The 55952-nt window shown below is 65.4% G+C and carries 58 protein-coding genes (1 of these 58 running past the window's edge); 16 read left to right on the top strand and 42 right to left on the bottom strand.

The genetic code is table 11. The features are described 5' to 3' along the window. Positions 1-9 precede the first annotated feature (9 nt). Positions 10-537 carry a cupin domain-containing protein gene (locus QMF22_RS01425; RefSeq protein ID WP_283449620.1) on the top strand — a complete coding sequence of 176 codons (528 nt, stop codon included), beginning with the start codon at positions 10-12 and terminating at the stop codon, positions 535-537. 89 nt (positions 538-626) lie between these two features. On the opposite strand, the gene QMF22_RS01420 is transcribed toward QMF22_RS01425, so the two are convergent. Next, positions 627-2450, bottom strand: coding sequence for an ABC transporter ATP-binding protein (locus QMF22_RS01420; RefSeq protein ID WP_283449618.1), 1824 nt, complete (start codon positions 2448-2450; stop codon positions 627-629). Continuing rightward, positions 2447-4309 carry an ABC transporter ATP-binding protein gene (locus tag QMF22_RS01415; protein ID WP_283449616.1) on the bottom strand — a complete coding sequence of 621 codons (1863 nt, stop codon included), beginning with the start codon at positions 4307-4309 and terminating at the stop codon, positions 2447-2449. The genes QMF22_RS01420 and QMF22_RS01415 overlap by 4 nt, the downstream gene beginning before the upstream one ends. Before the next feature lie 534 nt (positions 4310-4843). Here QMF22_RS01415 and QMF22_RS01410 point away from each other — a divergent pair. Continuing rightward, the gene (locus tag QMF22_RS01410) at positions 4844-5533 is read left to right on the top strand and encodes a DedA family protein (RefSeq protein WP_283449614.1); all 690 of its coding nucleotides are present in this window, start codon (positions 4844-4846) and stop codon (positions 5531-5533) included. 128 nt (positions 5534-5661) lie between these two features. On the opposite strand, the gene QMF22_RS01405 is transcribed toward QMF22_RS01410, so the two are convergent. The 6 genes from QMF22_RS01405 to sucC form a co-directional block, all read right to left on the bottom strand. Then, on the bottom strand, positions 5662-6738 hold the full coding sequence (locus QMF22_RS01405) for a Glu/Leu/Phe/Val dehydrogenase dimerization domain-containing protein (protein WP_283449612.1): 1077 nt from the start codon (positions 6736-6738) through the stop codon (positions 5662-5664). 137 nt (positions 6739-6875) lie between these two features. Further along, complete coding sequence (purH, locus tag QMF22_RS01400; RefSeq protein WP_283449609.1) at positions 6876-8543, bottom strand: bifunctional phosphoribosylaminoimidazolecarboxamide formyltransferase/IMP cyclohydrolase; 1668 nt, start codon at positions 8541-8543, stop codon at positions 6876-6878. After that, positions 8540-9133, bottom strand: a complete 594-nt coding sequence (purN, locus tag QMF22_RS01395; RefSeq protein WP_283450722.1) for a phosphoribosylglycinamide formyltransferase — start codon at positions 9131-9133, stop codon at positions 8540-8542. The genes purH and purN overlap by 4 nt, the downstream gene beginning before the upstream one ends. A gap of 10 nt (positions 9134-9143) precedes the next feature. Beyond that, positions 9144-10391, bottom strand: a complete 1248-nt coding sequence (locus QMF22_RS01390; protein WP_283449607.1) for a cell division protein PerM — start codon at positions 10389-10391, stop codon at positions 9144-9146. Between the two features lie 240 nt (positions 10392-10631). Further along, complete coding sequence (sucD, locus tag QMF22_RS01385) at positions 10632-11519, bottom strand: succinate--CoA ligase subunit alpha (protein WP_283449605.1); 888 nt, start codon at positions 11517-11519, stop codon at positions 10632-10634. Between the two features lie 13 nt (positions 11520-11532). After that, positions 11533-12702 carry an ADP-forming succinate--CoA ligase subunit beta gene (sucC, locus tag QMF22_RS01380; RefSeq protein WP_283449603.1) on the bottom strand — a complete coding sequence of 390 codons (1170 nt, stop codon included), beginning with the start codon at positions 12700-12702 and terminating at the stop codon, positions 11533-11535. 252 nt (positions 12703-12954) lie between these two features. Here sucC and QMF22_RS01375 point away from each other — a divergent pair, with 252 nt between their 5' ends. After that, positions 12955-13665 carry a VIT1/CCC1 transporter family protein gene (locus tag QMF22_RS01375; protein WP_283449601.1) on the top strand — a complete coding sequence of 237 codons (711 nt, stop codon included), beginning with the start codon at positions 12955-12957 and terminating at the stop codon, positions 13663-13665. Positions 13666-13753: 88 nt separating this feature from the next. Further along, on the top strand, positions 13754-14164 hold the full coding sequence (locus tag QMF22_RS01370) for a DUF3054 domain-containing protein (RefSeq protein WP_283449599.1): 411 nt from the start codon (positions 13754-13756) through the stop codon (positions 14162-14164). 164 nt (positions 14165-14328) lie between these two features. On the opposite strand, the gene QMF22_RS01365 is transcribed toward QMF22_RS01370, so the two are convergent. The 6 genes from QMF22_RS01365 to QMF22_RS01340 form a co-directional block, all read right to left on the bottom strand. Beyond that, a complete protein-coding gene (locus QMF22_RS01365) occupies positions 14329-14973 on the bottom strand; it encodes an NADPH-dependent F420 reductase (RefSeq protein ID WP_283449597.1) in 645 nt (214 codons plus the stop codon). A gap of 13 nt (positions 14974-14986) precedes the next feature. Beyond that, on the bottom strand, positions 14987-15829 hold the full coding sequence (locus tag QMF22_RS01360; protein WP_349357062.1) for an FAD:protein FMN transferase: 843 nt from the start codon (positions 15827-15829) through the stop codon (positions 14987-14989). Positions 15830-15839: 10 nt separating this feature from the next. Beyond that, complete coding sequence (locus QMF22_RS01355; protein ID WP_283449595.1) at positions 15840-16475, bottom strand: FMN-binding protein; 636 nt, start codon at positions 16473-16475, stop codon at positions 15840-15842. After that, the gene (locus QMF22_RS01350) at positions 16472-17896 is read right to left on the bottom strand and encodes a ferredoxin reductase family protein (RefSeq protein WP_283449593.1); all 1425 of its coding nucleotides are present in this window, start codon (positions 17894-17896) and stop codon (positions 16472-16474) included. The genes QMF22_RS01355 and QMF22_RS01350 overlap by 4 nt, the downstream gene beginning before the upstream one ends. A 65-nt stretch (positions 17897-17961) precedes the next feature. Further along, a complete protein-coding gene (locus QMF22_RS01345) occupies positions 17962-19047 on the bottom strand; it encodes an FUSC family protein (protein WP_283449591.1) in 1086 nt (361 codons plus the stop codon). 1 nt (position 19048) lies between these two features. Next, entirely contained in the window at positions 19049-21580 is a 2532-nt protein-coding gene (locus QMF22_RS01340; RefSeq protein WP_283449589.1) for an ATP-dependent helicase, read from the bottom strand. Between the two features lie 110 nt (positions 21581-21690). On the opposite strand from QMF22_RS01340, the gene QMF22_RS01335 reads away from it, so the two are divergent. Further along, complete coding sequence (locus QMF22_RS01335; protein ID WP_283449587.1) at positions 21691-22242, top strand: GrpB family protein; 552 nt, start codon at positions 21691-21693, stop codon at positions 22240-22242. Positions 22243-22294: 52 nt separating this feature from the next. On the opposite strand, the gene QMF22_RS01330 is transcribed toward QMF22_RS01335, so the two are convergent. After that, entirely contained in the window at positions 22295-22438 is a 144-nt protein-coding gene (locus tag QMF22_RS01330) for a hypothetical protein (RefSeq protein ID WP_283449585.1), read from the bottom strand. A 54-nt stretch (positions 22439-22492) separates the two neighbouring features. Further along, complete coding sequence (locus QMF22_RS01325) at positions 22493-23086, bottom strand: TetR/AcrR family transcriptional regulator (RefSeq protein WP_283449582.1); 594 nt, start codon at positions 23084-23086, stop codon at positions 22493-22495. Between the two features lie 47 nt (positions 23087-23133). Here QMF22_RS01325 and QMF22_RS01320 point away from each other — a divergent pair, with 47 nt between their 5' ends. After that, complete coding sequence (locus QMF22_RS01320; RefSeq protein ID WP_283449580.1) at positions 23134-24219, top strand: YhgE/Pip domain-containing protein; 1086 nt, start codon at positions 23134-23136, stop codon at positions 24217-24219. 116 nt (positions 24220-24335) lie between these two features. Here the strand turns inward: QMF22_RS01320 and QMF22_RS01315 are convergent, their stop codons facing one another. Further along, positions 24336-25394 (bottom strand): glycerophosphodiester phosphodiesterase family protein, encoded by a 1059-nt coding sequence (locus QMF22_RS01315; protein WP_283449578.1) that lies wholly within the window; start codon positions 25392-25394, stop codon positions 24336-24338. Between the two features lie 196 nt (positions 25395-25590). Here QMF22_RS01315 and QMF22_RS01310 point away from each other — a divergent pair, with 196 nt between their 5' ends. Together QMF22_RS01310 and QMF22_RS01305 are read left to right on the top strand one after the other, a co-directional pair. Next, positions 25591-26409, top strand: coding sequence for a Bax inhibitor-1/YccA family protein (locus tag QMF22_RS01310; RefSeq protein WP_283449576.1), 819 nt, complete (start codon positions 25591-25593; stop codon positions 26407-26409). A 90-nt stretch (positions 26410-26499) separates the two neighbouring features. After that, entirely contained in the window at positions 26500-26652 is a 153-nt protein-coding gene (locus QMF22_RS01305) for a hypothetical protein (protein ID WP_283449575.1), read from the top strand. Positions 26653-26705: 53 nt separating this feature from the next. On the opposite strand, the gene QMF22_RS01300 is transcribed toward QMF22_RS01305, so the two are convergent. Further along, positions 26706-27632: an EamA family transporter gene (locus tag QMF22_RS01300; RefSeq protein WP_283449573.1), complete on the bottom strand. Its 927-nt coding sequence runs from the start codon at positions 27630-27632 to the stop codon at positions 26706-26708. 44 nt (positions 27633-27676) lie between these two features. Here QMF22_RS01300 and QMF22_RS01295 point away from each other — a divergent pair, with 44 nt between their 5' ends. Then, entirely contained in the window at positions 27677-28168 is a 492-nt protein-coding gene (locus QMF22_RS01295) for a MarR family winged helix-turn-helix transcriptional regulator (protein ID WP_283449569.1), read from the top strand. Here QMF22_RS01295 and QMF22_RS01290 read toward each other — a convergent pair. From QMF22_RS01290 to QMF22_RS01275, 4 genes are all read right to left on the bottom strand, one after another. Then, positions 28165-28608 (bottom strand): SRPBCC family protein, encoded by a 444-nt coding sequence (locus QMF22_RS01290; protein WP_283449568.1) that lies wholly within the window; start codon positions 28606-28608, stop codon positions 28165-28167. The two genes, QMF22_RS01295 and QMF22_RS01290, sit on opposite strands and share 4 nt — an antisense overlap. Before the next feature lie 61 nt (positions 28609-28669). Next, entirely contained in the window at positions 28670-29059 is a 390-nt protein-coding gene (locus QMF22_RS01285) for a type II toxin-antitoxin system VapC family toxin (RefSeq protein ID WP_283449566.1), read from the bottom strand. Continuing rightward, positions 29056-29313: a FitA-like ribbon-helix-helix domain-containing protein gene (locus tag QMF22_RS01280; protein WP_283449565.1), complete on the bottom strand. Its 258-nt coding sequence runs from the start codon at positions 29311-29313 to the stop codon at positions 29056-29058. The genes QMF22_RS01285 and QMF22_RS01280 overlap by 4 nt, the downstream gene beginning before the upstream one ends. A 44-nt stretch (positions 29314-29357) precedes the next feature. Beyond that, positions 29358-30269 carry a DMT family transporter gene (locus QMF22_RS01275; protein ID WP_283449563.1) on the bottom strand — a complete coding sequence of 304 codons (912 nt, stop codon included), beginning with the start codon at positions 30267-30269 and terminating at the stop codon, positions 29358-29360. A gap of 72 nt (positions 30270-30341) precedes the next feature. On the opposite strand from QMF22_RS01275, the gene QMF22_RS01270 reads away from it, so the two are divergent. Continuing rightward, a complete protein-coding gene (locus QMF22_RS01270; protein ID WP_283449561.1) occupies positions 30342-30932 on the top strand; it encodes a TetR/AcrR family transcriptional regulator in 591 nt (196 codons plus the stop codon). Between the two features lie 145 nt (positions 30933-31077). Here the strand turns inward: QMF22_RS01270 and guaA are convergent, their stop codons facing one another. Genes guaA through QMF22_RS01245 form a run of 5 tightly spaced genes read right to left on the bottom strand, consistent with a single transcriptional unit; the run spans position 31078 to position 35923 of the window. Further along, on the bottom strand, positions 31078-32694 hold the full coding sequence (guaA, locus tag QMF22_RS01265; RefSeq protein ID WP_502846890.1) for a glutamine-hydrolyzing GMP synthase: 1617 nt from the start codon (positions 32692-32694) through the stop codon (positions 31078-31080). Next, positions 32691-33125 (bottom strand): DUF3817 domain-containing protein, encoded by a 435-nt coding sequence (locus tag QMF22_RS01260; protein WP_283449558.1) that lies wholly within the window; start codon positions 33123-33125, stop codon positions 32691-32693. The genes guaA and QMF22_RS01260 overlap by 4 nt, the downstream gene beginning before the upstream one ends. A gap of 9 nt (positions 33126-33134) precedes the next feature. Beyond that, on the bottom strand, positions 33135-33914 hold the full coding sequence (locus QMF22_RS01255) for an SURF1 family protein (protein WP_283450719.1): 780 nt from the start codon (positions 33912-33914) through the stop codon (positions 33135-33137). 5 nt (positions 33915-33919) lie between these two features. Then, complete coding sequence (locus QMF22_RS01250) at positions 33920-35386, bottom strand: cation:proton antiporter (protein WP_283449556.1); 1467 nt, start codon at positions 35384-35386, stop codon at positions 33920-33922. A gap of 3 nt (positions 35387-35389) precedes the next feature. Beyond that, the gene (locus QMF22_RS01245; RefSeq protein WP_233193339.1) at positions 35390-35923 is read right to left on the bottom strand and encodes a cation:proton antiporter regulatory subunit; all 534 of its coding nucleotides are present in this window, start codon (positions 35921-35923) and stop codon (positions 35390-35392) included. Positions 35924-36141: 218 nt separating this feature from the next. Here QMF22_RS01245 and QMF22_RS01240 point away from each other — a divergent pair, with 218 nt between their 5' ends. Beyond that, entirely contained in the window at positions 36142-37167 is a 1026-nt protein-coding gene (locus QMF22_RS01240; protein WP_283449552.1) for a hypothetical protein, read from the top strand. A 104-nt stretch (positions 37168-37271) separates the two neighbouring features. On the opposite strand, the gene QMF22_RS01235 is transcribed toward QMF22_RS01240, so the two are convergent. The 3 genes from QMF22_RS01235 to guaB all read right to left on the bottom strand — a co-directional run bounded on the left by QMF22_RS01235 (position 37272) and on the right by guaB (position 41763). Beyond that, positions 37272-39002, bottom strand: coding sequence for a glycerol-3-phosphate dehydrogenase/oxidase (locus tag QMF22_RS01235; protein ID WP_283449550.1), 1731 nt, complete (start codon positions 39000-39002; stop codon positions 37272-37274). A gap of 76 nt (positions 39003-39078) precedes the next feature. Next, complete coding sequence (locus tag QMF22_RS01230) at positions 39079-40197, bottom strand: GuaB3 family IMP dehydrogenase-related protein (RefSeq protein ID WP_283449548.1); 1119 nt, start codon at positions 40195-40197, stop codon at positions 39079-39081. 63 nt (positions 40198-40260) lie between these two features. Further along, complete coding sequence (gene guaB / locus QMF22_RS01225) at positions 40261-41763, bottom strand: IMP dehydrogenase (RefSeq protein ID WP_283449519.1); 1503 nt, start codon at positions 41761-41763, stop codon at positions 40261-40263. Positions 41764-42059: 296 nt separating this feature from the next. Between guaB and QMF22_RS01220 the strand changes: the two genes are divergently transcribed. The 4 genes from QMF22_RS01220 to QMF22_RS01205 all read left to right on the top strand — a co-directional run bounded on the left by QMF22_RS01220 (position 42060) and on the right by QMF22_RS01205 (position 46017). Next, a complete protein-coding gene (locus tag QMF22_RS01220; RefSeq protein WP_283450718.1) occupies positions 42060-43325 on the top strand; it encodes a branched-chain amino acid ABC transporter permease in 1266 nt (421 codons plus the stop codon). Positions 43326-43333: 8 nt separating this feature from the next. Further along, positions 43334-44314: a branched-chain amino acid ABC transporter permease gene (locus tag QMF22_RS01215; RefSeq protein WP_283449517.1), complete on the top strand. Its 981-nt coding sequence runs from the start codon at positions 43334-43336 to the stop codon at positions 44312-44314. Between the two features lie 73 nt (positions 44315-44387). Next, positions 44388-45263 carry an ABC transporter ATP-binding protein gene (locus QMF22_RS01210; protein ID WP_283450717.1) on the top strand — a complete coding sequence of 292 codons (876 nt, stop codon included), beginning with the start codon at positions 44388-44390 and terminating at the stop codon, positions 45261-45263. After that, entirely contained in the window at positions 45250-46017 is a 768-nt protein-coding gene (locus QMF22_RS01205) for an ABC transporter ATP-binding protein (protein ID WP_283449515.1), read from the top strand. Before QMF22_RS01210 ends, QMF22_RS01205 begins: the two co-directional genes overlap by 14 nt. A gap of 173 nt (positions 46018-46190) precedes the next feature. Here the strand turns inward: QMF22_RS01205 and QMF22_RS01200 are convergent, their stop codons facing one another. From QMF22_RS01200 to groES, 4 genes are all read right to left on the bottom strand, one after another. Next, complete coding sequence (locus tag QMF22_RS01200) at positions 46191-47507, bottom strand: ABC transporter substrate-binding protein (protein ID WP_283449513.1); 1317 nt, start codon at positions 47505-47507, stop codon at positions 46191-46193. A gap of 127 nt (positions 47508-47634) precedes the next feature. Then, positions 47635-48342 carry a hypothetical protein gene (locus QMF22_RS01195; protein ID WP_283449510.1) on the bottom strand — a complete coding sequence of 236 codons (708 nt, stop codon included), beginning with the start codon at positions 48340-48342 and terminating at the stop codon, positions 47635-47637. 93 nt (positions 48343-48435) lie between these two features. Next, positions 48436-49386 carry an EamA family transporter RarD gene (rarD, locus tag QMF22_RS01190; RefSeq protein WP_283449508.1) on the bottom strand — a complete coding sequence of 317 codons (951 nt, stop codon included), beginning with the start codon at positions 49384-49386 and terminating at the stop codon, positions 48436-48438. 104 nt (positions 49387-49490) lie between these two features. Continuing rightward, positions 49491-49787, bottom strand: a complete 297-nt coding sequence (gene groES / locus QMF22_RS01185) for a co-chaperone GroES (RefSeq protein WP_092339382.1) — start codon at positions 49785-49787, stop codon at positions 49491-49493. 125 nt (positions 49788-49912) lie between these two features. Here groES and QMF22_RS01180 point away from each other — a divergent pair, with 125 nt between their 5' ends. Continuing rightward, positions 49913-51118 carry a class I SAM-dependent methyltransferase gene (locus QMF22_RS01180; protein WP_283449502.1) on the top strand — a complete coding sequence of 402 codons (1206 nt, stop codon included), beginning with the start codon at positions 49913-49915 and terminating at the stop codon, positions 51116-51118. Between the two features lie 4 nt (positions 51119-51122). Here the strand turns inward: QMF22_RS01180 and QMF22_RS01175 are convergent, their stop codons facing one another. The 8 genes from QMF22_RS01175 to QMF22_RS01140 all read right to left on the bottom strand — a co-directional run. Then, entirely contained in the window at positions 51123-51524 is a 402-nt protein-coding gene (locus tag QMF22_RS01175) for a hypothetical protein (protein ID WP_283449500.1), read from the bottom strand. Positions 51525-51624: 100 nt separating this feature from the next. After that, the gene (locus QMF22_RS01170) at positions 51625-52125 is read right to left on the bottom strand and encodes a DUF4190 domain-containing protein (protein WP_283449498.1); all 501 of its coding nucleotides are present in this window, start codon (positions 52123-52125) and stop codon (positions 51625-51627) included. A gap of 84 nt (positions 52126-52209) precedes the next feature. Continuing rightward, positions 52210-53304, bottom strand: coding sequence for a tRNA (adenosine(37)-N6)-threonylcarbamoyltransferase complex transferase subunit TsaD (gene tsaD, locus QMF22_RS01165; protein WP_283449496.1), 1095 nt, complete (start codon positions 53302-53304; stop codon positions 52210-52212). Further along, positions 53301-53792 carry a ribosomal protein S18-alanine N-acetyltransferase gene (rimI, locus tag QMF22_RS01160; protein ID WP_283449494.1) on the bottom strand — a complete coding sequence of 164 codons (492 nt, stop codon included), beginning with the start codon at positions 53790-53792 and terminating at the stop codon, positions 53301-53303. Before rimI ends, tsaD begins: the two co-directional genes overlap by 4 nt. Continuing rightward, the gene (gene tsaB, locus QMF22_RS01155) at positions 53789-54424 is read right to left on the bottom strand and encodes a tRNA (adenosine(37)-N6)-threonylcarbamoyltransferase complex dimerization subunit type 1 TsaB (protein ID WP_283449492.1); all 636 of its coding nucleotides are present in this window, start codon (positions 54422-54424) and stop codon (positions 53789-53791) included. The genes rimI and tsaB overlap by 4 nt, the downstream gene beginning before the upstream one ends. A 60-nt stretch (positions 54425-54484) precedes the next feature. Then, positions 54485-55252 carry a sulfite exporter TauE/SafE family protein gene (locus tag QMF22_RS01150; RefSeq protein ID WP_283449490.1) on the bottom strand — a complete coding sequence of 256 codons (768 nt, stop codon included), beginning with the start codon at positions 55250-55252 and terminating at the stop codon, positions 54485-54487. Next, the gene (locus QMF22_RS01145) at positions 55252-55575 is read right to left on the bottom strand and encodes an MDR/zinc-dependent alcohol dehydrogenase-like family protein (protein ID WP_283449488.1); all 324 of its coding nucleotides are present in this window, start codon (positions 55573-55575) and stop codon (positions 55252-55254) included. Before QMF22_RS01145 ends, QMF22_RS01150 begins: the two co-directional genes overlap by 1 nt. 218 nt (positions 55576-55793) lie before the next feature. Beyond that, a protein-coding gene (locus QMF22_RS01140) for a carboxyl transferase domain-containing protein (RefSeq protein ID WP_283449485.1) crosses the window boundary here: on the bottom strand, positions 55794-55952 show its 3' portion. The gene runs 1353 nt beyond the window's last position; 159 of the gene's 1512 nt are visible here — the last part of the coding sequence; its start codon lies off the right edge, out of view; it ends in the stop codon at positions 55794-55796.

The following is a 55952-nucleotide window of genomic DNA, read 5'->3' as shown; positions in this document are numbered from 1 at the left end:
ATCACACTAGTGACGAAAGACCCGTTTCGTCGAGCGGATGCCTCGGTCGATCGCCGGGCCCGACCGTCAGCGCAGGCCGCTGGCGAGGATGCCTGGGCCGTGCGGCCAAGCCGGCGCCACCTCCTGTGCAGGCAGGCGGCGCGGTGCTACCGTGCTGGCATGCAGAGCGATCCGGTCGTCACCAACCCCCAGTTCTACCGGGTGATTTTCGAGAACGAGCGGGTGCGGGTGCTCGAGTACCTCGACCGGCCCGGCGACGAGACCGTGCCGCATCGGCACCCCGACAGCGTCATGTTCACCCTGACCGCCTTCCAGCGGCGTCTGTCCAGCGGCGGCCGTTCCGTCGACGTCGACCTGCCGGAGGGCGTCGCGCGCTGGCTTTCCGCCCAAGAGCATTCCGGGTCCAACATCGGCGATACGGCCACGCACACCATTTTCGTCGAACTCAAGGAGCCTGCGCCCGTCCCGCTCCCCCCGGGCGGGACCGCCCCCCTCGGCCCTGACACCACCGAGCCCCGCGGCGCCCTGCCCGATTAGTGTCGGCGGCCTCGATCCACCCGTCGCGCGGGACTTGCGCCACTACGGGGGAGGCGCAACTCGCGCGCACTGGCGCAAGACCCGCGCGACTACACCAGAGAGTCGCGCCAGGCGGCGTGCATGGTCGCGAAGCGGCCGGTTCCCGAGATGAGGTCGTTCGGGGTGCCGTCTTCCACGATGTGCCCGTGTTCCATCACGAGCACCCGGTCGGCGATCGCAACCGTCGACAGGCGGTGCGCGATGATCACGGCAGTTCGATCGGCCAGCAACGTCTGCAGCGCCTCCTGCACCAGCCGTTCACTCGGAATGTCGAGCGACGACGTCGCCTCATCGAGGATGAGTACCGCCGGGTTGGCGAGAAAGGCACGCGCAAACGAGATCAGCTGGCGCTGACCGGCCGACACCCGCCCACCGCGCTTGTTCACGTCCGTGTCATACCCGTTCGGCAGGCTCTCGATGAAGTCGTGCGCACCGACGGCAGCAGCGGCGGCGCGTATCTCCTGCGCCGAGGCATCCGGTTTGCCGATCGCGATGTTCTCGGCGACCGAGCCGCTGAACAGGTACGCCTCCTGGGTGACCATGACGATCGCGCGGCGCAGGTCTTTGGGGTGCAGGTCGCGCAGGTCGACGTCGTCGAGCCGCACGCGGCCATCCGTCGGGTCGTAGAACCGACTCATGAGCTTGGCGAGGGTGGACTTTCCGGCGCCGGTCGACCCGACCAGGGCGATGGTCTGCCCGGCCGGAATGTCGAGGTCGAAGTGCGGCAGAATCTCGCGATCCGCCTGGTAGGCGAACTGCACGTTCTCGAAGCGCACGCGTCCGCGTGCCTCCCACAAGTCCACGGGGGCGACCGGGTCGGGCACGCCGGGTCGTTCCTCGAGCACGCCCGAGATCTTCTCGAGCGCCGCGGCGGCCGACTGGTAGGAGTTGTAGAACATGGCCATCTCCTCCATCGGATCGAAGAACCGGCGGGTGTAGAGAAGCGTCGCAAGCAGTGCGCCGATGGCGAGCTGGCCGTCAGCCACCCGAAAACCACCGACCAGGAGCACGGCGGCGACCGTGACGTTGCCGATGAGAACCAGTCCAGGGTCGAAGACTCCGAACAGTTGGATCACGCGGGCGTTGACCAGCCGGTAGCTCTCGACGAGCTTGCCGAACACCGTCTCGTTGTGCTTCTCGGTGCGAAACGCCTTGACGGCGCGGATGCCGGTCATGGTTTCGACGAAGCGCACGATCAGGCTCGCCGACGCGACCCGCGACTGCCGGAACAGGCTCTGCGAGCGCACCTGGAACCAGCGGGTGAGAATGACCAGCGGCAACAAGGCACACAGCAGTACGAGGCCGCTCGTGCCGTCGAGCAGCACCAGGGCGATCGCGGTGAACGACATATACAGGATGCCCTGCACCAGCTGGTTGATCCCCGAGTCGAGCAGCTCCCGAATGGCATCGAGGTCGCTGGTCTGGCGCGAGATGATGCGTCCAGAGGTGTACGACTCGTGAAATTCGAGGCTCAGCTTCTGGGTGTGCAAAAACACGCGCTTGCGCAGGTCGATCAGCACGGCCTGGCTCACCCGGGCGCTCAGAACGGTGTACCAGGCGATCAGCAGCGCGCCGAGCACCCCGGCAACCAGGTAGATCCCGCCGGTCGCGGCCAGCGGCATCCAGTCCTGCTTCAGCAGCGCCGGTAATCCGCGGTCGATGCCGAAGGCGATCAGGGCCGGGCCGGCCACCTGCGCGGCGGTCGAGACGACCACCACGAGCATGGCCAGCACCACCTTGCCGCGCACCGGCAGCAGCAGCGAACCGAGCAGCCGCAGCGAACGGGCCCGAATCTGCTTGCTTTCGGCCTTGGTGAAGTCGTGGCGTTCCTCGCCGCTTACTCCTTCAACGCTTGAATTGGCGGTGACGCTCACAGTACTTCCTCCGCTCGGATCGATTCTCTTCGTTCTTCGTCTTCCAGACTGGAGATGACGAAGGTGTAGTGCGGGCTGGTGCGAAGCAGTTCGGAGTGCGTACCGACCGCCGTGATGCGACCGTCTTCGAGCAGCGCCACCCGGTCGGCGAGCATGACCGTCGACGGGCGGTGCGCCACGATGAGGGCAGTTGTGTCGACGAGCACCTCGCGCAGCGCGTTCTCCACGAGCGATTCGGTGTTCACATCAAGCGCCGACAGCGGATCATCCAAAATCAAAACGGATGGCCGCGCCGCGACGGCGCGCGCCAGGGCGAGGCGCTGCCGTTGCCCGCCGGACAGGCTCATGCCCTCCTCGCCGACGAGGGTGTCGACGCCGAGCGGCAGGTCGTGCACAAAGCCGGCCTGGGCGATCTGCAGGGCCTGCGCGAGCGCGGCGTCCGCTTCGGGGCTGTTCTCGGCAAGTTCAGCGCGCCCGAGCAGCACGTTGTCGCGAACGGAAGCGGAGAACAGCGTGGCGTCCTCGAAGGCCATCGCCAAGTGGCGGCGCAGCTCCTCACGGCTGAGCGCGCGCACGTCGACACCGTCGAGCGTGACCGAACCGGCGGTCACGTCGTACAGTCGGGTGGTCAGGGCCGTCAACGTGCTCTTGCCCGAGCCGGTGAGTCCGACCAGCGCCATGGTCTCCCCCGGTTCGAGCACGAGGTCGATGCCGTCGAGCAGGTCGGGAAAACGCTCCGGCGAGTCCGGGTAGCGAAAGTGCACGTTGTCGAACGCGAGACGGCCGAGCGGTGCGGCCAGGGTTGCCGGGTCAGCGGGGTCGGTGATCTCGTTCGGGGTGTCGAGAATGTCGAAGAACCGGTCGGTCGCGGTGCGCGCGTCGAAGGTCATCGACAGCAGAAACCCGATCGATTCCACCGGAAACCGCAGCACCGTGGCCGTGGCGAAGAACGCCAACAGCTCGCCGCCGCTCAGGGCGCCCTGGCTGGTGAGCCAGACGCCGACCACGAGGCAGAGCGCGAACGCAACATCGGGAACGAGCAGCAGCCAGAGCCAGATGCCGGCAATGGCGCGGGCCTTCTCGATCTCGGTGCCGCGCAGGCTTTCCGCCTGTGAGGAGAAGTTCTTGAGCGCAAACGACCCGCGTCCGAAGGCCTTGAGCACGCGAATGCCGTGCACCGACTCCTCGACGGCGGTCGCGAGGTCACCAGCCTGGTCCTGGCTGCGCCGGGCGATCACCGAGTACTTCTCCTCGAAGACGTAGCCGTAGATCCAGATTGGAATCGAGCAGACCACGAAGATCACGCCAAGCAGCCAGTGCATCCACAGCAGGATGACGACGCCGACGACGATGGTGAGAAAGTTGACGACGAGCAGCACGAGCCCGAACGACACCCAGCGGCGAATCAGGTTGAGGTCGCTCACGGCGCGCGAGAGCAGCTGGCCGCTCGGCCAGCGGTCGTGGAAGCTCACCGGAAGGTCCTGCAGCCGGGCGTAGAGGTGATTGCGCATGCGCGCCTCGATGTGGGTGCCGGGAGTGAGCACGAACCAGCGGCGCAGGGCGATCATGATCGCCTCGACCACGCCAAGGGCGAACACGATCCACACGGCCGGCCAGATCTGTGAGGCGCTGTCGCCGGAGCCGACGTTGCTGAGCGGGCCGTCGACCAGCCAGGCCAGTACCTGAGGGATGGCCAGGGCCACCAGACCGGCCAGCAGCGCGGCAACCATGCCGAGGTAGATGCGTGGCAGCGCCGGTTTGGCATAGGGGTAGAGCCGTTGCAGGCTGCGAAAGGTGTTTCTGCGCGCGGCCGCGTCGTTGGTGGGAGGCGGCGGTGCCGGTGGTGCAGTGGTGGTCATGGTCCAGTCCTGATTGTGGTGCGGGGTGCGCGTGAAGCGGATGTTTGTGGTCACCAGACCGCGTGGTCGCGATCCGAGACGCTCGCGCAGTACGGCGCTGGCGGTCGGCGATACTCGGTATCGAGCGGTGGATGCGCGCGTACAGAACGCGCAGGCAGCGAACTGCCGGGCTGAACGGGCTCGTTGTGACGGGGGTGAGGCGCGGCTAGCCGACGAAACGCACGGCGGCGGCGGACCCAGCGGAGACGCCAAAGTGTGCGCCGTCGGTCGCAATCGCTGCGAGCGTGATCGGTGCTGTCTTTGTCATGTCTGCCTCCTGGGCGCCTCAAGAATGTGTCTCACATGCCCCCGGATCAGGCAGCCTTTCAGAATATGGCGAAACGGGGGCAGAACGCAAGTATTTTCTGAGGGGGGAGCATCCGCCGGGCGAAACGACCACTCGGCATTTCTCAGCCAGAGGTCACGTAGTCTGGGTTCTGCGCCTCCTCTCGGCATGGCCATGCCCCGCGCGCTCGCCCGTTGGAAGGATTCTTCATGCTGCCCACCCTGTTCGGAATCGATTTTCTCGACTCTGAGTGGCTGATCCACTCCTTTGGATCGTTCGTGCTACTGGGCGTCGCCGCTGTCGTGTTCATCGAGACCGGTTTCATCGTTTTGTCATTCCTGCCGGGTGATTCCCTGTTGTTCACCGTTGGCCTGCTCACCGCGACCGGTGTGGTTCCGCTGCCGATCTGGGTGACCTGCCTGGTAGTCTTCATGGCCGCTTTCGCGGGTGACCAGCTCGCCTACGTCATCGGCCGAAAAGCCGGCCCCGCGGTGTTCTCGCGGGAGAAGAACCGCTTCTTCAACCCGAAGAACGTCGAACGCACCAACGCCTTCTTCGCCAAGCACGGCGGTAAATCCATCATTTTGGCCCGTTTTCTGCCGATCTTTCGGGCCTTCGTGCCCGTTGCCGCCGGCGTCGGCAAGATGCGCTACCGCAGCTTCGTGACCTACAACGCCATTGGCGCCTTCGCCTGGGGAGTCGGACTCACCCTGGTCGGGTTCTTCCTCGGTCAGATCGCCTTCGTCGAGAAGTATTCCGAGTTCTTCATCATCGGCATCATCTTGCTCTCCGGAATCCCCATCCTCACCGAACTGGGCAAGGCCGCACGCACGACTCTCCAGGAGCGCCGTGCGGCCTCCCGCGTCGTTCCGACTATCCCGGCCGACCTGCGCGAGTAGGGCCAGCCCCCCCCCCCCCCGCCCGTCGCTGCGCCCGGAACGGGCATGATCTGACCGAACCACCGAAACCACGAGGCCACGAGGCCACGAGGCCACGAGGCCACGAGGCCACGAGGCCACGACCCGGGCTACCGGGCGGCGTCGAGGCGGGTCGCAGCGAGAAGCTCGGCGGCCGCGAGGGTCGTGATCTCGCTCGCGCGGGCATCCGAGAAAATCTGGGTCAGCACGGAGCCGATGCCCGCGACGCGCGCGGTAATCTGCGCGAGGTCAGCGTTCGGTTCGCTCGCCATGGCGAGGTAGACCACGCCGCCGGCGTTGACGACGAAATCCGGTGCCCAGAGGATGCCCCTCGCGTCCAGCTGGGCAGCCCCAGCCGGTGCCGCAAGCTGGTTGTTGGCGGCGCCGCAGACTCCGAGCACGTTCAGCTCCGCGATGACGGATGCGCTCAGCACACCGCCGAGGCCGCACGGCACGAACAGGTCGGCGTGTACCCGGTGGGCGTCGGCGACGGACACCCAGCTGGCGCCGAGCTCGTCAGCGAGGGCGCGCTTGTCGGGGTTGATGTCGGTGACGGTGAGGGTGGCGCCGGCCGCGGCGAGTGCGCGGGCGAGGCGTCCGCCGACCTGCCCCAGGCCGGAGATCACCAGGTGGCGGCCCCGCACCTCGCGGCTGCCGAACAGGGCTTCCAGAGTGGATTCGATGCTCGCATACACGCCGGCCGCGGTGGCATCCGCTGGTTCGCCGACTCCGCCGCTCGCGGCGGGCAGTCCGCACACGTGGCTCGTGCGTTCGGCGACGATGGCCATGAGTTCAGCGCTCGTTCCCACGTCTTCGGCGGTCATATAGGCACCGTTCAGGCTTTCGATGGCGTCGCCGAGGTCGAGCATGGCCAGGCGCTTCTGGGCGTCGGTGAGCACGGTTCCGAGCGGCAGGTAGATTACGGATTTGCCGCCGCCGAGGTTCAGGCCGGCGGCCGCGTTCTTGAGGGTCATGGCGGCGGAGAGCCGCAGGGCGTCGGCGACTGCGTCGGTCCAGCTCGCGTACTGCCAGAGGCGGGCGCCGCCGAGGGCCTGGCCGAGGCGGGTGGAATGAACGGCCACCGTGATCAACAATCCGGAGCGTTCCCCGGTCGTGATCAGTACTTTCTCGTGGGACAACGTTGTCTGCGCGAGGGAGTCGAGTGCGGCTGGGTGCGTGAGGGTCATGGAAACTCCGTTGTGTCGGGCCTTGTGAGCCGAGTGCGGCGGCGCCGGTGTGTGGCACCGCCTCGAACAGGATAACCGGAGTGGGTACGCAAAAAGCACCCCTATCCAACATCGGGGGTGCTTTTCGGCGTGTGAACCTAGTGGAAGAAGTGGCGCTCTCCGGTGAAGTACATCGAGACACCAGCGGCGGCGGCCGCGGCGATGACCTCGGGGTCGCGCACCGATCCCCCGGGCTGTACGACGGCCGCGATGCCGGCCTCGAGCAGGACTTCGAGCCCGTCTGCGAAGGGGAAGAACGCGTCCGATGCGGCGACCGATCCTTCGGCACGTTCGCCGGCCCGGCTGACAGCGAGATGACAGGAGTCAACCCGGTTGACCTGTCCCATTCCCACTCCAACGGATGCCCCGGCGTGAGCCAGCAGAATCGCGTTCGACTTCACGGAACGGCACGACTTCCAGGCGAATTCGAGGTCGGCGCGGGTGGCGGCATCCACTTCGGGGCCGGCTACCAGGGTCCAGCCGTCCGAGCTGAAGCCTTCGAAGCTGTCGGTCTCCTGCACGAGCAGGCCGCCGGTGATCTGGTGCAGTTCGAGCGAGGAACGCTCGTAGTCAGCCGGCAGTTCGAGCAGGCGAATGTTCTTCTTCTTGGTGAGCAGTTCCACCGCGGCCGGCTCGAAACCGGGGGCGACGAGCACCTCGGTGAAGATCTCGCTGATGGTTTCGGCCATGCCGAGCGTGACGACGCGGTTCGCGGCGATCACGCCGCCGAACGCCGAGATCGGGTCGCAGGCGTGGGCGCGCAGGTGCGCGGAGGCGATGGCATCCGGTGCGTTGGGCTTGGCGATGGCGATGCCGCACGGGTTGGCGTGCTTGACGATGGCGACGGCCGGCTCACTGAAGTCGAAGGCGGCGCGCACCGCGGCATCCGCGTCGACGTAGTTGTTGTACGACATTTCCTTGCCGTGCAGCTGCCTGGCCTGGGCGATGCCCCGGCCGCCTTCGCCGACGTAGAGCGCCGCAGCCTGGTGCGAGTTCTCGCCGTAGCGCAGGATGGCGTCGCGGGTGACCTCGATGCCGAGGCCCGCGGGGAAGGTGGATTCCTCTTCGTCGTCGTCATCGATGGTCGAGAACGTGACGTCTTCGCCGAGCGCCTCGGTGTCGTCCTGCCACTGGTCGTAGACGTTCTCGGTGAACCAGGCCGAGACGCTCAGGTCGTAGTCGGCGGTGTGTTCGAAGGCGAGCGAGGCGAGCTTCTGGCGCAGTTTCAGCGTCGAGCCGCCTGCGGCGACGGCTGAGATGATCTCGCCGTAGTTGGCCGGGTCGACGACGATGGCCACGTTCGCGTGGTTTTTAGCGGATGCCCGCACCAACGCCGGCCCGCCGATGTCGATCTGTTCGATCACATCGGCCGGCTCTGCCCCGCTCTCGACGGTCTCGACGAAGGGGTACAGGTTGACGACGACGAGCTGGAACGCCTTGATGCCGAGCTCTGTGAGCTGAGCTTCGTGCGTTTCGAGCCGCAGATCGGCGAGGATACCGGCGTGCACGCCGGGGTGCAGGGTCTTGACCCGGCCGTCGAGGGACTCCGGAAAGCCGGTGACCGCCGCGACGTCGGTTACGTCGTAGCCGGCGGCGCGGATGGTGGCCGCAGTCGAACCGGTGGAGACGATTTCGACGCCATCCGCGTTCAGGGCTGCGGCGAGCTCGAGCAGGCCGGTCTTGTCGCTCACGGAGATGAGTGCGCGCTCGATCACGATCTGGTCCCGGTTACGGTACGAGCTGGGCGCGTTGGTGTGTCCACTCATGCGTTGGAGTTCTCCTTGAGGTTCATGTGTCCGTTGGCGATGTCGAGGACGGCCTGGATGAGCAGGCGACGTTCGACGATCTTGATGCGATTCTGCAGGGAAGTTTCGGTATCGCCGGGCAGCACGTCGACGCGTTCCTGTACCAGGATGGGGCCCTCGTCGACACCGTTGTCGACCACGATGATGCTCGCACCGGTCTGTACGGCCCCGGCAGCGAGGGCGTCACGCACGGCGTGTGCGCCCGGAAATTCGGGAAGGTAAGCCGGATGGGTGTTGATCAGGTTCGGCGACAGCGCGGCGACCACGCGCGGCGGCATCAGGCGCATCATGCCGCTGAGCACGACCAGGTCGGGCTGCCATTGCTGAATTTGCGAGAGAAGTTCGTCGCCCCAGGCGGCGCGGTCGGGAAACGACGAGAAGGGAACGGAGAAGGCCGGGATACCGAATTCGACACCGAGTTCGAGGCCGTCGGCGTCACGGTCGGCGCCGATGGCCACGACTCTGGCGGGAAACTCGGCGTCTTCTGACGCCTCCAGCAGGGCTCGCAGATTGGATCCTCCGCCGGAAATCAAGACGACAATAGACAGCACGGTCTTGAGCTTACCGTTTGGCGGCACGCACCGAGGGGAGCCGAACACGGCCGGCCAGCATACCGAGGGCCGCTGCAACGCCGATTTCGGCTGCCGCGAGGGCGCCGACGAGCAGCGGATTTGGCCCGACCAGGGTGAGGCGACCGGGGCCTATGGCGCCCGCCGACCACCAGGCCAGCAGACCGAGGAGCGCCCCACCGACAACGCCCATGCCGAGTCCGGTGAGCATGTGCTCGAGGATGGTGCGCTCTGGCGCTCCCCGACGGTCAAGAAATTGCCGGGTCACGACGGCGAGGATAAAGCCCAGGAGCACGGGCACTAGCAGCCCGAGAAAGCCGTAGGCCGGGGTGCCCTGCGGCAGCGCACCGAACAGCGGCAGGCCGGGGAGGGTGCCAACCACTGTGCCGATCGGCGAGACGGTGGTGCCGACGCCGAGCGCGATGCCGGGACCGACGAACCAGGCGGCGGCCCAGATCACGAGGTTGGGAATGAGGGCGAGCTGGGCCAGCGTGATGGTGGCACCGCCGAAAACGCCGGCCTGCACCGCCTCGTAGAGCCCGATGATGGTGGCGTAGTTGAGGGCGATGAGCACGGTCACGGCCACGGCCGACACGATGAGCACGCCGGCGGCGGCCGCAGTTCCGCCGCGCAGGGCGCCCTCGATGACGGTGCGAGTGGTTTGCGGCATGCGCTGGTACCACGAACGGATGCCGCGGCTCACGCGGTCCAGACCTTCCACGACCCCCGCAGTCTTGCGCCGCCCCAGTTCGGCCCCCACCAGAACTCCGGCGGCATAGACGAGCGTCGGCAGCAGAAGCCCCTGCAGTTGGTTGGGTGCAACCGTTTTCGACACGGCGGACAGGGTCACGAGCGCGGCCAGAATGGCATACGTGCCGACGGCCACGCCGACGCCGGTCCAGCGGTGCGGGGTTTCGGCCGCTCGCCGACCGGTGTGCACGCCCATGAGCACGCTCAGCATGGCGAAACCAAGCGGCACGACCGAGATGAGGAAGGGAGTGTCGGCTCCGGCCAGGCCGAGGGCTGCGGCCACATCGGGGCCGAGCTGCACCGTGAGGTCGACGCCGTTGCCGAGCAGCCAGATATCGGCGGCCGCCCGCCAGAACACGAACCATTCCACCGACAGGCCGAAATGGGCGGCCCAGAGTACGGTGAGCGGCACCATGGCAATGCCGATGCCAATGGCGACAACAAGTAGAGCCTCGAGAGCGGCGAGCAGGGCTGTCGTTATGCGGTTCATCCGTTGCGAGCCTATATCGCCCGGCCGACTATGCTCACCAGCACGCGCCCACGCTGAGCTTTTGCCCCGGCCTCCGTTCATAACGGCGGATATTCTGCCGTCGCGGCTCGGGCGCGCGCGGACCGCAGCGTCGTCACGCGGCCCGCCTCGGTCATCCGCTGAAATATCCGCAGATTGGAACGCCACGCGCGCAAAAAAAGGGCCCGCCGACGTTTCGGCGAGCCCCTTCCGGCGAGCGAATTACAGTGCGGCGAGTGCCTCGCGCAGCAGGGTCGCAGCCTCGCTCGGCGTCTTGCCGACCTTGACTCCAGCGGCCTCGAGGGCCTCCTTCTTGCCCTGGGCGGTTCCGGCTCCGTCTGAGACGATGGCGCCGGCGTGGCCCATGGTCTTACCCTCGGGGGCGGTGAAACCGGCCACGTAGCCGATGACCGGCTTCGTGACGTGTGCCTTGATGTACTCGGCGGCCTTCTCTTCAGCGTCGCCGCCAATTTCGCCGATCATGACGATGGCGAGCGTCTCCGGGTCGTTCTCGAAGGCTTCCAGTGCATCGATGTGCGTGGTCCCGATGATGGGGTCGCCACCGATGCCGATCGCGGTCGAGAAGCCCAGGTCGCGCAGTTCGTACATCATCTGGTAGGTCAGGGTGCCCGACTTGGAGACGAGTCCGACCGGGCCCTTGACGGTGATGTTGGCCGGTGTGATGCCGACGAGTGCTTCACCGGGCGTGATGATGCCGGGGCAGTTCGGACCGATGATGCGGGTCTTGTTGCCCTTTTTGATGGCGTAGGCCCAGAACTCGGCCGAGTCCTGCACCGGAACACCCTCGGTGATGATGACGAGCAGCGGAATCTCGGCGTCGATCGCTTCGATGACGGCGTCCTTGGTGAATACCGGAGGAACGAAGATGATCGACACGTCGGCGCCGGTCTTGGCGACGGCCTCGGCGACCGTGCCGAAGACGGGCAGTTCGACGTCTCCGTGCACGACAGTGGTGCCGGCCTTGCGGGCGTTGACGCCACCGACGACCTGGGTACCGGCCTTGAGCATGAGGGCGGTGTGCTTGGTGCCCTCACCTCCGGTGATGCCCTGAACGATGACCTTGGAGTCTTTGTTGAGGAAGATTGACATGCTTGGTTGTCCCTTACTTCGCTGCGTGGGCGAGTTCGGCAGCCTTGGCGGCGCCCTCGTCCATGGTGGCGGCCAGTGTTACGAGCGGGTGGTTCGCCTCGGCGAGGATGCGACGACCCTCCTGGACGTTGTTGCCGTCGAGGCGTACCACGAGCGGCTTGTTGGCGCTCGAACCGAGCTCGGCGAGCGCGCCCACGATGCCCTTGGCGACGGCGTCACACGCGGTGATGCCTCCGAAGACGTTGACGAACACGCTCTTGACCTGCGGGTCACCAAGGATGACGTCGAGGCCGGCGGCCATGACCTCAGCGGATGCTCCGCCCCCGATGTCGAGGAAGTTGGCCGGCTTGACGCTGCCGAAGTTCTCGCCGGCGTAGGCGACGACGTCGAGGGTACTCATGACGAGTCCAGCGCCGTTGCCGATGATGCCGACTTCACCGTCAAGCTTCACGTAGTTGAGGCCGGCAGCCTTGGCCTTGGCTTCAAGCGGGTCAGCCGCGGCGGCGTCCTCGAGGAGGGCGTGCTTGGGGTGACGGAAGTCGGCGTTCTCGTCGATCGTGACCTTGCCGTCGAGCGCGATGATGTCGCCCTCTTCGGTGAGGACGAGCGGGTTGACCTCGACCAGGGTCGCGTCTTCACCCTTGAACACGTCATAGAGCTTGACGAAGACCGGGGCGACCTTGTCGACGAGCTCGGCCGGGAACTTGGCGTCGATCGCGATCTGCTTGGCGACAGCCAGGTCGATGCCGACCATCGGGTCGACGGCCGTATAGGCGAGCGCTTCGGGCTTCTCGACAGCGAGAACTTCGATCTCCACACCACCCTCGTAGCTGGCGAGCGACAGGTAGGAGCGGTTGGACCGGTCCAGCAGCACGGAGAAGTAGAACTCCTGCTTGATGCGGGCGCCTCCCGCCACCATGACGCGGTGAACGGTGTGGCCCTTGATGTCGAGGCCCAGGATGTCGCGACCAGCGGCCTCGGCGTCATCCGGAGTCTTGGCTACCTTGACGCCGCCGGCCTTGCCGCGGCCGCCAACCTTGACCTGTGCCTTGACTACGACAACGCCACCGAGCTTCTCGGCCGCTGCACGTACTTCGGCGGGGGTGTCCGCGATGATGCCCGGCAGAACCGGCACACCATATTCCTCAAAGAGGTCTCTCGCTTGGTACTCGTAAAGATCCACGCTGCTCTTCCAATCCGCGTCTTGGCGATCACACCGCCGGTGAAGATATATGAGGTTGTTGGTAACAGCAGTCCAGCCGCAAATTAGCTCGACATCAAGACATACTGGCCCTTGGAAACTCTATCGCGTGAATTGAACGTCACAGCGCACACAATGGGTGCCCGAAACGGCGCTGTGCCGCCACAAAATGCCAGTGCGAAGGCTAGCCACACCTTGCTGGACGACGCCGCCACCGAGTGCTTATCTAGTGCTATGACTGATCTTGCTCAAGCGGTGGAACCGCACGCCGCCGGGCTCGCCTCCCGGCTGAACTGGCTGCGCGCCGGTGTTCTGGGCGCGAATGACGGCATCGTCTCCGTCGCCGCCCTCGTCGTCGGAGTCGCCGCCGCGACCACCGATTCCAATGTGATTCTCATCGCCGGTGTCGCGAGCCTTCTCGCTGGCGCGATTTCGATGGCCCTCGGCGAGTATGTGTCGGTGAGCAGCCAGCGCGACTCCGAACGCGCCCTCATCGCCAAAGAAACCTGGGAACTCGAGAACGAGCCCGAAGAGGAACTCGCCGAACTGGCCGGATTCTACGAGGCCAAGGGCCTCTCCAGCCAGACCGCCCAACAGGTGGCAATCGAGCTCACCAAGCATGACGCCCTCGCGGCGCACCTCGAAGTTGAGCTGCACATCACCGAGCAGGACGTGTCGAATCCCTGGCACGCGGCCTACGCATCCGCTATCGCATTCACCGTCGGCGCAGCGCTCCCCCTGCTCGCCGTGCTGCTACCCCCGGCCGAGTGGCGCATCGGCGCTACCTTCTTCGCCGTGCTGGTGGCCCTCGTCATCACCGGCTGGCTCAGCGCCCACCTCGGCAACAGCCCCAAGCCGCGCGCCATCGCTCGCATTGTTATCGGCGGCATTCTCGCCCTCGCAGTCACCTACGTCATCGGCGCGCTGATCGGCGGCGGCGTCTAGTCGAGCGGTTGAGGCCGGCTGCTTGAAGCCGGCTGCGGCTCACAGGCAACTCCGGGTTACGCCCTGATCGCGTGGATAGGCTGAAAATATGGCATCACTGCACATCGGAGCTGGCCCCATTCCCCGATCATCAATCCGCACCGCCGGCATTCTCGACGCGGTCCTCGTGCTGGCCTTCGCTGCGATCGGCCGCCTCAGCCACGGCGAAAGCCTGGCCGGCATCGGCGTGACCTACTGGCCATTCCTCGGCAGCCTGATCATCGGCTGGCTGGTGCTGCGTGCCTGGCGTCACCCGCGCACGATCGTCTGGACCGGCCTCGGTATCTGGATCGCCACCGTGGCTGGCGGCCTGCTGCTGCGCCTGGCCAGCGGCCAGGGAGTGCAGCTCAGTTTCGCGATCGTCACGACCATCGTGCTCGGCGTGTTCCTGCTCGGCTGGCGTGCCATCGGCGCGCTCGTGCAGCGCGTCTCTCGCCAGCGGATGCCCACCCCCGCCTAGTCTGTCGACCGCAACGGTTCTAGCCGGCGGCGATTTGCGTCAAAGAGCAGGCAGGCGCCGAACAGCCCGGTGGCCCGGGCGGGCGGTGCCGGGCGCAGGTGTGCTCCCCGGGCTTACGTGTGACCATGCGCCGAGCGAGCCAACCTGCGCCTCGCTGCTACTGCCTAGGCGAGCACCTTGAGGCCAGTGTTCCAGTTGTACGAGGCGTGTGCCGGGTTGACCTGCAGGGTCATGATGAGCAGCAGGAAGCCCTCGAGCTCGCGGGCGCGACGCAGCGGTCCGACATCGATCGGGTGGAGTCCGGCGTCGGTGACGAACGACTCCACGGCGGCTTTGGCCGTGTCGGAGTCACTCGCGACGAACACATCGAGCTGCTGGCCGCCGACTGATCCGGTGACGAGCTTGCCGGCGAAGGTCGTGTTGAACGCCTTGACGATGTTGACGCCGTGGGCGGCGAGCTTGGCGAGCTCTTCGGCCGCTGACGTTCCGGGGGCAACGATGAGCGAGTCGAAGGTCGTGAAGTCGACCGGGTTGGTGATGTCGATCACGGTCTTGCCGGCGAGGGCCGCGCCATAGCCGGTCACGAGGGCGCGGGCCGCGTCGTAGGGAACGGCGAGCACAACGATGTCGCCATCGACGGCAGCGAAGTCGACCGGACCGCTGGTCACGGATGCCCCGAGCTCGGCAGCAAGCGCCACCGCCTTGGGCAGGTCCTGACCGAGAATCTGCACGCTGCGGCCGGCCGCCACTGCACGGGTGTCGATGCCGCGAGCCATGTTGCCGCTGCCGATGATAACGATGTCCGTCATGGGAATTCTCTTTCTATTCGGCCCGGCGCAGCCCCGGCGTCGCGAGTAACTGGCCGTCACGCAATACGGCGAGGACATCGATGGCGAAGCGCTCGGTCATCTCGTTCAGCGTCGCCTCGCCGCCGGCCACGATCGCCGTCGCGAGCACGTCGGCGGTGACGATATCGGCGGCAAAAACGCTCACTTGGCGAAACGGGGACGGCTCGCCGTTCAGCGCCGTCCAGATGTGCTCGCCACGTTCGGCGCTTCCCGAGGTGGCCACAGCTCGAAGCGGATGCCGTAGCGGCGCGCTCGCAATCACCGCGCCACGATCGAATGGATCGACGATCGCCACGACCCATTCGGGGAGCTCGGTCACCGCGGCCGGCGCCGCCACTCGATGCCCGGCCGGCATCGCACTGTCGGCGGACTCCCACACCTCAAATCGATCGCCCGGCTGACCGCTGACCAGCACGTCACCGCCCGCGTTGATCGACCAGTCGGCGACGCCGCTCGCGGTCAGGGCAGCCCCGGCTTCGACGATGGCGAGCGCCTTGACCACCCCGGAAAGGTCGATCACGCCATCCGCACGATGCGGCGTGAACACGCCCCGGGTACGATCCCGCCAGTCCAGAGCGACGGCGTAACAGCTTCGCAGCCTCTCACTCGCGTCGGTCAAACGGATGTCCCCGCGCGCAACCCGAGACAACTCCGAGTCGTCTCGGTAGAGGCTGAATTGCTGATCCCAGCGCTGAAAGACCGTCTCGACCAGGTCAACAGCTCCGGCGTCGGCAGCGGAATCGCCGAGTCGCATACTCACGACCGTGCCCATGGTTGCGAAGGTGAGCGCGGGCATCCGCTCGAAATTGCGGTGCACAGTCGGCACCCTAAAACCCGGCCGTATCGAGGGCCGACTGCAGCGACCGCAGGTAGCCGTCGGTCGTATAGGTCGCGCCACTCACGTTTTGCACGCTCGCTGACTGGGCAGCGAGTACCTCGGAACGCAAGATCGGCGCGGCCTGGTTGCTGATGGCAACCGATCGGCCGCCACGGTTGGTCAGCTGCAGCGGGGTGACCTCGGTGATCGCCCCGTTGGCGATCGTCACGGACACCTGCATGTTGCCGAACTGGGTGGCGACGACCGAGCCGGTGAAGGTTCCCGATTGCGACGAGGCGGTCGCAGCGGTGGCTGCGGCGGCCGCTGCGGCGGCATTGGCTGTCGCGGCCGCGTCGGCTGCGACTGTTGCTGCTGCCGCTGCATCCGCTGCTGCCTTCGCCGAGGCAGCGGTGTTGGCGGCGTCGGCCTGGGCTTGGGCGGTGGCCGCAGCGTCGGCGGCCGCCTTGGCGGTCGCTTGGGCCTGTGCGGCTGCATCCGTTGCGGCGTTGGCAGCGGTGGCGGCGCCCGTACCGGTGGACGCGGTCAGGCTCTGCGAGGCGTCAATGGCCTGCGAGCCGAGCTGCCAGCCGATTCCGACGATCGAGACGGAGGCCAGTGCGGCCACTGCTACGGCGCGTGCTCTCACCAGTCAAACCTTTCGTAGTGGATCTGCTTCTTGGGGACCCCGCCGGCGCGGGCGTCGCGCACAACGGCGTCGGTCCACGGGCGGGGACCGCAGATGTATATATCGGAGTGGAGCAGTTCGGGCACGATCTTGCGCAGGGTGATGCCGGCGCGGGCGGCATCCGCTGGCAGCCAGGTGTTCACTCCCTTGGGACGTTTGCCGGCGATGATGCGCAGTTCAGCTCCGCGTGCCCGGCACAGGTCGGTCACCTCGTCCACCAGGTAGGTGTCGCCGACGCTGTGGGAGCGCAGCAGCACCGTGGCGTTGCCGGGCGCGAACGACACCGTTTCCAGCAGCGAGCGGATGGGGGCGACGCCGATGCCGGCGGCGATCAGCACGACGCGGGGCGACGTGCGAGCGTTCTCGGTGAAGAGCCCGTACGGGCCTTCGAAGCTCACCCGGGTGCCGCGCTTCAGCTGGGGAAGCTGCTGCGAGGCATCGCCGAGACCGCGAACCGTGATGCGCAGTCCGCGCTCGCTCGGCGCTGACGACAGGGAAAAGGGGTGCGCCTGCCACCAGAGCCCCTGGGCCCAGAACCGCCAGACGAAGAACTGCCCGGAGGTCGCCCGGAGTCTGTCCAGCTGCCGCCCGGTCAGTGTTATGGAGACCACGCCCGGAGCCACGGCGTCGACCCGGTCCACCACGAGGCGGTGGCGCAGCGACCGGGTGACCGGCAGCAGAAACCGAAACACGATAATGGAGCCGGCAACGGCCACGTAGAGGGCGAGCCAGTAGTAGCGGGCGATGGTGCCCTCACTGAGCAGGTTGCCGACGCTTAGCTGGTGCGGGATGGCGACCAGCACCGAGAGGTAGGCGAGCAGGTGCACGGCATGCCAGGCCTCGTAGCGAAACTTGCGGCGCACGACGATTAGCGAGGTGATGACAACGCCGATCATGAGCGCGAGGCCAAGGAAGGCCAGCGGCATGTCGGGCAGGGTCGTAAACATGTTCCAGACTTCGACGAACACGTTCACGTTTTCGGCCAGCGCATAGCCGGTGATGAGCAGGGCCGCATGGCCGAGGATGAGATAGAGGGCCGGCTTGCCGAGCGACTGGTGCACGGCCATTGCTTGGTCGTGCCCGAAAGCGCGGTCGATCGGGGGCAGCCGCGCGGCCAACACGAGCATCAGGAGCAGCAGGTCGGTTCCGACCAGCCCGGCGACAATTCCGAGGGAGGTGAACGCGTCGGCCGGAGAGGAGAATTTGGCGGCTCCCCCGTCGGCGAGAAAGATGGCGATGACGATGGCGACCGATGCGACGCAGAGGATCTGCAGGCTGTCGGCCAGGCGCATCCGCTTTTTGTAAGCCGGGTGGCGGGGCGCGCCGCGCCGGGTGCGCGCGGGCACTGGGCCGGTTCGGGTGGTGCGCGTGTCGAGGCTCATGAGTAGAGCATCGACCGAAGGCCCATCGAACAGCTATCGATAACCTGTGAACAGTCTGTGCGTCGTCAATGCCTGTTTTTCAGCCGGACCCGCGCCCGCACGAGCAGCAAGATCACCAGGGCGACGACGCTGCCGAGCACCGTCTCGAGCACGCGATCGACCAGCAGCGCCGGCACCGGTACCGGGCTGGTGAGGTGCACCACGGTGAGGGCGAGCGGGGTCACGAACAGCAGGGCGGCGCCGTAGTGCCGGCCGATCAGAATCTCGGCGCCGAACTGCCCCAGGGCGATGACCAGAATCAGTACCGCCACCGGCGGGCTCGGTAGCAGCACTAGCGCGGTCACGCCGACGCCGAGAGTCGTGCCGATCATGCGGTGAAAGGCTCGCGACACGGAATGCTTCGCGCCGGGTGGGGGCAGCACCGCGACAACGCTGACCACTGCCCAATACGGATGCCCGATGCCCGCCGTGAGGGCAAGGGAACCAGCGACGAGCGCACCGACCACATTCTGGGCGATCGATAACCAGACCTGCCGGTCGCGGATGGCGCCCGGACGCACCAGGGCGCCGCGAAACAGGTTTTTGAACAGGTCGGGTTCGTGATGCCGGGAGACCCGGCGCAGCAGCCAGCCCGACATCGTGAGCAGCCAGGCGAACGCCGCGGAGGCGACGGCCACGAGCAGCCGTGGCCAGAATTCCTCGCCCGGAGTGGGCAGCTGCGCGATCACGGCAAAACCAAAAACAAAGAAAATCGGTGTGGGCGGGAACAGCCCCGCCGTGTTCGCCACGAGGATTCCGGACGCGATCACAACGACCAGTCCCGCGGTGAGCACGATCAACGGCGCCTCGATCAGAGCGAGCACGAGGGCGAACGTGATGATCGCGAGCATGAGCGTGCCGGCAACGGTGACCGTGCGCAGCCGCACCCGGTAGGGCTCGTTGCGGCCGAACAGTGCCGTCATGGCACCGAAGGCCGCATAGGCGGCCCAGTCGAGCTGGCCGGTGAGCACGAGAATGGTCAGCGGCAGCGCGGCGGCGACCGCGGCCCGGGTCGCGACCTCGAACTGGAAGGAGCGCAGAGAGAGCGCCCACTGCCTCAGGCTCTCGGGCTTGCCCGATTCCGCGTGCGGGCCGGAACCAACGGGGTGCACGCTAGATCTTTTCGATCGGGGCGATCTTGATCAATAGCTTTTTAGCGCCCATGCTGTCGAACTGCACGTGCGCGATGCGCTTGGTGCCTTCGCCGGTGACCTGGTTGACCCGGCCCTCGCCGAAGTCGTGGTGGCGGATGCGGTCGCCAGCCTGAAGCTCGAGGCTGCCGTTGTCGCGCACCGTTCCGGTGATCTTGTTTGCCCACTCCGTCTTCGGCTTGCCCGGCGGCAGGCCGGCCGGTTGCTTGCTGGTTCCGTAGCTGCTGCGCCCGCCGTAACTGTCGTTCGAGCCGGTGCCCAGTGAATTACCGAACCCACCGAAGCCACCGTCGCGGCGCGCGTTCAGCGCGCGCGGCTGAGTACCGCCACGGGAGTTGGCCATGCCCGGCGACTGCTTCCAGTCGATCAGGTCGGCCGGGATCTCCTGCAAGTAACGGCTCGGCATGGCCACGTTGATGTCGCCGAACTGGGCGCGGGTCATCGCGAGCGAAAGGTAGAGCCGCTTGCGGGCGCGGGTGATGCCCACATAGAATAGGCGGCGCTCTTCAGCCGGGCCGCCGGGCTCGTTCGCCGACATCTGGTGCGGAAGCAGCCCCTCTTCCACGCCAGTGAGGAACACGGCCTCGTATTCGAGGCCCTTGGCGGTGTGCAGGGTCATCAGCGACACGGTTCCCGAGGCATCGTCGAGGTCGTCGGCGGCGGCCACGAGCGACACCTGGGTGAGAAAGTCGACGAGACCACCGTCGGGGTTCTCCTTATTGAAGTCCTTGGTCTGGGCCACGAGCTCCTCGATGTTCTCCGCTCGAACCTCGTCTTGCGGGTCGCGGCTATTTCGTAAGCCGGCGAGCAGCCCGCTGCCGTTCAGCAGGAACTCCAATACTTCGGAAACGTTAGAGCCACCGACCGGCACCCCGTCGTCGGTCACCGAGGTCGGCACGAGCATGAGCGCGGCGGCATCGAGCAGTTCGGCCAGTTTTAGAATGGCGCCGGTCACCTTGGGGCCCAGGCCGAGCGCTGCGGAGTTGCGCATGGCCTGCCGAAAGGTGAGCTCGTTGTCGTCGGCGAAACTCGACAGCGCGGTCTCGGTCGCCGGGCCGATGCCGCGTTTCGGGGTGTTCAGAATGCGGCGCAGCGCGAGTTCGTCGACCGGGTTGGCTACGGCGATGAGGTAGGCCAGTGCATCCTTGATCTCGGCCCGCTCATAGAACTTGGTGCCGCCGACCACCCGGTAGGGCGTGGCCGAGCGCACCAGAATTTCTTCGAGCGCTCGGGTCTGCGCGTTGGTGCGGTAAAACACGGCCATGTCGCGGTAGGCCATGCCGGCCGCGTGCAGCACCTGGATCTCGTCGGAGACGAACTGCGCTTCGTCATGCCCGGAATACGCGGTGAAACCGACGATCTTCTCGCCGTCGCCGCCCGCGCTCCACAGCTTCTTATCTGTACGGTCGAAGTTGTGCCCGATCACGGCGTTTGCGGCCGAGAGAATGTTCTGGGTCGACCGGTAGTTCTGCTCGAGCAGGATGACCTTCGCGCCGGGATAGTCGCGCTCGAACCCACTGATGTTGCGGGTGTCTGCGCCGCGGAAGGCGTAGATCGACTGGTCGGAATCACCGACCACGGTGAGCGAAGCCCCTGGGATGGCTCCGGAGGCGCCTCGCAGGTTGCGCACGTGCACGCCGTCGTCTTCCATCTCCTGGGCGAGCTCGGCCGTGACCGGCCGGGTGAGCTCGTGCACGAGGGCGTACTGGGCGTGGTTGGTGTCCTGGTATTCGTCGACCAGCAGGTGCCGAAAGCGGCGCCGGTAAAGGGCTGCGACCTTGGGGAACGCGCGGAACAGGTAGACGGTCTCGCCGATGAGGTCGTCGAAGTCGAGCGCGCTCGCGGCGCGCAGCCGCGCCTGGTACTGGCGGAAGATCTCGACGAACATGACCTCCTGCGGGTCGCTCATGTTGGCGTTGCGCGCATACGAGTCGGCATCGGCGAGCTCGTTCTTGAGTTTGGAAATCTTGGCGCCCGCGGACCCAGGCGTGAACCCGTAGGTGTCGGCGTCGAGTCCCTTGATGATGCGCTTGAGGGTGACCTTGGAATCGGCCGAGTCATAGATGCTGAACGTGCTGGACAGTCCGATCTTCTCGGCTTCGCGCCGCAGAATGCGCACACAGGAGGAGTGAAAGGTACTGATCCACATTCCGTCGGAGCCCTGGCCGAGAATGGCGTGCACTCGCTCGCGCATCTCGGCGGCGGCCTTGTTGGTGAAGGTGATCGCCAGAATCTGGCTCGGCCAGGCATCGCGGGTTTCGAGCAGGCTTGCGACCCGCCGGGTGAGCACACTCGTCTTGCCCGAACCGGCGCCGGCGATGATAAGAAGCGCCTGCCCGCGGTATTCGACGGCCTCTTTCTGCTGCGGGTTGAGCCCGTCGAGCAGCGGGCTGTGCTGCGTATTGCCGGAGCCCGCGTAGCCATTCGAATCGAGAATGATAGGCGTGGCCGACCGGCCGGCGGGCGCGGATTCCGCGTTAAGAGGTGTGATCATGTCGGTTTCCAGTGTAGGCGAGGCCCCTGACACGAGGACGGGTCGGGCTGTGGAGATTGGCGACGCCCCGACGTTTCCTGATCGAATCAACTGAATGGAAGACTGATCGCATGGCCAACAAGAGTGCACCCCGCCGAGCAGACGTTGATGAGGTCGAGCTTGTCGGCGGATCTGAAAAGCGCCAGCTCCAAGTGGTTGCCTATGACGAGAACTGGCCCGATATTTTTCTTGACCACCAGACAAGACTGCGAAATACGCTGGGAACGGCGGAAGTCGAGGTCGAACACATCGGATCGACGTCCGTTCCCGGACTGGCAGCTAAGCCAATTGTCGACATCGTGGTCACGGTCGTCGACATCACTGCTGAAGAAGACTATCTCCCTCATCTCTTGACCGCTGGATACGAGTTACGCACTCGTGAGCCGGGCCATCGCCTGGTGCGGACGCCAGCACGCGATGTGCATATCCATATCCTTCAACGAGGCGACCAGGCCGTAGACAACTACCTCCTATTTCGCAATCGTCTCCGAGCGGATGCCGACGACCGCGCTTTATACGAAGACACCAAGCGAGCGTTACTGCATCACGGTTTTGACGATATGAATGCCTACGCCGATGCCAAGACCGAGGTGATTGCGGCGATCATGCGGCGGGCGCTCTAGGCCGGGACCTAACGCCGGCATCAGCTGGCAGAAGTCACCGGTCGGGCACCGCTCAGAGCGGGTCGTGCACGTGCACGGCCAGAGCGGATACCCCGATCGCCTCACCCGCGTCATCCGTTCCAGCACGTGACGACCATGCGACCGGGAGGCGTTCGAAGGCATCGAGTTTTGTAGCGTTAGAGGTCCCCGTCGTCACAAAAGGGTGTGACTGTGGGCATCTGACCTGTCGGACCGGGGCCGTGTGGGTGAGTCAGCCGGGTAGCAGCTCGCGGATGCTGGCCAGATAGGCCGGTCTGTCAAAGTCGGGGAAGAGTGCGGATTGCACGATGTAGCCATGTGCGAGGCCCATAGTGACAGGGACGAGTCGGCTTGCCCATGTCGTGGCGTCGTGTTTGCTCAGCCCCTCGTGTTCCTCTGCCCATGCAGTGAGAAATCTTAGGTAGATCGGGCGTATCTGGGTGAGGACATCTGAGACCAGCTCTCGAATCTTGGGGTCAACCATGGCCTCTCCCCACACCTGGAGCAGAATCTGGTTGTGGCTCACGTCCGATGTGACGCCCGCGAGAATAGTCATGACGACAGTGCTGGGTGTCGGCACCACCCCACCCGCATTTAGCGTTTCGAGCTCGGTGACCGCGTCGCCGATAACGAGGCTCGCGACAGAGAGCATGATCTGCTGTTTGCTCTCAAAGTGTCCGTAGATCGCCCCCGCGGAGAGTCCTGACTCGGCAATAATGTCCGCCATCGACGCGCCAGTGAATCCCTTCTTCGCGAAACAACGGAGGGCGGCCTGGGCGATTTCGTCTCTTCGGGTCTCGCGATACTGCTCTGTCACTTTGGGCATGCTCGCTAGTCTACTATAAAGAACGAACATTCGTTTTAGGAGCCTAATTGAGCACTTCACACACCCCGCCCGCCCCCACGTCGTGGTCTCGCATTGTCGGCGTCGGGCTGGTCTTATCCGTCGCCGTCGCTCTCCTCGTACTCGCATTCGCATGGCCAAGCGTCACATCGAGCGTGAAGAGCCTGCCCATCGCCGTGGTCGGCCCTGACGCGGCCGTCACTCACGTCGAGGCGGCATTCGAAAAGTCAGCGCCCGACACATTCGACTTCGTCACCGCGACCGACCGTGACGACGCGGTGAGCATGATCAACACCCGCGAAGTCGAGGGCGCAATAGTTCTCGGAGACGCGCCGGAAGTGCTCACCGCCTCGGCGGGTAGCACCATCGTCAGTTCCATCCTCACTACAGTCGCGCCGAAGCTGCAGGCCCAGTTGAATGCAGCGCTCAAGGCTCAGGGCATCGAGCCCCCGCAGCCGATCACCGTGGCCGTGACCGACATTGTTCCCCTCGCTTCAACCGATGTGCGCGGCGCTGGGCTCATCGCCGCGGCGTTTCCGCTGACTCTGGGCGGCGTGCTGGGTGGCATCCTGGCATCCGTGCTCATCGTTGGGGCCTGGCGACGCGTTGTGGCGATTTCGGTCTACGTCGTCGGGGGTGGCCTCGCCCTGGCGGGAGTCCTGCAGGGATGGTTTGGCATCCTCCAGGGCGATTACCTGGTCAACGCCGCAGCGATAGCGCTCACGCTCCTTGCCGTCAGCGCCACGATCGTCGGCATCGTCGCGACCGTCGGCAAGGCAGGAATGGCTATCGGGCCGGTGCTGTTCATGGTGCTCGCCAACCCGATTTCATCGTCAACAGCGCCGCTCGAGTTTCTGCCGGAGCCATGGGGCGCCATCGGCCAGATGTTCCCGCCGGGAGCCGCCGCCACGCTGCTGCGCGACCTCTCCTACTTTCCCGATGCCGCCACGTTGGTTCCCTGGCTTGTGCTCGCAGGATGGTCGACCCTCGGAATTGTGCTCGCCGTCATCGGTCACTTCCGTGGCGCTATGCACGTGGAGATCGACAGCGAGTTCGACACCACGGTTGACGACCCGGCGGCTCTCAAACAGGAGTCGATTCAGGCCGTCTCATGATCTTGGTGAACATATAGTGCCTTCACAAAAGCGACGAGAACCGGATCTCGGTGGACGGCGAACTGGTCGAACAGGCGCAAGAAGCGGGTTGACCTGCCCGTGGGTGGGGGCACTGCTCAGAGCGCGTCACGCACGTGCACGGCCAGATCAGGGTAGTCGGCGAACACGCCGTCGATGCCGGAGTCGAATATGATCCGAAACTCCGATTGCCAGTGGCCGAAGTCCGCCTTGCGGGTGCCGCCGCGAAACGTTTTCGCCAGAAATTTGTTCTCCGGGCGCAGGGTCCAGCAGTAGATCTCCAGCCCGGCGGCGTGCGCCTGGTCCACCAGAGCGGATGCCCCGATCACCTCACCCGCGGCATCCGTTTCGAGAATGAGCGACTTGGGAACGCTGATGCCGTCCACCCCGACATCACTCGTGGCCGTGCTGGAGCCCATGCTGCAGCGGGACCCCCCGGCCGAGCGACCCGCCGCCAGGCTCGCGAGACCGTCGGCGGTGAGGTGGTCGGCGTAGCTGAGTGCCCCGGCGCCGTACTCGGCGAGCTGGTCGGCCGGGTGCCCCTGGTCTTCGAGCAGAAAGATGCGTTTGCCTCGCACGCCCTGGGCGCGCACCTGGGCGAGCACGCTCGGTTCGAAGCTCTCGACGGTGAGCCGGTCGGTGTTCCAGCCGGCGGCGGAAACCTCGGCGGCGAACAGTTCGGGCAGCGGAAGGTCGAGGCTCGCGAAGTAGTGGCCGTGCTTGATCTCGGCCACGATGCCGAGTACCCGGTCGGTGCGCTCCCCCGCGGCGTCGACGAGGTCGAACAGGTCGCGCAGGCGCAGAATCGGCTGCTGGTCGTCGAAGGTGGAGCTGCCCTGCCGCAGGGTGGGCAGCCGCTCCCTGGCCCGTAGGGTGCTGAGTTCGTCCCAAGTGAAGTCCTCGGTGAACCAGCCGATGACGAGCGTTCCATCGATGTGTTTCTCGGTGCGGCGAGCGGCGAATTCGGCGCGAGTGGCGACATCCGTTGTACCGGAGATCTCGTTTTCGTGGCGGATCACGAGCACCCCGTCACGAGTGGCGACGAGGTCTGGTTCGACCGCGTCGGCGCCGAGGCCGAAGGCGAGCTCGAATGCGCTGCGTGTGTGTTCGGGCCGGTGGCCGCTTGCCCCGCGGTGGCCAATGACAATCGGTTGCATGATTTCAGGCTAACAACAGGGCGAGAACGGTTGCTGGGCCTGGCCTCCGCTCGCAGCGAAACATCAGCGGGACAGCACCCGGATAGCTGCAAATCGGCTGATCCCCCGCGCATTCCCATGCGCTCTCGGGTACCGTTGAATCAGTGCCTCACCAGGCACCTCAAACCCCACCAGCTGATTGTGAGTACAGCAACACATGGCATCCTCCAACCCCGCTTTCTCCCGCAACGAGGCGTTCGGCCCTCGCGGCGCAGTGGCGTCGTCGCAGGCCCTCTCTGACAACGATCTGCAGTCGATGTACAACCGGCCCGCCGCCGGTGCGCAGGACACCGAACGCATGACCTACGAAGACACCATCACCAAGACCGGCCTCGGCTTCGCGCTGCTGCTCGTGGCTGCCGCGATTTCCTGGGTCGCCACCCCGGTGCTTCCGTTCCTGTTCATTCTGGGTGCCATCGTGGGTTTCGTGCTCGGCCTGGTGAACACCTTCAAGAAGGAGCCGTCCGCTCCGCTGATCCTCGCCTTCGCCGGCGCCCAGGGACTGTTCGTCGGGGGCATCTCGCGGGTCTTCGATGACATCTATGGGGGCGTGGTGATTCAGGCGGTTCTGGCCACCCTCGTTGTGGTCGCCGTCACCCTGGCCCTATTCAAGAGCGGAAAGATCCGTGCCTCGAAGAAGGCCACCAAGGTCTTTTTGATCGCCATGATCGGCTACGCCGCATTCTCGCTCATCAACGTGGGAATGATGATCTTCGGCGGCACCGATCAGGCCTTCGGCATGCGCAGTGCGAGCATCAGCATTCTCGGCTTTGATATCAAGCTCGGTATCCTCATCGGCCTTCTCGCGGTGCTCCTGGCCGCGTACTCACTCGTGCTCGACTTCGACTTCATCCAGAAGGGCGTCAACAACCGCCTGCCGCGCAAATACGGCTGGACCGGCGCGTTCGGCATCATCATGACCGTCGTCTGGCTCTACGTCGAAATGCTGCGCATCTTCGTGCTCACCCGCGAGTAGCGGCATCCGCTTGATCACGCGCCCTCGTTCTTTCCGAACGGGGGCGCTTTTTCGTACCCCGCGCCCGCCACACTGTGGTTGGCTTAAGCAATGAGTTTCACTGACCTGCACGCGCTGCTCCCCCTTGAGATCAACGGCGTGAACGCCACGTTCGGCTACATCGGCAGTGCCATCGTGCTCCTCGGCCTCGCCTGGGTGGTCGTGCTCGCCATTCGCCGCTACCTCAAAGCCCCCAAAGACTGATGGATGCCCCGGGTTGCCCATGAGCGCCCCCGATTGGGTAGCCGCTTCGCCGGTTACCGCAGCGTCCACCGGCTTCGGGCGCGGGTGACGGTAGAGCCGCGTCGGTTCAGAGAGCGATCAGGATTCGGGCCCCTGGCGACGATGACGGCCGCGATCGAGCCGAGCACGATGACGATTCCCGCGATCTGAATCGGGGCAAGGTGCTCTCCAGCGATCGCCCAGCCGAGCACGATCGCCACGACGGGGCTCAACAGTCCGAGGAATGCGATGGTGCTGGCCGGGAGGCCCGCAATGCCGTGGAACCAGACGACGTAGGCGAATGCCGTGCCAGCCACAGCGAGGTACGCGTAGCCGGCGAGGTTGGTCACGGTCAACGGCGTGCTCGGAAGGCCTTCGAGCAGGAGCAATACGGGCAGAAGGCTGAGTCCGCCGGCGATGAGTTGCCACGAGGTCGTCGCCAGCAGCGGCGCCGGCTGCCCCCACTTTTTGGAGAGCACGATGCCCGAGGCCATGCAGACCGTGCCGCCGACAGCGGCCAGGATCCCGATAGCGTCCAGCCTCGCCTGCGATTGGAGCACGATGAGGCTGACGCCGAAGGCTCCGGTCGCGCCGCTCGCCAGAACGCGTCCGGTCATCCTCTCATGCAGCACTCGACTGGCGAGGACGGCGACAACGAGGGGCTGCAGGCCTCCCACAATGGCGGCCACGCCGCCGGGGAGCCGATAGGCCGCGATGAAGAGGAGGGCGAAGAACGCCCCGATGTTGAGCACGCCGAGCACCCAGGATTTCCACCACCAGGCGCCGCGCGGCAAGCGGCGGCACAGCATCAGTAGCAGGATTCCCGCTGGCAGCGCGCGAAGGAACGCCGCGAGGAACGGCCGATCCGCCGGCAGCAACGTCGTCGTCGTCAGGTAGGTGGTTCCCCAGAGAACGGGAGCGAGGGCAGTGGTCGCCAACAGGAACAGTCGATTGCTAAGCACTTAGCCATTATAGCTAAGTGCTTAGCAATTGATAGCATGGAACCATGACAGACCAAGTCGATCGAATCCTCGAACAGTGGAACACCGAGAAGCCCAACCTGAACGTCTCCCCCATGGCCGTCATCGGCCGCTTGAGTCGCACCGCTCTGGCCGTCGAGTCCCGCCTGGCCGCGACCTTTGCGCGGTACGGCCTGGACGCATCCTCTTTCGACGTGCTCGCGACGCTACTGCGGAGCGGTGCGCCCTACCGGATCTCCCCGGCGGTACTGGCCCGCGATGCGATGATCTCGACCAGCGCGGTCGCGCAGCGCCTGAACAAGCTACAGACGCGAGGTCTGGTCAGCCGGGAGGCGAACCCCGACGATGGCCGCGGCACCCTGGTCGCGCTGACGGATGCCGGCAAGCGGCTCATCGACGCCGCCCTGGCCCCGCACGTCGAGACCGAGCGAACCATCACCGCGATTCTTTCTGTCGAGGAGCAGTCGATCCTCGTGGGGCTGCTGCAGCGGATCAACGCTGCGGCAACGCGCGATTAGCCCAGATAGCGCCCGAGCGAATCGAGCACGTCCTGCCATCCGTCGTAAAAGAATCCATCCCCCTTGGACCCGGCGACACCGCGCAGATCGAAGGTCATGCGCGTTCGATTGCCAACGGGCTCGATGGTGATCGTGACGATTGGGCTGTCATCAGGGTCGCCGTCGGGCTCGCCCCAGGTGAACACCAGGCGCTCGAGAGGCAAGACTTCGCGGTAGACGCCACCGGAAACAACCTTGTCGCCCGTGGCATCGTTCACCATCGTGTAGACGTAGTTGTCACCCACGCGCGCGTCGATTTCTACCGTTTCTCGGGGCGTGCTCGTTCCGCGCGGAAACCACCACTGCGCCGCAGCGTCGGCGTCCGTCCACGCTGTCCAGACCTCGTCGGGGGTTGCGTCGTAGGTGCTCACAATCGTGAATCCCTTGGCTGTGTCAATCATCGTCATTATCCCTCGGTCATGCCGCGAGCCTAGAGCTCGCTTGCCTTCGCGCAGTAAACGACTACTGCACTTCGATTACCACACTGTGCCCGCTGGAACGAGCAAGCCTGGCATCACGGGTGAGGAGCGTGCACCCCAGAGCCTCGGCCAGGACAACGTAGGCAGCGTCATAGGCCGACAGATTGTCGCGTAGCTGACAGGCGCGACGTCGCAATACATCGGCCGACTCCCACCGCCGGATCGGCAAATCCTCGAAGTCCGTCAGCAGGTCCTGCGCACGCGTGGCAGTCAGTTGCCCGGCCAGCACGAGACCGCGAAGCGCCGATACGATCTCATAGTCGAGCAGGGTCGGCGCGTGCAACTCTTCAGACGCGAGCCGGGCCCTCAACTCATCGGTGCCGGCGGCGGCGGTCAGTACGTCGACCACCGCAGCACAATCCACCACGATCACGTGCCCGGCCGCTCCTGTAGCTGACCCAATCGCTCGGTTCGGGCGCTCGCGAGCGCCTCCAGTGCAGATACCTGTGCCCGCTCAGCCCGTCGGGCCGCACGATCGAGCACCTCACCGACGGTCGGCCGCGCCACCTCTCGGTCGAGGAGGTCGAGCAGGTAAGAGTTGAGTGACTCACCGCGATCAGCGGCCCGCGCTTTCAGCGCACGACGAGCATCATCGGGCACATTTCTAATCTGCAAGAGAGAACTCATGGAAGCATATTAGCTCAACTATGATGCACTTTGCATATATTTGCTTAGCGGGCCGGGATCCCTTCGGGCGTCGAGGAGGAGGTGTTGGCATCCGCTCTGGTAGCGCGCGCCTCGGTGAACAGCACGACGGCGACCCCGAGGCCGCAAAGAGCGAACCCAGCCAAAGTCATCAGCGTCAGCGGCTCGCCGAGCAGCACCGCCCCGACCAGAGCCGTCGTGGGCGCGACCAGGAACAGCAGGGCGTTGAGCGCGGTGATGCCCACCCGTCGCAGCAACCACCAGTACAGTCCATAGGCCCCCAGGGTTGGCACGAACGCCGAGATCACGGTGGCGAGCCAGAATGTCAGCGTGGCCGGGGGAAGGAGTGCCCCCGTTACTACCGCGATCACAATGAGCGCGAAGGACGTCACGACGACATGCACGGTCAAAGTCACGAGCACCGGCGTCTTCACACGTGACCGTCGCTCGACGAACGTGCCCACTATGAGGCAGATCATCGCCAGTGCCGGCAGTAGATAGGCAATCGGATGCGCCGCCGCGCCGCCGATCTGCGAGCGAACGACCAATACGACCCCCAGCGCCCCGACGGCCAGCCCGGCCCATTGTGCGCCGCGCACCCGTAGCCCCAGCAGGGGCCCGACGAGAGTCGCGACGACCAGCGGTTGTACGGCGTCGATCAGTGCGCTGGTACCGGTCGTGATGCCGGCCCCGATCGCGGCGTAGACGAAGGTGATGTAGCCGAACTGGGCGAACAGCCCAATGACGGCCTGCTGACGCAGCTCGGTGCGGGTGACGCCGCGTACAGCGCCGGAAGCCAGGGTGACGACGACTAAAATCACTGCTAGCGGGGCGAACCGCCAGACCAGCAGGGTAGTGGCCGGCACATCCACGACCGCGACCGCCGCGATGACGAATCCCGAACTCCACGACACGATGAACCCGATTGCGGCCAGCACCGTGACAATCGACCTCGGTATACCGACCTGTGTACTTATGGATACCACTATACAGGTCTGTATAATCGAATCATGGACGTTCCCGACCTCGCCCCGCTGACTCCGGGTGCTCGCCGCGTGCTCGACGCCGCATCGGAGCTGTTCTATGAACGCGGCATCCACGCCGTCGGCGTCGACACGATCGCCGCAGCGGCCGGCGTCACGAAGAAGACCCTCTACGACCGGTTCGGATCGAAGGAAGCGCTCGTCGTGGCCTACTTGCAGCACCGAGATGCTCGATGGCGCGAACACCTCGCCGCCCAGCTTGCCCGGGTACCTGAGCCCGGGTCCGACCGCGTGTTGGCGATCTTCGACGCGGCCATCTCCTGGTCCGGCGAGAACGGGCTGAAGGGCTGCAGCGCCATCAACGCCCGGGCCGAAATCGGCGACGGGCACGATGGGCATCCCGTATTCCCAGAGATCGCCCGGCAGAAGGTGTGGCTGCTCGACCTGTTCGGTGAACTCTGCCGGGAAGCAGGAACGATCGACCCGCGAGCCATGGCCAAACGGATGATGCTGCTCCACGAGGGCGCGCTCGTAACCGTGGGACTGGAGACGTTTGCGCATCCGCTCGAAGTCGCTCGCGACCTGGCCCGTGCGCTGCTTGAATCACTCGCCCCCTGACAGCGCCCGCTACCGGTGGCCGCTCCCGCTATAGCTGGCGCACCCACCCGCAGCGGGCGCGACCACAAACGGATGCCCGGCTCCGGTCACACAAAAAGGGGCCGGCTCTCCAGAGCCGGCCCCTTTTTTTCGAGCTACTCGGGGATCACTCCCACTCGATCGTTCCCGGCGGCTTGCTCGTCACGTCGAGCACGACGCGGTTCACCCCGTCGACCTCGTTGGTGATGCGGTTCGAGATCTTGGCGAGCAGGTCGTAAGGCAGGCGGGTCCAGTCGGCGGTCATGGCATCCTCTGAAGACACCGGGCGCAGCACGATCGGGTGACCGTAGGTGCGGCCGTCGCCCTGCACGCCCACCGAGCGTACGTCGGCGAGCAGCACGACCGGGCACTGCCAGATCTCGCGGTCGAGACCGGCGGCGGTCAGTTCGAAGCGCACGATCGCATCCGCTTGACGCAGCAGGTCGAGGCGTTCCTGGGTGATCGAGCCCACGATGCGAATTCCCAGACCGGGGCCGGGAAACGGCTGGCGCTGCACGATTTCGGCCGGCAGGCCGAGCTCGGCGCCGATGGCACGCACCTCGTCCTTGAACAGGGTGCGCAGGGGTTCGACCAGTTCGAACTTGAGGTCGTCGGGCAGGCCGCCCACGTTGTGGTGGCTCTTGATGTTGGCGGTGCCGCTGCCGCCGCCGGACTCGACCACATCGGGGTACAGGGTGCCCTGCACGAGGAAGCGGATCGGGTCGCCGTCGATTTCCTTGGCCTCTTCGATCAGTTCGGCCTGGGCCTGCTCGAAGGTGCGAATGAATTCGCGGCCGATGATCTTGCGTTTGGTCTCCGGGTCGCTCACGTCCTTGAGCGCCACGAGGAACTGCTCGCGCACATCGACGGTGACCAAACGGATGCCGGTGGCCTTCACATAGTCTTCCTCAACCTGGCGGCGCTCGTCCTGGCGCAGCAGGCCGTGGTCGACGAAGACGCAGACCAGCTGGTCGCCGATCGCCTTGTGCACCAGGGCCGCCGCGACAGCGGAGTCGACTCCGCCGGACAGGCCGCAGATGACCTTGCCGGTGCCGACCTGGGCGCGAATCTTCGCGACCTGTTCGGCGATGACGTTGCCGCTGTTCCAGTCGGGGTTGATGCCGGCGGCGCGGTGCAGAAAGTTTTCGAGCACGTGCTGCCCGTTTTCGGAGTGCTTGACCTCGGGGTGCCACTGCACCCCGTAGAGGCGCTTGGCGTCGTTAGCGAACGCGGCGACCGGGGTCGAAACCGACGAGGCGAGCACTGTGAAGCCGTCAGGTGCAGTGGCAACAGAGTCGCCGTGGCTCATCCACACGGTCTGGCTGTCCGGCTGGTCGGCCAGCAGCACGTTGCCGCCGTTGTTCACGGTGACCGGGGTCGAACCGTATTCGCGGGCGCCGGTGTGGGCAACGGTGCCGCCGAGGGCGGTCGCCATCACCTGGAAGCCGTAGCAAATGCCGAGCACGGGCACACCGAGCTCGAAGATCGCCGCGTCGAAGGCGGGCGCACCCTCGGCGTAGACGCTCGACGGCCCGCCGCTCAGAACGATTCCGCGCGGGTTCTTCGCGAGAACCTCGGCGGCGGTGATCGTGTGCGGCACGATTTCCGAATAAACGGATGCCTCCCGCACGCGTCGCGCGATCAGCTGCGCGTACTGGGCTCCGAAGTCGACCACGAGAACGGGGCGATCGAGGCCAGAGTCGGCGACTACAGCATCCGCTGACGCGGTCTCGACGGCACTCACGAACGCACCTCGGCGGCCTTTTTCGCTTCGAGCTGTTCGAGGGAACGTTTCACGCGGCGAGTCATGGGGCCTTCCAGGAAGAACGAGAGCGTGGGGATGATGCCGCCGAGCGCGATCAGCACGAAGAGCGAGAATGGCCAGCGCATGAGGCTCCAGAGCCGGAAGTCGGCGAACAGGTAGAGCACGTAGAACCAGCCGTGCACGATCAGAATGATCGTGCTCAGGTTGATTGCGGCAACTGTTCCGCGGGGCACGAAGGCGAGGAAGCCTTCGGCGCCGTTCATTTCGAGTTCGTAGCCGAGAATGAACTTGGCGTAAACCTCGGCGCAGAGCAGCAGCAGAAAGACACCGGTGATGATGGACGACACCTGGTAGAGCCGAAGCGCACCGGGGATTCGGGAAATATCGGCGGGCTTGGGATCAAGTGGCATGGGGTAATTCTATGCGCCAGCGCTGGGAGTGCTCGCAGAGGCCAATTCAAGCTCGGCTTCTTCCTGCTCGCGCTCCAGCGCGTCGCGCACCAGGCGGTACCAGAGGAACACGGCGAACCCGGCGAAGACGACCCACTCTATGGCGTAGAAGATGTTCAGCCAGTTGAGCGACTGGTCGACCTGGGGCACCGGGGAGTCGATCACGTCGAGCCCGGCCGGCGCGTCCGCGCTGACGATGTAGGCGGAGTACACCGACTCGTCGGTGAAATCGGCCCACAGGTTGATCAAAGCGGATGGTGCCACCTTGGTCAGCTCCATCGGGTCGCCTTGCGGGTCGGGCAGCTCCGGTGCCTCTCCGGTGAGGAAGCGTCCGGTAACGGTCACCGGGGCATTGCGTGGTTCGGTCTGCAGCGCATCGATCACGGCCTGGGCACCGGATTTGTCGGGGGCCCAGCCGCGGGCGACGGCGATGCTGGCGGCAGCATCCGTTTGAAAATGGCTGACCACCCAGAACCCTTCGACGCCGCCGTTGAAGCGTGTCGTGATGAGCGTCTCGTCACCGGGCACCCAGGTGCCTTCGGTGCTGACCATTTGGCCGGTCGCGATCTGCGTCACTCCCCCGTCAGGCTGCGCCACCTCGGCGAGCGGCTTGACCTGTTCCGTACTGCGCTCCACCACCACGCCGGATTCAATGGCGCGCTCGAGCTGCCAATGCCCGAGCAGGGCGAACGCCGCGGCAACGCCGAGGGCAAGCAGCAGTGCAGCGACCCAGCGGGGTCGCACCATCATTCTGATCACGAATAGTCACCTGTGTGGGTTTCTCGCCCGGGTTTGCGTGCCGGCCGGTCGGCCGCGTCATCGGGTTCTGGGGAGTGCTGACCGAGCGCGAAATCGGCCATGGAATCTACGTCTGAATGCGAGCGTTTCGCTCTGGCAACCGTATCTTCCGCCGCTTGGGAATTGGCCGAGTCGCGTTTGGCCGCACGGCGCGTGTACTCGTCAGCATCCGCTGCCTGGGCCGCGGTCGCAGCCTCGACCAGGGCGATTTCTTCGTCGAGCATGGGGTTGCGCGGTGCGCGCGCGGCAACGGATGCCGGCACCCGACGACGCAGCGCCGATCCGATCTTCTCGGAATTCGCCGCGAACAGGGGGCCGAGTATGGCCATCGATAACACGTAAAGCCCGGCGAACGGTTGCAGCCGCGAATCCAGCCCGGCCGACACCGACAGCGTTGCCAAAATGAGCGTGAACTCGCCGCGGTTGACGAAGATCGCGGCGGTGTTGAGGGCTTCGCGTGGCCCCATTTTGTGCAACCAGGCCAGCAGCGCCCCCGACAACAGACTGAGCAGGAAGGTCATCACGATGGCGATCAGCACCACCCCGATCACCGATCCGAACTGGGCCACGTCGAGGGCAAGTCCGAAGTTGAGAAAGAAGAATGCCGCGAAGATGTCGCGGAGGGGCACCGCGACGCGTTCGATTCTGGCGCGATAGCTGCTCGCGCCGAGCACGACGCCGATCAGGAAGGCGCCAATGGCATCCGTTACGCCGATGATCTCGCCGATGCCGGCGAACAACACCACGAGCCCGAAGAACAAGATGGTGAACAGTTCGTCGTCTTTGGTGCGCATCAGGCGCGAGACGACGCGGCCGCCCCAGCGGGCGAGGGAGAACATGGCGACGAGAAACAGGAACGCGATGGAGAGCTGCAGCACGATCGGCCAGATCTCGGTTTTACCACTCAGCACCACGGAGACAATGGAGAGGTAGATGGCGATGAAGATGTCGCCGACGACCGTGACGCCGAGGATCATCGGGGTCTCTTTGTTGGCGAGGCGGCGCAGTTCGATGAGGAGTTTGGTGATGATGGCGCTCGAGGAGGTTCCGGTCATTCCGGCGATGACGAGGGCTTCGCGGGGGCCCCAGCCCACGAGCAGCCCGAAGATGAAGCCGGCACCCATGTTGATGAGCACCCAGGATCCGCCGGAGATGATCAGGGTCTTGGCGTTACCGAAGAATTCCTCCTGGTCGAATTCGAGGCCGAGGCTGAAGAGCAGGAGGATCAGGCCGAACACGGCGATGAGTTCAATGTCGCCGGACTGGAAGTCGATGGGAAAGAAGTCGGTGTTCGGACTCGCGAGAACGCCCACGATCATGTAGATCGGGATAGTGGGGAGTCCGATCATTTTGCCCAGGCGGCCAAGAACGTAGGCGACGACGAGCAGGATGCCGAGAACGAGGAGGTCTTCGCCCAGGTGCATCGGTCATCCCCCGGGTGGAGCGTCGACGGTTTTCGCCTTCACTTCACCGGTGCGGAAGAACGCGAAGGCCTTGACGACTTTTTCCGGCGAGCCGGCGACCACGAGGGTGTCACCGGGAAAGACCTTGAAGTCGGCGGCGGGAGCCGGGTTGGCGGATTCTCCGCGCACGACCGCCACCACGGTGAGTCCGGCGATACCGCGATCGGCCGGATTTCCGAGAGCCTGGCCGGCGATGTGGTCTTCGTAGTCGACGGTGAACCAGTCGATGCTGAGGCCGGGAATCTGGTCGAGGGCACTCAGCGACTCGGTGATCTGGGTGCCGCCGAGCAACTCGGCGAGGGTGTGCGCCTCGTCTTCGTTGAGCCTCAGCGAGACCTTGCTCGCGTCGGGGCCGCCCTCGTCGTCAGCGAAGGTGATGAGGTCACTATGGCCGGAACGGTGGGCGATGACGCCGACCTTGCCACCATCATCCGTGATGAAGGTGTGCAGCACACCAACGCCGGGAAGTTTGACCCGCCGAACATCAACCATTGTCATGACTCCTGAGGTTTAGGGGCAGTTCCCCCATTCTACTGGAGCCGCTTTTGCCGCCGCGCGCCCGCGCTTTTCGTCACCGCGCCCGGTACCGGTGAGCGCGCCAGCAAGAGGTGGCGCGGGCACCGGCAGCTGGCGCGGTGAGTGGTGAGCGCGGGTGAGTTATGCACAGATTCTCCGGCGCGCGTCCCGTGCGCTCCAGTCGCTGCCATTCTCGGGTCATGGCAACCACGGCGCCCTCCGGATCTGCATCGAACTACCTGATCGCGGCTCTCCTGCGACCCGATGGGCTCATCCTCGCATCCGATGCTGCGGCGGTCGGTTTGCATGAGGCGCTCCGCACCGAATTCACGCACCACCTCGTTACGCGACTGCGGCGGGGCGTCTACCTGCCCACCGCGCACTGGGAACACCTCGATCTCGACGCGCGCTACCTCTTTCGGATCCGCGCCTACGCTGCGGTCAGCGCAGATGCGCCAGTGTTTTCCCACCACTCTGCGGCGGCGATCTGGGGGTTTCCCCGGCCGTCTCACTGGCCGACGGAGGTCCATGTCACCGTCCCGCAGGCATCCGGCGGTCGTTCCAAACCCGGCATCGTGCGGCACTCTGCCATCGTCCCGGGCGCGCTGGCAGCCGGGGCAGTCAGGCGCGGTGGCCTGTTGGTCACCTCGGCGGCCGAGACGGCTGTCGCGATGGCCCGCATTCTGCCATTTCCGGAGTCCGTCGCGATGATGGACCGGGCCATCCACGTGCCCCGCCTGATGTCTCCCGGAAGCAGCTCGGGAACGACACTGGCCACACGGGACGAGTTACAGGCCGCCCTCGACGCACTCGAAAGCTCTGGTCGACGCTATGGCAAGGCCGCCGCACTCCGCGCCGGGGACTTCGCTTCTACGCAGTCCGATTCAGGCGGGGAATCGATCAGCCGCGCACACATGTTCCTGCTTGGGTTCGCCGCTCCCGAGCTGCAGGTGCGCTTCGACGATGCCGCGGGGTTCATTGCCTTTGTCGACTTCTTCTGGCGAAGCATCAACAGGGTCGGCGAGTTCGACGGGCTCGGCAAATACGTCAAGAACGCGTACACCCGAGGCCGCACAACCGCCGAAGTCGTCATGGACGAGAAGCATCGTGAGGACCGAATTCGCGCGTGCGGGCCGTCCGTTTCGCGGTGGGACTGGCAGATCGCACGCGACCTGACGACGTTCGGCGCCTACCTCACGCGCATCGGCGTCCCTCGATGCCGCTAGCGCCGCCGCCGCGCCAGGTACCGTTCACCGCGCCAGCTATAGGTGGTGCAGCCATCGGCAGCTGGCGCGGTGAACGACGCGCGGGCGTGGCGCAGCGCGGTGCGCTAGTTCGTGACCACGATGTCCGGAGCTTCGAGGCGCACCCGGTCGGCGGATTCGTCGTTCGGCTCCTCCTGCGAGGCCCGCTCGGCGGCGACCCGGGTGAGATAGAAGCCGACCTCCCGGTCGATGCGCTCCTGGTCCCAACCGAGCACGTCGGCCATGAGCGCGGCGGCGACCGGCGCGGCCGACACCCCGCGGTCCCAGGCCTCGATCGAGATGCGGGTGCGGCGCGCGAGCACGTCTTCGAGGTGCAGGGCGCCCTCGTGCGAAGCCGCGTAGACGACCTCGGCACCGATATAGTCGTCGGCGCCGGGCAGCGGCTCGGCGAGCGCCGGGTTCGCACGAATCAGGTCGAGCAGTTCGTCCGTCAGGGTGCCGTACCGGTTGAGCAGGTGTTCGACCCGAACGGTGTGCAGCCCGACTGCGCGGGCGATCTTGCCGCGCTTGTTCCACGCGGCCTGATAACCTTCGGCGCCCAGCAACGGGATGTCCTGGGTCGCGGACGCAGGAATGCGACCGTCGAGAGCCGACGCCGCGGCATCCACTGCGTCCTTGGCCATGATGCGGTAGGTGGTCCACTTGCCGCCGGCGATGACTACGAGGCCGGGAACGGAATGCCCGACGAGATGCTCTCGGGACAGCTTGGACGTTTGGTCGCTCTCGCCGGCCAGCAGCGGACGCAGCCCGGCGTACACACCCTCGACGTCTTCGCGGGTGAGCGGAACGCTCAGCACGGAGTTGATGTGCTCGAGGATGTAGTCGATGTCTGCCGCGGTCGCAGCGGGGTGCGCCTTGTCGAGGTGCCAGTCAGTGTCGGTCGTTCCGATGAGCCAGTGCCGGCCCCACGGTATGACGAACAGAACACTCTTCTCGGTGCGCAGCAGCAGCCCCATGGCGCTCTGGAATCGGTCGCGCGGTACGACGAGGTGTACACCCTTCGAGGCCCGCACCTTGAAGGTGCCGCGTTCACCGACCATGCGCTGCGTGTCGTCGGTCCAGACGCCGGTCGCGTTCACGACCTGCTTGGCCCGCACGTCGAAGTGTTCGTCGGTCTGCAAGTCGTGGGCGCGCACGCCGACGACGCGCTCCCCCACCTTGATGAAGCCCTCGACCCGCACCCGGCTGGCCGCGTGGGCGCCGTAGAACGAGGCGGTGCGCACGAGCGAAGACACATAGCGGGCGTCGTCGACCTGGGCGTCATAGTAGGTGATGCCGCCGACCAAGGCGTCGTTGGCGAGGCTCGGAATGAGCTTCTGCACCTGAGCTCTCGACAGGTGACGGTGGTGCGGCACTCCGGGCGGGCGCCCGCCGGTGTAGGAGAAGATGTCGTAGAGCAGCATGCCGGCACCGATGTAGAACCGTTCGGTGAAGCGTTTCTTGAGCGGGTACAGAAAGCGCACCGGCTTCACGAGGTGCGGCGCGATGCGCTGAAGCAGCAGGCCCCGCTCGGTGAGCGCCTCACGCACTAAGCGAAAGTCGAGTTGCTCCAGATAGCGGATGCCGCCGTGCACGAGCTTCGAAGACCGGCTCGACGTGCCGGACGCCCAGTCCCGGGCCTCGAGAATACCGACGCTCAGGCCGCGCGTGACGGCATCGAGGGCTGCACCGGCACCGACGATGCCGCCGCCGACGACGAGGATGTCGAGCTCCTTCTCTTTGAGCTTGGCGAGAGCGGCGACCCGCTCCTCAGGCCCCAACTTGGTGGACCGGGTGACCGAATTGTGGGAGGCCATTGCTTCTCCTGTTCAGACTCAGTTTTCATAGGTTGAGTTGAGGAACTTCTACCACTGACGTTACTTCACACCGACGTTAGTTCACTCGGTACGGCGCGACAACCACTTCAACCCGTTGAAATTCTTTGAGATCGGAGTAACCCGTGGTCGCCATCGACCGACGCAGCGCGCCGATCAGGTTGGCGGTGCCGTCGGCGACCGGCGCCGGGCCATAGAGAATCTCCTCGAGCGGGGCCACTGTGCCGACCTCGACACGCTTGCCGCGCGGCAGTTGCGGGTGGTGCGCCTCGGCGCCCCAGTGGAATCCGCCGCCGGGAGCGTCCGTTGCGCGCGCGAGCGCTGTGCCGAGCATGACGGCGTCGGCGCCGCAGGCTACGGCCTTGACGATGTCGCCCGAGGTACCGAGGCCGCCGTCGGCGATGACGTGCACGTAGCGCCCGCCGGACTCGTCCATGTAGTCGCGGCGCGCGCCGGCGACATCCGCTACGGCCGTGGCCATCGGGGCGTGGATGCCGAGGGTCGCGCGGGTGGTCGACGCGGCTCCCCCGCCAAAACCGACCAGAACACCGGCAGCACCGGTGCGCATGAGGTGCAGGGCCGCCGTGTAGGTGGCCGCGCCGCCCACGATGACGGGAACGTCGAGCTCGTAAATGAACTTCTTGAGATTGAGCGGTTCTTGGTTTTGGGAGACGTGCTCGGCCGACACTGTCGTGCCGCGAATCACGAACAGGTCAACGCCGGCGGCGACGACGGTTTCGTAGAGTTCCTGGGTGCGCTGGGGCGAGAGGGCGCCGGCCACGGTGACGCCGCCAGCCCTAATCTCGGCGAGGCGGGCGGTGACCAGCTCCGGCTTGATCGGTGCGGAGTACATCTCCTGCATGCGGGCAGTCGCTTTATCGGCAGGCAGGCTGCGAATCTCGGCGAGCAAAGGCTCGGGGTTCTCGTGACGGGTCCACAGGCCTTCGAGGTCGAGCACGCCCACTCCGCCGAGCTGGCCCATCATGATGGCCGTGGTCGGCGAGACGACGGAATCCATCGGGGCGGCGAGCACCGGAATGGCGAACTGGTACGCGTCGATGGTCCAACCGACCGACACGTCCTCCGGGTCGCGGGTGCGCCGACTCGGCACCACCGCAATGTCGTCGAAGGCATATACGCGGCGAGCGCGCTTGGAACGGCCGATCTCGATTTCCATGGTTCCAGTTTAGACGGATGCCCCGGCGCAACCCGCCCGCCCGAGCGGGATGCCCGGCCGGGCCTACCGACGGTAGTTCGGCGCCTCGACCACAATCTGCACGTCGTGCGGGTGGGACTCCTTCAGGCCAGCCGGAGTGATGCGCACGAACTGCCCCTTCTGCTTCAACTCGGCGATCGTTCGGGCTCCCACATAGAACATGGACTGCCGAAGACCCCCGACCAGCTGGTACGCCACGGCCGCGAGCGGTCCACGGAACGGAACCTGCCCCTCGATACCCTCAGGGATCAGCTTCTCGTCACTCGGCACGTCGTTTTGAAAGTAGCGGTCCTTGGAATACGAGGTCTTGTTGCCGCGGGTCTGCAGCGCGCCGAGTGAACCCATGCCGCGATACGTCTTGAACTGCTTGCCGTTGACGAAGACGAGCTCGCCCGGGCTTTCGGTGCAACCGGCAAGCAGCGAGCCGAGCATGACGGTGTCGGCGCCGGCCACGAGGGCCTTGGCAATGTCACCGGAGTACTGCAGTCCGCCGTCGGCGATGACCGGAATGCCGGTTTCGCGAGCGGCGAGGGAGGCCTGGTAGACGGCGGTGATCTGGGGAACTCCCACACCGGCCACAATGCGGGTGGTGCAGATGGAGCCGGGGCCCACACCCACCTTGATGGCGTCGGCGCCCGCGTCGATCAGAGCCTGGGCGCCGGAGCGGGTGGCCACGTTTCCACCGATCACGTCGACGTCAGCGAAGGCCTTGTCGGCCTTCAACCGACGAATGATGTCGAGCACCCCGGCGCTGTCGCCGTTTGCGGTGTCGACCACGAGCACGTCAACGCCTGATTCGAGCAGGGCGGTCGCGCGCTGCCAGGCGTCGCCGAAGAAGCCGATGGCCGCGCCGACGCGCAGGCGTCCGGCGTCGTCCTTGGTGGCGAGGGGATATTCCTCGCTCTTGTCGAAGTCCTTCACGGTGATCAGGCCGGTGAGCTTGCCGTTGGCGTCGATCAGCGGTAGTTTTTCGATCTTGTGCTTGGCGAAGATGGCGAGGGCGTCTTCTGGCGCCATGCCGACCTTGCCGGTGATCAGCGGCGACGTCGTCATGACGTCGCGCACCCGGGTGAGGGCCTTCTTGGCGTACGGCACGAAGCGCATGTCGCGGTTGGTGATGATGCCGACGAGGATGCCGTCACCGTCGATGACAGGCAACCCGCTGACCCGGAACTGACCGCACAGGGCGTCAACCTCCGCCACGGTGGCGTCGGGTGAGGTAGTGACCGGATTGGTGATCATCCCGGATTCGCTGCGCTTGACCAGGTCTACCTGCTCGGCCTGGTCGCCGATGGAGAGGTTGCGGTGCAGAATGCCGAGGCCGCCCTCGCGGGCCATGGCGATCGCCATGCGCGTCTCTGTGACGGTGTCCATGGCGCTGGAGAGCAACGGCAGCGACACGTCGATTCGCCTGGTCAGGCGGGATTTAGTAACCGCCTCGCTCGGAATGACATCGGTGTGCCCCGGCAGGAGCAGCACGTCGTCGTAGGTGAGCCCGGTGAATCCGAACGGATCTGGCTGATCCATGAAACCCCTTACCTGTAGCGAAAAACGAAAAAATTATCCGGAAAAACGCGTTACCACCGCACGGGACGTGAAGGAACTAACCGGTCCTTCAATGTTAAGCGTGTTTGGGGTCATCACATTCCGCTCACATTTGCCACACGGTGCGGAGTTTCGAAACATATAGGACATAATCGGCACGTACTCTCAACAACGTTGTTGGTAGTACTTGCCCGGCGCCCGCCCGGTCACCCACCGGTCGGCACCCACATGGAGGTCCCGTGAAGTCCACTCTTACGGCTCAAAGATACGTTCCCAGGATGCTGGTCATTCTGCTACTGACGCTTCTGGCAGCCTTCACCATGGCCACCTTCTCGGTGGGCAGCGCTCAGGCCGACGAGGTGGGAACCGAATACGACTTCACTATCTCCGGCAACGTGAAGTTCGACGGAAAACCGCTCGACGGTGTCGCCGTCGCCGTCGATGGCAACAGCTACAAAGCCGACACCGTGACGGATGCTGATGGTAAATGGTCGATTGGGGTTCCCGAAAAAGGCACCTATAAGGTGACCCTCGACGAAGAGACGCTGCCTAAGGGCGTTATTGTCGCTAAAGGCGGCAACGTGATCAATACCGAGTTCGGGCTGACCGACCGTCGCTCGGTGAACTTCTTCCTGGGCGAAGGCGTGCGCAACACGGTCAGCTTCTTCGACCAGTTCGTGAACCGGTTCTTTAACGGACTCAACTTCGGCCTGCTGCTCGCCCTCGCGGCGATCGGGGTGTCGCTGATTTTCGGTACCACCGGCCTCAGCAACTTCGCCCACGCCGAGCTGATCACCTTCGGCGCCCTGATGACGCTGGTGTTCTCCGTCAACCTGGGGCTGCCGATCTGGCTCGCCATTCTGATCGCCATCGCCCTCAGCGGCGTGTTCGGATACAGCCTCGATGCGGTGCTCTGGAAACCACTGCGCCGTAAAGGCGTGGCGGTGATCCCTCTGATGATCGTGAGCATCGGCCTGTCGCTCGCCCTGCGGTACTTGTACCAGTACTTCTTCGGCGGCAGCACGAGCCAGCTTCCGGGTGCCGGCATGGCCGATCTCAAGTTCGGCCCGATCTCGCTCTCCCCCATCGACCTCGCCAGCATGGGCATCAGCATCGTGGTGTTGCTCGCCGTGGCCTATTTTCTGCTGCGAACCCGAATCGGCAAGGCCACCCGCGCTGTGTCCGACAACCCCAGTCTGGCCTCCGCGAGCGGCATCGACGTTGACAACGTCATTCGCATCGTCTGGGTGGTCGGTGCGGCCCTGGCGGGACTCAGCGGCGTGCTCTGGGCTTACTTCCGACCGGGTGTCAGCTGGGACATGGGCTTTCAGATGCTGCTGCTGGTTTTCGCCGCGGTGACCCTCGGCGGGCTCGGAACGGCTTTCGGGGCCCTCGTCGGTTCCCTCATCGTCGGGCTCTTTGTTGAGCTATCGACACTTTGGCTACCGTCCGACATGAAGATCGTCGGCGCCCTTGTAATTTTGATCCTGGTGCTGCTGTTTCGACCGCAGGGCATTCTGGGTCGCAAAGAGAGAATTGGTTAGGGGTTCACATGGACTGGGGAGCAATCTTTGGCAACGCAGCCGTCGAGCTGATCAGCCCGACCACGGCCGCTTACGCACTCGCCGCCCTCGGGCTGGCCGTGCACTTCGGTTACACCGGCCTGCTGAACTTCGGCCAGGCCGGGTTCATGGCCCTCGGAGCCTACGGCTATGCGATTTCGATTCTGACCTTCGGCTTTCCCGTCTGGGGCGCTTTTCTGGTCGGCGTGGGGGCATCCGTTGTTTTCGCGTTGATTCTGGGTATTCCGACGCTGCGACTTCGCGCTGACTATCTCGCGATCGTCACCATTGCGGCCGCGGAGATCGTACGGCTGTTGTTCACGACGAACACCTTCGCCTCGGTCACCGGTTCGGCCAACGGCCTCAGCGGCTACAAGAACGAATTTGCGGCTCTGAATCCGCTCGCGGACGGCACCTATGGATTTGGCCCGTTCACGAACAACGCCTATGACACCTGGCTTCGCATTGTGGCCTGGTCGATCGTGATCATTGCCGCGTTGCTGGTGTGGCAGATCATGCGCAGCCCCTGGGGCCGCGTCATCAAGGGTATTCGTGAAGACGAAGACGCCGTGCGCGCGCTCGGCAAGAACGTCTACGCCTACAAGATGCAGTCGCTCATTTTTGGTGGCGTGCTCGGCACCATCGCTGGCATGATCTTCGCCCTGCCGCGAGCGGTCGTGCCCTCGAACTACCAGACGACGCTGACCTTCTTCATCTACGCCATCCTGCTGCTCGGTGGAGCAGCGACGGTGCTCGGCCCGATTATCGGCTCGATGATCTTCTGGGTGCTGCTGTCATTCTTCTCCGGCTTCATCGCCCGGGCCGTTGAGGCCGGCTGGTTGCCGTTCATGACGGGGATCCAAGGCGGCCAGCTGAGCTTCATCCTCGTGGGGGCGGCGATCATGGCGATCGTTATCTTCAGACCGCAAGGCATCTTCGGCAATAAAAAGGAGTTGGCTTTTGTCCGCTAACGCTGTTCCTCTCGATTCTGCGGCCCCGCTGGAGCCGCCCGTCCCCACCAAGAAGCCGGTCAAGACCACCGGCTTGCACATCGGTGCAGCCGAACCCGGCTGCGCAAAGGTCGATCCGATTCTCGTCGTCGACAACGTGCGCCGCACCTTCGGCGGCCTCACCGCCGTCGACGTCGCCCACGTTGAGGTTCCGCGCGGCGCGATCACAGCGCTGATCGGCCCGAACGGTGCCGGCAAGACGACCCTGTTCAACCTGTTGACCGGCTTCGACAAGCCCGACGACGGAAAGTGGACCTTCGACGGCCGCTCCCTCGCCGGGGTACCCGCCTACCGAGTAGCCCGGATGGGCCAGATACGCACCTTCCAGCTCACCAAGGCGCTCGGTCTGCTCACCGTTATGGACAACATGCTGCTCGGTGCCAAGGGCCAGACCGGTGAGAACATGTTCCGCGCGCTGATGCCGTTTCTCTGGCGCAACGAAGAGGAGGAGAACCGCGCCAAGGCCCTCGATCTGCTCACCCGGTTCAAGCTCGATACCAAGAAAGACGACTACGCGGCGAGCCTCTCCGGCGGACAGCGCAAGCTGCTCGAAATGGCCAGAGCGCTCATGAGCGATCCGACCCTGGTCATGCTCGACGAACCCATGGCCGGGGTCAATCCGGCCCTGACTCAGTCGCTACTCGATCACATTCTCAACCTCAAGGCGCAAGGCATGTCTGTTCTGTTCGTGGAACACGACATGCATATGGTACGCCACATCGCGGACTGGGTGATCGTGATGGCCGAGGGCAAGGTGGTCGCCGAGGGCGACCCGCACGAGGTCATGCAGAACCCTGCCGTGATCGACGCCTACCTCGGGTCGCACCACGACGAGGACATCGGGGAAGACCCCGCTGCCGAAACCGAGCACGTTTCGGCCATTAAGGAGTTGCTCGATGACGAACGCTAATCCCCTGGCCGTCCCGGCACCGCTCGAGACCCGGGACGCCGTCGTGGAGGTCAAGAACGTCACGGCCGGCTACGTCACCGGCGTGAGTATTCTCAATGAGTGCTCCCTGACCGCCTACGACGGTGAACTCATCGGCATCATCGGCCCGAACGGCGCCGGCAAGTCGACCTTGCTCAAGTCGATATTCGGCCAGGTGAAGGTGCGCGACGGGGAGATTCTTCTGCGCGGTAAGAACATCACCAACCTCAAGGCCAACAAACTGGTCGCGCAGGGGGTGGGCTTCGTTCCGCAGAACAACAACGTGTTCCCAACTCTGACCATTCGCGAAAACCTCGAGATGGGCATCTTCCAGAAGCCCAAGGGGCTCATCGAGAGGCTCGAGTTCGTCACGGAGATCTTTCCCGAGCTGAGCAAGCGCATGTCACAGCGCGCCGGGTCACTCTCCGGCGGTGAACGGCAGATGGTCGCCATGAGCCGTGCGCTCATGATGGGCCCGCACGTGTTGCTGCTCGACGAGCCGAGCGCCGGCCTCTCCCCCGTGCGCCAGGACGAAGCCTTCCTCCGCGTGAAAGAGATCAACAAGGCCGGCGTGACCACGATAATGGTGGAGCAGAACGCTCGTCGCTGCCTGCAGATCTGTGACCGCGGGTATGTGCTCGACCAGGGCCGCGACGCCTATACCGGCACCGGACGTGAACTGTTGAGCGACCCCAAGGTAATCGGCCTGTACCTGGGTACCCTCGGTCAGGATTAGCGCCCCAACCCCCTCTGTGAGTCCGTGGCGGCGTCCGAGATCACCTCGGGCGCCGCTTTGCTGTCTTCGGCGAGCGGATGTCCGTAGCTCGCGTCGCGAGATCGGACCCGAAGCGGTTACACAGAAGGGCCCCGGCCGAAGCCGGGGCCCTTCAAATCAGTGGTGCAGTGTTGCTAGTTGATGCGAGCGGGCTTGTTGTCGGCACCGAACTGGTAGATGCCAATCGTCGCGCCGGTCGGGTCGCCGTTCTCATCGAATGTGATCGGACCGGAGAAACCGTCATAGTCGACCTGGTCGCCAGCCTTCAGGGCTGCAGCGGCTTCGGCGAAGCCGGTGGTCTTGGTTCCGTCGATCTTGGTACCGTCACCGGTTCCACCGGAGACCTGACGGAGGTAGCCCGCGATCGATTCTCCTGAAGTGTCGTTGGCGGCGTAGGCAGCCAGGGCGATCAGGATCACGGCATCGTACGACTCGGCAGCGTAGCTGTAGTCGGTCAGCGTCGGGTCGACCTCGAGCAGGCGGGAGGTAAAGTCACCGAGAGTGGCGGTGTCGAGGCCGGGCAGCGTGCCCTTGGAGCCCTCGATAAGGCCGGGCGCGAAGTCTGCACTGTAGTCGGCGACGTTGCCGTCGACGAAGTACAACTTGTCACCGGCGAAGCCAGCCCCCACGAGCGCCGGAGTGATGATCTTGGCCTGGTCGAACGTGACCAGGGCGATCGCGTCGGGAGCGGCGGCGGTAACTTCCGCAATCTGCGAGGCGAAGTTCGAGTCACCCTCGTTGAAGAGTGCGGTCGCGACAACCTCGCCGCCTGCGGCTGTGAACGCGTCACTGGTGTACTTGGCCAAGCCGGTTCCGTACGCATCGTTCAGCACGATCAGGCCGAGGGTGGCGTTACCGTCATCAGCGATCTGGGTGCCGAGCACTTCACCCTGCAGCACGTCAGACGGAGCCGTACGCCAGTACAGGCCGTTGTCGGCATAGGTCGTAAAGGCGTCGGACGTGTTGGCCGGAGAGAACTGCACGACCCCGGCGCCGGTGATCTGGTCAATCACGGTCTTTGAGACGCCCGACGAGGCCGCACCGATGATGGCCGAGACATTTTGCGACAGCAGGTCGGTCACGGAGACGGTCGCCTTGTCGGTCGTCGTGTCCCCCGAGTCGCGGAAGATGGCATCAACGTTGATGCCGAGGTTGGCCGCGTTGATGTCGTTGATGGCAAGCTGAACACCGGCTTCTTCGGGCGGGCCGAGGAAGGCCAGGCCGCCACTCTGCGGGAGGATGGTGCCGATCTTCAAAGAGAGGTCGCGGTCACCGGCCTCGACCGTCTTGAAGTCACTTGCGGCGGCAGACGGTGCTGCAGAATCGCTCGGCGTCGTAGCGGCGCCATTGCTGCAGCCGGTGAGCAGAAGTGCACTCACGCCGACGAGCGCGACTCCGGTAACGAGGGTACGAACTGAGCGGGAGGCCGAGGCCTTCGCGAATACGCTCATGTTGCTCCTTGATGGTTTATGAGAAGTAAGTCTGGTCAGCCGATTGACTGCCGTGGTGTCAGAGTAGAGACTCACAGCCCCCGAAACCTACCTGTGCGTGTTACAACCGTGTAAAGGGACCAAATCGTTACGAACGGCGACCGGTGATCCCCTGATAATCCGTGGTTTGGTCGTCACTGATGGCGAACACACATTCCCCCCAGGAAGCGCACACGGCGGTTCCAGAAACAACCTGAGGCCAACCCGCCATGAGCGAGAAACCTCCATCGTCGCCGGTGATGACGGCGGCCAGGGCGCCCGTGATCACCCCGTCATACGCTTCCGCGCCGCCGGCGGTGGCCGTCAGCGTCGGATCGGCGGTCTTCAGCCGTGCGGTGAACTCGTCCGTGGCGGCGAGCGGGGTTCCGCCATTGGCAAAGTCGATCAGGCCAACGACGGCGGCGCTGCCGACCAGGCCCCCGGCACCCGCTGGTAGTGCCGTCGCCGCGTCCCACAGCACCAGATCCACGCCGCGCGCCGCCAGGTCGGCGTAGGCGACAGCGAGGTCGCCGGCGGAGCTGCGGTGGATCAGCTGCACGGCTTGAGTGGGCGTCGTCTGGTCGGCGAGAATGTCACGCACGGCGAGTTCGGTGCCGGCTACCTGGGCGGCACCGCTCGCGGCGCTCTCGCCGGTCATGGGAAACAGCGTGCCGATCAAAAGCGTTCCGTCACCGGTGGGTGCGGTGCTGGCGACCGGGGTTGGGGTCGTGCTCGGCTTGGCGGCCGGCGCACCGGTGCAGCCGGTCAGGGCCAGAGCTAGCAGCAGAACGGCGGCGATCATGGGGCGACGGGGCATGTGGATCCTCTGGTGCTGGGCTGAATCGGTGCTGCGTGGGCGGGGCTGGCGCGTGCCGCTGGTTCAGCGTAACGGCTGGCCGGGCCGGGCAAGCTAGGCGGGTTCGAGGGCGCTGCGGCGGGGAGTGCGGCCGGAAGCCACCATGTCAACCGTCAAAATGATCAGGGCCACCCAGACCAGGCCGAAGCCGAGCCAGCGTTCGAGCGGCATCGCCTCATTCAGGATGAACACGCCAACCAAAAACTGCAGCACCGGGGCCACGAACTGAATGAGCCCGAGCACGGTCAACGGCAGGCGCCGCGCGGCGGCAGCGAACAGCAGCAGTGGCACCGCCGTGATGATGCCGGCCGCGAGCAGGCCAGCTGTATGCCAGGGCGACACCGTGCCGAAGGTCAGTCCGGAAATGCCGGAGACCACGACCAGTTGAATGACGGCGACCGGTGCTAGCCAGGCCGTCTCGAGGGTGAGGCCGGTGACGGCGTCCACACTCGGCCCGACGCGCTTTTTGATCAGGCCGTAGAGCCCGAAGGAGAAGGCGAGAATGAGTGAGATCCAGGGCAGCGAGCCGTACCCGACGGCGAGCACGACCACGGCGAGAAAGCTGATGGTGATGGCCACCCATTGCAGTCGCCGCAGGCGCTCGCGCAGCACGAAGACGCCGAGCAGCACGGTGACGATCGGGTTGATGAAGTAGCCGAGGGCGGCTTCGACGACGTGGCCGGTGGTGGCGGCGATCACGTAGGTCTGCCAGTTGATGAAGATGAAGACCCCGGCCATGCCCATGGTCAAGACCAGGCGCCGCTGTCTGAGTGCCCGCCCGAGCACCGCCCAGGTGCGGGTGACCGTGATGATCAGGACGCAGAAGACCAGGGAGAACAGCACCCGCCAGGCCACGATCTCGAAGGCTCCCGACGGTGCGAGCAGCAGAAAGTAGAGCGGCAGCACACCCCAGAGGGCATAGGAGAGACCGCCGAAAATGAGCCCGGAGCGATGCGTGCCCGCGGCGGTACCGGTCGTCGCGACTGGGCTTACGGCATCCGTCATGAGGGTCCTTGGCTCGGCAGGGGTGAAGCAGGATGAAAGCAGAAAACTCCCGGATAGCAGGGCTATCCGGGAGTTTTCAGTCTAGAACGACCGACTGCGTGGTGTTAGCGTACGACCACGGCGAGCACGTCGCGAGCGGAGAGAACCAGAAGGTCATCGCCACCGAACTTGACCTCGGTTCCGCCGTACTTGGAGTAGATGACCTTGTCGCCGACGGCGATGTCGAGGGGGATGCGGTTGCCGTTGTCGTCAATGCGGCCGGGGCCGACTGCAACAACTTCGCCCTCCTGGGGCTTTTCCTTCGCGGTGTCAGGAATGACCAGACCTGATGCGGTGGTCTGCTCGGCATCGACCTGCTTGATGACGATGCGATCCTCGAGCGGCTTGATGGAGACCGACACGGTTGACCTCTTTCTAAGATTTGGGTTAGCAGACTCACAGCGAGAGTGCCAAGTGAAGTTTAGGGGGGTTCTGGCACTCACGCAACGTGAGTGCCAGATGGGGGCCATTTTGGTAGCGTTGCAGCATGGATCGAACCGAACTCGTTGAGCTGCTTTCCCCCGCGAGTTTGCGGCTGTTGGACTCCCTGCCGCCCTACGAGACCCACGGAGACGTACTGAAGCTCGTGAGCGATTTGCGCAAGGCCGGGCACGCGCCCGGGCTCGTGTCGGCCGTGCTCAGCCAATCTCGGCTGCGGGCGAAAGCCGCCCTCAAGTTCGGTGAATTCGCCGAGCGGATGCTCTTCACAGAGGCCGGCCTGGAGCAGGCCACCCGACTGCGTGTCGCAGCCCTGCACGCCGGCCGGTTCGCCGGGCTGGAAGCCACACTCGGGCGAGCGCCGCGGGTCGCCGACCTCGGCTGCGGTATCGGCGGCGACGCCATGGCCCTCGCCGCGCTGGATCTGTCGGTCGTGGCCGTTGATGCCGACGAGGTAACGGCGACCGTAGCGAGCTTCAACCTCGCGCCGTTTCCGAACGCCTCGGCGTTGCAGGCCGAGGCCGAGACGGTCGACCTCGAAGATTTCGACGCGGTCTGGCTCGATCCGGCCCGCCGCACGAGTGGGCACAGCAACACAACGCGACTGACCCGTTCCGAGGATTACTCCCCCTCGCTAGACTTCGCCTATCTGCTCGCGACGAAACTACCGCTCGGGATGAAGCTCGGGCCCGGCCACGATCGTGACCAGATTCCGGTCGACGCCGAGGCGCAGTGGGTGTCGGTGGACGGCCAGCTGGTGGAGATGGGGCTGTGGTTCGGCGCTCTCGCCCGCCCCGGGATCCGTCGGTCGGCCCTGCTCCTGACAGCGGACGGCAGGCACGAACTGACTGCCTCGGACGACAGTGCGGACGTCGATGCTGGCAGCCTCGGAAACTACGTCTACGAACCGGACGGCGCGGTGATTCGGGCACGGCTGATCGGCGATCTGGCCCGCTCGCTGAATGCCCGAATGCTGAGTGAGAACATCGCCTACCTGACCAACGACACTCTCACGCCGACGCCGTTCGTGAGCGCTTTTCGGGTGCTCGAAACGCTCCCGTTCGATGAGAAGAAGCTGCGACTGGCGCTGCTGGAGCGGCGTATCGGCACCCTCGAGATCAAAAAGCGCGGCGTAGACGTTGACCCGGCGACGCTGCGCACCCGGCTGAAGCTCAAGGGGCCGGAAGCCGCAACGCTGATTCTGACCAGGGCGGCCGGGCATCGCGTGGCGCTGCTCGCGGAGCGCGTGCGGTAGCGGATTACAGCAGCGGCAACACGATCTGGCTGATGTAGACGATCCAGCCGGCCGCCAGCAGAACCCCGACGAGACCGCTCACGAGGCCACTCCGCCAGAGCACGCGCGCCCGATTCTCGGTAGTGCGCGCGATCAGCGCGAGGGTGATCGCGATGAGCGCGATCGGCAGACCGAAGACACCGAATACACCGAGGCCGAGCCCGAGAAGGCCACAGATAACGGAGTAAACCGCGAGCCGACGACGGCTGGTGATGCGCTGCACCTCGTCCTCGGTGTAGCTGTACGGCACGAATTCGGTGGGTGCAGTGACCGTCGAGGCCCAGTCCAGCTGGCTGCCGGGCGGTGCGGGCGCGCGCGTGTAGTGCAACTGCGCTGAAGCCTCGTCGTGCTGGTGGGGTGTAGTCATGGCTGTCCTCTGGCCGCAAACTGCAAACGGTCAGCTCGTCGGGGTCGCCCCGCTTTCGGTCAAAACGTACCACGTGGCCCCGAGGGGGCCACCTGCGTGGCTAGTAGTTATAGCTCGTGCCGGTGGAGGCCGCCGCGAGTAACAAAACGATTGTGAAAGCGGCGAAGATAGCACCGCCAAGAAGGCCGACGTAGCCGAGGATGGTCCCCCAGAGCGCGAGCCCGTGCCCTTTTTCGCCGGTCTTCTTGATCTGGCTCAGGGCGATGTGGCCGGTGATGATACCGACCACCGAGATGAGAAGGATCGAGGTGACAAGCGAGATGATGGAGAGAACGTTGTACTTGTCCTGCGGGTTCTGCTGGCCGTAGGGGTTCTGGCCGTAGGCCGGCTGCTGGCCATACGCGGCGGGCTGCCCGTAGGCGGGAGCCTGGCCAGATCCGGAAGCGGCCGGAGCGCCGGGTGCCGGGTAGGCCGGAGCAGCCGGGTAGGCCGGAGCTTCGTAGGCCGGCGGCACGCTGGAGTCCGCCGGAGTCGAACCGGTTTTGCTGCTCGCCGGGGTGCTGCTGGTCGGATCGACGGGGGGCTGGGTGGGATCAGACATCTGCGGTCTCCTTCGTGTGGAATGTTCGGGGTCGCAGAGCCAGAATATCTCGTGTGCCCGCGCGTGGGCGAATTCTGTGGCGGATCAGACCTGAATCTGGCCGACCGGCAGGGTGGAATCGGCGCCGAATTCCAGCGTGGAGGGCTCATGCCCGGCTATGATGAGCTGCGCACCGAGGGCGGCGATCATGGCACCGTTGTCGGTGCACAGGGAGAGGGGCGGGATGCGCAGAACGATGCCGGCGGCAGCCGTTCTCTGGGCGGCGACTTCGCGCAGACGCTTGTTCGCGATGACACCGCCGCCCAGCAGCAGCCGCGGTACGCCGTAGTCGGCGCAGGCGGCGAGGGCCTTGGTCAGCAGAATATCGACGACCGCCTCCCGAAAACTGGCCGCGACATCGCCGATCGGCACGGGTTCGCCGGCATCCTGGCGCTGTTCGACGAAGCGTGCGACAGAGGTCTTCAGGCCGGAGAAGGAGAAGTCGTAGCGGTGGGCGGCCATGTCCTTGGGCTGGCTGAGTCCGCGCGGAAAGCGAATGGCCTTCGAGTTACCGCCCAAAGCGACCCGGTCGATCTGCGGCCCGCCGGGGTACGGGAGGGAGAGCAGGCGCGCCACCTTGTCGAAGGCCTCGCCGGCGGCGTCGTCGATGGTTTCGCCGAGCAGCTCAACGTCGCTGACCAGGTCGCGCACGAGCAGCAGCGAGGTGTGGCCCCCGGAGACCAGCAGGGCGATCGTCGGGTACTCGAGCGGAGCGGTGTCGCCGGTGTTGGTGTCGCCGTGCCGAAGCTCTCCCTGCAGCAGGTCGGCGCCGACGTGGCCGACCAGGTGGTTGACCGCGTAGATCGGTTTGTCGAGCGCCACGGCAAGCGCCTTTGCGGCCCCGACGCCGACCATGAGCGCGCCGGAGAGTCCGGGCCCACAGGTGACGGCAATGGCATCCAGATCACTCAAGCGGATGCCCGCCTCGGCAACGGCCGCGTTGATGGCCGGCACGAGCTCGTCGAGGTGTGCCCGAGCCGCGATCTCGGGCACGACGCCGCCGTAGCGGGCATGCTCGTCCATTGAGCTGGCAATGGTGTTCGAGAGCAGCGTGGTTCCGCGCACGATGCCGATGCCGGTTTCATCGCAGGAGGTTTCAATGCCGAGAACGAGGGGATCGGCGCGGTTCAGGGTCGTCATTGGGTCTCCACGAGCACAGATTCCAGTTCTGGAATGTTCAGACGCATGACGATGGCGTCGACGTTGTCTGGCTGATAGTAGCCGCGGCGCACCCCCACGTCGATGAATCCGAGGCGCTCATACAGGCGCTGAGCGCCGGGATTATCGGCCCGCACCTCGAGAAAGATCAGCCGCGCGCCGCGCTTCCGGGCCTCGGAGATGAGCGCCTGCATGAGCGTGCGTCCCAGCCCGCGTCCACGCGCGGATTCCGCGACCGCGATGGTCTGGATGTCGCCCTCGACGGCTCCCCGGGGGGCGAGCAGGCCGGCGTAGCCCTCGACCGTGCCGGGGGCGTCGGGCGGGAAAGCGACCAGGTAGTAGCAGGCTGGGTCGCCGAGGTCGCGCGCCATCATGGTCGGCGACCAGGCGTCATTGATAAAAGTGGTCGTCTCGAGGTGCATGATGGACGCCAGGTCAGCCTCGTGCGCGCGGCGCAGCTGCCAGGTCATCGGCTGACCCGCTTCGGACCATTCGAGAGGGTGACGTCGGGTGAGCGCAGGTAGAGCGGCTCATTCACTGCGAACGGGCGCCCGTGCGCATAGCTCAACTCAGCGACCAGACCAAGCTCGCCGGCCGACACCGTGGCGGCGTCCAAGCGCGGCCACCCGGCGTGCAGCCAGTTCAGGTCGTCGAGGTCGGCCGGTTTGGCGAGGCCGGGCTGGCCGACACGCACGGGCAGGCCCACGGCATCCGCGTGGGAATAGGCGCTCCAGTAGACTTCGCGGCGCCGGGCGTCGGTGACGACGACGAGGGGCCCGGTGTGGCCGCCACGGTAGTGGCCGTAGGCAATGGCGTCGTGGCTGATCACGGGTACGAGCGGAGTGCCAGCACCGAGGGCGAAGACGCGGGCCGATGCGATACCGACTCGCAGGCCGGTGAACGGGCCTGGACCCATGCCGCCGACGACGCCGGAGAGGTCAGCCGGGGCGACCTGCGCTTCTTGCAGACATTCCAGAATGAACGGGCCGACTATTTCGGCGTGACGCATCGTGTCTGCTTCGCCGCGTTCGGCGATGACTCCACGGGCAAGGTCGACGACGGCGACGCTGGTGCCGGCGGAGGTGTCGATGGCAAGTAGCACCCGTTCAGCCTAGCTTTGACAGGCCAGCTCTTCGCGCGGCTGGCTTTGATAGGCCAGCGCTCAGGTCAGAAAGAGCACGACGGCGGCGGTCAGGGCAACGATCACCAGGATCGCACGCAATACCGGAGCCGATAGCCTTCGCCCGATGCGGGCACCGAGCCAGCCACCGAAAGCAGAACCAACGCCGATCAGTAGAGCGATCACCCAGTCCACCGTGCCGCTGGAAATGAAAATAATCGCGGAGACGAGGTTGGCCATGCCGGCCAGCACATTCTTGGCACCGTTGGCCCGGTGTATGTCGGTGGACCACAGAATACCCAGCAGTGCCAACAGCACCACTCCCTGCGCTGCGCCGAAGTATCCCCCATAGACCCCCGTGCCGAGGATACCGAGCACGAGGCCGAACGTGATCGGCCGAGTGTCGGTGGTGGTGCCTTCGGGGGACTTGCGCCGCACGTAACGGGCCACGCGGGGCTGGATCGCGGAGAGCACGGCGGCGAGCAGCAGCAGGAACGGAACGACCGCCGAGAAGGCCTCCTCGGGCAGGATCAGCAGCAGCAACCCGCCGATCACTCCGCCTACGGCCGAGAATACCGCCATCCAGGCCACGGGCCGCCACTGCGAGCGCAGTTCCCGGCGATAACCGTAAGCTCCGGCGATCGACCCGGGAACTAGACCAACCGTGTTGGAGACGTTCGCCGTGATCGGGGGGACACCCAGGGCGAGCAGGGTGGGAAAGGTGATCAGGGTTCCAGCGCCGGCGACCACATTGATGATGCCAGCGGCAATTCCGGCGACCAGGATGATCGCGCCTTCAAGAAGAGTCATTAGTAAGAGTTTCCCGTGTTCGAATTCTCGGCGGCCGCGTCGCCGACTGCGAGCACAATCTTGCCGAGGGATGAGTTGGTGCGCATCAGAATCTGGGCCGCGTTGGCCTCGGTCCACGGCATGATCCCGTCGATGAGCGGTCGAAGTACCGGCGAGTCAAGGTCGACGTCGGCACGCAGCGCGGCGACGAGGGCGATCTTGTCCTGGGTGGAGCGGGTGCGAAAGGTGACCCCGTGCAGCGCGAGTCGCCTGTAGGAAAACATTTCCAGATCAAGCGTGCCATGGCCGCCGCCGAGTCGCCCCACCAGAATCGCTTGCATCATGGACGTGTCCTTTCGTGGCCAACATCGGGCAGCCCAGGGCCCCTGCTCGTCTCGTTCGATTATCGCCTAGGCAAGCCTTGACGAGAATTCGGCCCACCGACATGCACCGAGCCAACGGGGCCAAAAAACGTTCTGGCCGGCATGGCAAACCTGGCCCACGGGGTAATCGCCGAACGGGGCGCAGCAGACACCATGCACCACACCGAGATGACGAGGGGTCAGCGACCGAGGGAGTGGTAACGGGCCAGGCGGCGGGGAAGTAGTTCATCAACGGGCACCGTGGAGAGCGCGGACAACTCGTATTCGATGGCCGACGCCAAGCGCTGGCAGAACGCCCGTCCCTCGTCTGCGGCGTCGGGGCGCTCGTCCACGATGTG

It is taken from the genome of Cryobacterium sp. PH31-L1 (assembly GCF_030063145.1).
Lineage (GTDB): Bacteria > Actinomycetota > Actinomycetes > Actinomycetales > Microbacteriaceae > Cryobacterium.
Note: the sequence above shows the minus strand (reverse complement) of the source record. Positions and strands in the feature narration are given on the sequence as shown.

Bases quoted from the DNA above. Each gene is read 5' to 3' on its own strand.
- QMF22_RS01280 (WP_283449565.1), bottom strand. From the start codon at position 29,313: ATGAGTTCTCTCTTGCAGATTAGAAATGTGCCCGATGATGCTCGTCGT.
- QMF22_RS01200 (WP_283449513.1), bottom strand. From the start codon at position 47,507: ATGAGCGTATTCGCGAAGGCCTCGGCCTCCCGCTCAGTTCGTACCCTC.
- QMF22_RS01415 (WP_283449616.1), bottom strand. From the start codon at position 4,309: ATGACCACCACTGCACCACCGGCACCGCCGCCTCCCACCAACGACGCG.
- QMF22_RS01295 (WP_283449569.1), top strand. From the start codon at position 27,677: ATGACAGACCAAGTCGATCGAATCCTCGAACAGTGGAACACCGAGAAG.
- purH (WP_283449609.1), bottom strand. From the start codon at position 8,543: ATGAGTGGACACACCAACGCGCCCAGCTCGTACCGTAACCGGGACCAG.
- QMF22_RS01245 (WP_233193339.1), bottom strand. From the start codon at position 35,923: ATGACAATGGTTGATGTTCGGCGGGTCAAACTTCCCGGCGTTGGTGTG.
- QMF22_RS01340 (WP_283449589.1), bottom strand. From the start codon at position 21,580: ATGATCACACCTCTTAACGCGGAATCCGCGCCCGCCGGCCGGTCGGCC.
- QMF22_RS01215 (WP_283449517.1), top strand. From the start codon at position 43,334: ATGGACTGGGGAGCAATCTTTGGCAACGCAGCCGTCGAGCTGATCAGC.
- QMF22_RS01390 (WP_283449607.1), bottom strand. From the start codon at position 10,391: ATGAACCGCATAACGACAGCCCTGCTCGCCGCTCTCGAGGCTCTACTT.
- sucD (WP_283449605.1), bottom strand. From the start codon at position 11,519: ATGTCAATCTTCCTCAACAAAGACTCCAAGGTCATCGTTCAGGGCATC.
- rimI (WP_283449494.1), bottom strand. From the start codon at position 53,792: ATGACCTGGCAGCTGCGCCGCGCGCACGAGGCTGACCTGGCGTCCATC.
- QMF22_RS01290 (WP_283449568.1), bottom strand. From the start codon at position 28,608: ATGATTGACACAGCCAAGGGATTCACGATTGTGAGCACCTACGACGCA.
- QMF22_RS01260 (WP_283449558.1), bottom strand. From the start codon at position 33,125: ATGCCACTTGATCCCAAGCCCGCCGATATTTCCCGAATCCCCGGTGCG.
- QMF22_RS01220 (WP_283450718.1), top strand. From the start codon at position 42,060: ATGCTGGTCATTCTGCTACTGACGCTTCTGGCAGCCTTCACCATGGCC.
- QMF22_RS01175 (WP_283449500.1), bottom strand. From the start codon at position 51,524: ATGACTACACCCCACCAGCACGACGAGGCTTCAGCGCAGTTGCACTAC.
- QMF22_RS01270 (WP_283449561.1), top strand. From the start codon at position 30,342: ATGGACGTTCCCGACCTCGCCCCGCTGACTCCGGGTGCTCGCCGCGTG.
- QMF22_RS01410 (WP_283449614.1), top strand. From the start codon at position 4,844: ATGCTGCCCACCCTGTTCGGAATCGATTTTCTCGACTCTGAGTGGCTG.
- QMF22_RS01255 (WP_283450719.1), bottom strand. From the start codon at position 33,914: ATGATGGTGCGACCCCGCTGGGTCGCTGCACTGCTGCTTGCCCTCGGC.
- QMF22_RS01315 (WP_283449578.1), bottom strand. From the start codon at position 25,394: ATGCAACCGATTGTCATTGGCCACCGCGGGGCAAGCGGCCACCGGCCC.
- QMF22_RS01235 (WP_283449550.1), bottom strand. From the start codon at position 39,002: ATGGCCTCCCACAATTCGGTCACCCGGTCCACCAAGTTGGGGCCTGAG.
- QMF22_RS01230 (WP_283449548.1), bottom strand. From the start codon at position 40,197: ATGGAAATCGAGATCGGCCGTTCCAAGCGCGCTCGCCGCGTATATGCC.
- QMF22_RS01365 (WP_283449597.1), bottom strand. From the start codon at position 14,973: ATGACGGACATCGTTATCATCGGCAGCGGCAACATGGCTCGCGGCATC.
- tsaD (WP_283449496.1), bottom strand. From the start codon at position 53,304: ATGACGACCCTGAACCGCGCCGATCCCCTCGTTCTCGGCATTGAAACC.
- QMF22_RS01195 (WP_283449510.1), bottom strand. From the start codon at position 48,342: ATGCCCCGTCGCCCCATGATCGCCGCCGTTCTGCTGCTAGCTCTGGCC.
- QMF22_RS01305 (WP_283449575.1), top strand. From the start codon at position 26,500: ATGAGTTTCACTGACCTGCACGCGCTGCTCCCCCTTGAGATCAACGGC.
- QMF22_RS01370 (WP_283449599.1), top strand. From the start codon at position 13,754: ATGGCATCACTGCACATCGGAGCTGGCCCCATTCCCCGATCATCAATC.
- QMF22_RS01250 (WP_283449556.1), bottom strand. From the start codon at position 35,386: ATGCACCTGGGCGAAGACCTCCTCGTTCTCGGCATCCTGCTCGTCGTC.
- QMF22_RS01310 (WP_283449576.1), top strand. From the start codon at position 25,591: ATGGCATCCTCCAACCCCGCTTTCTCCCGCAACGAGGCGTTCGGCCCT.
- QMF22_RS01145 (WP_283449488.1), bottom strand. From the start codon at position 55,575: ATGATGCAAGCGATTCTGGTGGGGCGACTCGGCGGCGGCCATGGCACG.
- QMF22_RS01180 (WP_283449502.1), top strand. From the start codon at position 49,913: ATGGATCGAACCGAACTCGTTGAGCTGCTTTCCCCCGCGAGTTTGCGG.
- QMF22_RS01205 (WP_283449515.1), top strand. From the start codon at position 45,250: ATGACGAACGCTAATCCCCTGGCCGTCCCGGCACCGCTCGAGACCCGG.
- QMF22_RS01325 (WP_283449582.1), bottom strand. From the start codon at position 23,086: ATGCCCAAAGTGACAGAGCAGTATCGCGAGACCCGAAGAGACGAAATC.
- guaB (WP_283449519.1), bottom strand. From the start codon at position 41,763: ATGGATCAGCCAGATCCGTTCGGATTCACCGGGCTCACCTACGACGAC.
- QMF22_RS01335 (WP_283449587.1), top strand. From the start codon at position 21,691: ATGGCCAACAAGAGTGCACCCCGCCGAGCAGACGTTGATGAGGTCGAG.
- QMF22_RS01375 (WP_283449601.1), top strand. From the start codon at position 12,955: ATGACTGATCTTGCTCAAGCGGTGGAACCGCACGCCGCCGGGCTCGCC.
- QMF22_RS01240 (WP_283449552.1), top strand. From the start codon at position 36,142: ATGGCAACCACGGCGCCCTCCGGATCTGCATCGAACTACCTGATCGCG.
- QMF22_RS01405 (WP_283449612.1), bottom strand. From the start codon at position 6,738: ATGACCCTCACGCACCCAGCCGCACTCGACTCCCTCGCGCAGACAACG.
- QMF22_RS01350 (WP_283449593.1), bottom strand. From the start codon at position 17,896: ATGAGCCTCGACACGCGCACCACCCGAACCGGCCCAGTGCCCGCGCGC.
- rarD (WP_283449508.1), bottom strand. From the start codon at position 49,386: ATGACGGATGCCGTAAGCCCAGTCGCGACGACCGGTACCGCCGCGGGC.
- QMF22_RS01170 (WP_283449498.1), bottom strand. From the start codon at position 52,125: ATGTCTGATCCCACCCAGCCCCCCGTCGATCCGACCAGCAGCACCCCG.
- QMF22_RS01150 (WP_283449490.1), bottom strand. From the start codon at position 55,252: ATGACTCTTCTTGAAGGCGCGATCATCCTGGTCGCCGGAATTGCCGCT.